At 72.3% G+C, this 56,514-nt stretch carries 59 protein-coding genes, 1 tRNA gene and 1 pseudogene (1 of these 61 only partly in view); 45 read left to right on the top strand and 16 right to left on the bottom strand.

The genetic code is table 11. The annotated features are described in order from the left end of the window. From murC to Q9S36_RS35230, 17 genes are all read left to right on the top strand, one after another. On the top strand, window positions 1–156 hold the 3' portion of the coding sequence (gene murC / locus Q9S36_RS35310) for a UDP-N-acetylmuramate--L-alanine ligase (RefSeq protein ID WP_311289468.1). 1,257 nt of this gene lie to the left of the window's left edge; the window shows 156 of its 1,413 coding nt (coding positions 1,258–1,413); its start codon lies beyond the left edge, outside the window; the stop codon is at window positions 154–156. Next, the gene (locus Q9S36_RS35305; protein WP_311289467.1) at window positions 157–894 is read left to right on the top strand and encodes an FtsQ-type POTRA domain-containing protein; all 738 of its coding nucleotides are present in this window, start codon (window positions 157–159) and stop codon (window positions 892–894) included. A gap of 220 nt (window positions 895–1,114) precedes the next feature. Next, window positions 1,115–2,353, top strand: a complete 1,239-nt coding sequence (gene ftsZ, locus Q9S36_RS35300) for a cell division protein FtsZ (RefSeq protein ID WP_311289466.1) — start codon at window positions 1,115–1,117, stop codon at window positions 2,351–2,353. Next, complete coding sequence (locus Q9S36_RS35295; RefSeq protein ID WP_311289465.1) at window positions 2,350–3,063, top strand: polyphenol oxidase family protein; 714 nt, start codon at window positions 2,350–2,352, stop codon at window positions 3,061–3,063. The genes ftsZ and Q9S36_RS35295 overlap by 4 nt, the downstream gene beginning before the upstream one ends. After that, on the top strand, window positions 3,060–3,767 hold the full coding sequence (locus Q9S36_RS35290) for a YggS family pyridoxal phosphate-dependent enzyme (protein ID WP_311289464.1): 708 nt from the start codon (window positions 3,060–3,062) through the stop codon (window positions 3,765–3,767). The genes Q9S36_RS35295 and Q9S36_RS35290 overlap by 4 nt, the downstream gene beginning before the upstream one ends. Before the next feature lie 62 nt (window positions 3,768–3,829). Then, the gene (locus tag Q9S36_RS35285) at window positions 3,830–4,315 is read left to right on the top strand and encodes a cell division protein SepF (protein WP_311289463.1); all 486 of its coding nucleotides are present in this window, start codon (window positions 3,830–3,832) and stop codon (window positions 4,313–4,315) included. Between the two features lie 14 nt (window positions 4,316–4,329). Continuing rightward, entirely contained in the window at window positions 4,330–4,623 is a 294-nt protein-coding gene (locus tag Q9S36_RS35280; RefSeq protein ID WP_311289462.1) for a YggT family protein, read from the top strand. A gap of 105 nt (window positions 4,624–4,728) precedes the next feature. Next, window positions 4,729–5,478: a DivIVA domain-containing protein gene (locus Q9S36_RS35275; RefSeq protein WP_311289461.1), complete on the top strand. Its 750-nt coding sequence runs from the start codon at window positions 4,729–4,731 to the stop codon at window positions 5,476–5,478. Between the two features lie 160 nt (window positions 5,479–5,638). Next, entirely contained in the window at window positions 5,639–6,649 is a 1,011-nt protein-coding gene (locus Q9S36_RS35270) for a TraR/DksA family transcriptional regulator (RefSeq protein ID WP_311289460.1), read from the top strand. Then, complete coding sequence (gene lspA, locus Q9S36_RS35265) at window positions 6,622–7,209, top strand: signal peptidase II (protein ID WP_311289459.1); 588 nt, start codon at window positions 6,622–6,624, stop codon at window positions 7,207–7,209. Before Q9S36_RS35270 ends, lspA begins: the two co-directional genes overlap by 28 nt. Window positions 7,210–7,219: 10 nt before the next feature. Continuing rightward, entirely contained in the window at window positions 7,220–8,158 is a 939-nt protein-coding gene (locus tag Q9S36_RS35260; RefSeq protein WP_311289458.1) for an RluA family pseudouridine synthase, read from the top strand. Window positions 8,159–8,162: 4 nt separating this feature from the next. After that, window positions 8,163–8,861, top strand: coding sequence for a GNAT family N-acetyltransferase (locus Q9S36_RS35255; RefSeq protein ID WP_311289457.1), 699 nt, complete (start codon window positions 8,163–8,165; stop codon window positions 8,859–8,861). Window positions 8,862–8,952: 91 nt separating this feature from the next. Next, window positions 8,953–9,474: a DUF6886 family protein gene (locus Q9S36_RS35250; protein WP_311289456.1), complete on the top strand. Its 522-nt coding sequence runs from the start codon at window positions 8,953–8,955 to the stop codon at window positions 9,472–9,474. A 123-nt stretch (window positions 9,475–9,597) separates the two neighbouring features. Then, a complete protein-coding gene (locus tag Q9S36_RS35245; RefSeq protein ID WP_311289455.1) occupies window positions 9,598–10,560 on the top strand; it encodes a DUF2332 domain-containing protein in 963 nt (320 codons plus the stop codon). Window positions 10,561–10,698: 138 nt separating this feature from the next. Further along, window positions 10,699–14,259, top strand: a complete 3,561-nt coding sequence (dnaE, locus tag Q9S36_RS35240) for a DNA polymerase III subunit alpha (RefSeq protein ID WP_311289454.1) — start codon at window positions 10,699–10,701, stop codon at window positions 14,257–14,259. Continuing rightward, window positions 14,256–14,807 (top strand): hypothetical protein, encoded by a 552-nt coding sequence (locus Q9S36_RS35235; RefSeq protein ID WP_311289453.1) that lies wholly within the window; start codon window positions 14,256–14,258, stop codon window positions 14,805–14,807. The genes dnaE and Q9S36_RS35235 overlap by 4 nt, the downstream gene beginning before the upstream one ends. A gap of 70 nt (window positions 14,808–14,877) precedes the next feature. Next, entirely contained in the window at window positions 14,878–16,518 is a 1,641-nt protein-coding gene (locus tag Q9S36_RS35230; protein ID WP_311289452.1) for a DUF3352 domain-containing protein, read from the top strand. Window positions 16,519–16,527: 9 nt separating this feature from the next. Here Q9S36_RS35230 and ybaK read toward each other — a convergent pair whose 3' ends face one another. After that, a complete protein-coding gene (gene ybaK / locus Q9S36_RS35225) occupies window positions 16,528–17,019 on the bottom strand; it encodes a Cys-tRNA(Pro) deacylase (protein WP_311289451.1) in 492 nt (163 codons plus the stop codon). Between the two features lie 8 nt (window positions 17,020–17,027). Continuing rightward, on the bottom strand, window positions 17,028–17,693 hold the full coding sequence (locus Q9S36_RS35220; protein WP_311289450.1) for an LON peptidase substrate-binding domain-containing protein: 666 nt from the start codon (window positions 17,691–17,693) through the stop codon (window positions 17,028–17,030). A gap of 95 nt (window positions 17,694–17,788) precedes the next feature. Here Q9S36_RS35220 and hisD point away from each other — a divergent pair, with 95 nt between their 5' ends. From hisD to hisH, 4 genes are read left to right on the top strand one after another with little or no spacing between them, the layout of a single operon-like run. Continuing rightward, entirely contained in the window at window positions 17,789–19,096 is a 1,308-nt protein-coding gene (gene hisD / locus Q9S36_RS35215; RefSeq protein ID WP_311289508.1) for a histidinol dehydrogenase, read from the top strand. After that, window positions 19,093–20,217, top strand: coding sequence for a histidinol-phosphate transaminase (locus Q9S36_RS35210; RefSeq protein ID WP_311289449.1), 1,125 nt, complete (start codon window positions 19,093–19,095; stop codon window positions 20,215–20,217). The genes hisD and Q9S36_RS35210 overlap by 4 nt, the downstream gene beginning before the upstream one ends. Further along, a complete protein-coding gene (gene hisB / locus Q9S36_RS35205) occupies window positions 20,214–20,822 on the top strand; it encodes an imidazoleglycerol-phosphate dehydratase HisB (RefSeq protein WP_311289448.1) in 609 nt (202 codons plus the stop codon). The genes Q9S36_RS35210 and hisB overlap by 4 nt, the downstream gene beginning before the upstream one ends. After that, complete coding sequence (hisH, locus tag Q9S36_RS35200; RefSeq protein ID WP_311289447.1) at window positions 20,819–21,478, top strand: imidazole glycerol phosphate synthase subunit HisH; 660 nt, start codon at window positions 20,819–20,821, stop codon at window positions 21,476–21,478. Before hisB ends, hisH begins: the two co-directional genes overlap by 4 nt. Window positions 21,479–21,480: 2 nt before the next feature. Here the strand turns inward: hisH and Q9S36_RS35195 are convergent, their stop codons facing one another. Continuing rightward, window positions 21,481–22,152: a hypothetical protein gene (locus tag Q9S36_RS35195; protein WP_311289446.1), complete on the bottom strand. Its 672-nt coding sequence runs from the start codon at window positions 22,150–22,152 to the stop codon at window positions 21,481–21,483. Window positions 22,153–22,284: 132 nt separating this feature from the next. Between Q9S36_RS35195 and Q9S36_RS35190 the strand changes: the two genes are divergently transcribed. Continuing rightward, window positions 22,285–22,914, top strand: coding sequence for a hemerythrin domain-containing protein (locus Q9S36_RS35190; RefSeq protein WP_311289445.1), 630 nt, complete (start codon window positions 22,285–22,287; stop codon window positions 22,912–22,914). Here Q9S36_RS35190 and Q9S36_RS35185 read toward each other — a convergent pair. Further along, entirely contained in the window at window positions 22,911–23,414 is a 504-nt protein-coding gene (locus Q9S36_RS35185; RefSeq protein WP_311289444.1) for an SRPBCC family protein, read from the bottom strand. The genes Q9S36_RS35190 and Q9S36_RS35185 overlap by 4 nt on opposite strands. A gap of 475 nt (window positions 23,415–23,889) precedes the next feature. Between Q9S36_RS35185 and Q9S36_RS35180 the strand changes: the two genes are divergently transcribed. Then, a complete protein-coding gene (locus Q9S36_RS35180) occupies window positions 23,890–24,717 on the top strand; it encodes a hypothetical protein (protein ID WP_311289443.1) in 828 nt (275 codons plus the stop codon). Window positions 24,718–24,721: 4 nt separating this feature from the next. Here Q9S36_RS35180 and Q9S36_RS35175 read toward each other — a convergent pair whose 3' ends face one another. After that, a complete protein-coding gene (locus Q9S36_RS35175) occupies window positions 24,722–25,759 on the bottom strand; it encodes an NAD-dependent epimerase/dehydratase family protein (protein WP_311289442.1) in 1,038 nt (345 codons plus the stop codon). A 118-nt stretch (window positions 25,760–25,877) separates the two neighbouring features. On the opposite strand from Q9S36_RS35175, the gene Q9S36_RS35170 reads away from it, so the two are divergent. From Q9S36_RS35170 to Q9S36_RS35130, 9 genes are all read left to right on the top strand, one after another. After that, entirely contained in the window at window positions 25,878–26,300 is a 423-nt protein-coding gene (locus Q9S36_RS35170; protein WP_311289441.1) for a hypothetical protein, read from the top strand. Window positions 26,301–26,362: 62 nt separating this feature from the next. Next, on the top strand, window positions 26,363–27,109 hold the full coding sequence (gene priA, locus Q9S36_RS35165; protein WP_311289440.1) for a bifunctional 1-(5-phosphoribosyl)-5-((5-phosphoribosylamino)methylideneamino)imidazole-4-carboxamide isomerase/phosphoribosylanthranilate isomerase PriA: 747 nt from the start codon (window positions 26,363–26,365) through the stop codon (window positions 27,107–27,109). After that, a complete protein-coding gene (locus Q9S36_RS35160) occupies window positions 27,106–27,558 on the top strand; it encodes an NUDIX hydrolase (RefSeq protein ID WP_311289439.1) in 453 nt (150 codons plus the stop codon). The genes priA and Q9S36_RS35160 overlap by 4 nt, the downstream gene beginning before the upstream one ends. After that, window positions 27,555–28,328 (top strand): imidazole glycerol phosphate synthase subunit HisF, encoded by a 774-nt coding sequence (gene hisF / locus Q9S36_RS35155; RefSeq protein WP_311289438.1) that lies wholly within the window; start codon window positions 27,555–27,557, stop codon window positions 28,326–28,328. Before Q9S36_RS35160 ends, hisF begins: the two co-directional genes overlap by 4 nt. 27 nt (window positions 28,329–28,355) lie before the next feature. Then, a complete protein-coding gene (locus Q9S36_RS35150; RefSeq protein WP_311289437.1) occupies window positions 28,356–29,246 on the top strand; it encodes an ABC transporter substrate-binding protein in 891 nt (296 codons plus the stop codon). Further along, a complete protein-coding gene (locus tag Q9S36_RS35145) occupies window positions 29,246–30,124 on the top strand; it encodes an amino acid ABC transporter permease (protein WP_311289436.1) in 879 nt (292 codons plus the stop codon). The genes Q9S36_RS35150 and Q9S36_RS35145 overlap by 1 nt, the downstream gene beginning before the upstream one ends. Next, on the top strand, window positions 30,121–30,864 hold the full coding sequence (locus Q9S36_RS35140; RefSeq protein ID WP_311289435.1) for an amino acid ABC transporter ATP-binding protein: 744 nt from the start codon (window positions 30,121–30,123) through the stop codon (window positions 30,862–30,864). Before Q9S36_RS35145 ends, Q9S36_RS35140 begins: the two co-directional genes overlap by 4 nt. A 120-nt stretch (window positions 30,865–30,984) precedes the next feature. Beyond that, complete coding sequence (locus Q9S36_RS35135; protein WP_311289434.1) at window positions 30,985–32,817, top strand: ABC transporter ATP-binding protein; 1,833 nt, start codon at window positions 30,985–30,987, stop codon at window positions 32,815–32,817. Then, window positions 32,814–34,619: an ABC transporter ATP-binding protein gene (locus Q9S36_RS35130; protein WP_311289433.1), complete on the top strand. Its 1,806-nt coding sequence runs from the start codon at window positions 32,814–32,816 to the stop codon at window positions 34,617–34,619. Before Q9S36_RS35135 ends, Q9S36_RS35130 begins: the two co-directional genes overlap by 4 nt. Before the next feature lie 30 nt (window positions 34,620–34,649). Here Q9S36_RS35130 and Q9S36_RS35125 read toward each other — a convergent pair whose 3' ends face one another. Further along, entirely contained in the window at window positions 34,650–35,084 is a 435-nt protein-coding gene (locus Q9S36_RS35125; RefSeq protein WP_311289432.1) for an SsgA family sporulation/cell division regulator, read from the bottom strand. 167 nt (window positions 35,085–35,251) lie between these two features. Between Q9S36_RS35125 and Q9S36_RS35120 the strand changes: the two genes are divergently transcribed. The 5 genes from Q9S36_RS35120 (at window position 35,252) to Q9S36_RS35100 (ending at window position 38,611) form a co-directional block, all read left to right on the top strand. Further along, window positions 35,252–35,740, top strand: a complete 489-nt coding sequence (locus Q9S36_RS35120) for a PGPGW domain-containing protein (protein WP_311289431.1) — start codon at window positions 35,252–35,254, stop codon at window positions 35,738–35,740. 49 nt (window positions 35,741–35,789) lie between these two features. Next, window positions 35,790–35,861 (top strand) — tRNA-Val (locus tag Q9S36_RS35115). Between the two features lie 94 nt (window positions 35,862–35,955). Beyond that, window positions 35,956–36,111, top strand: coding sequence for a hypothetical protein (locus Q9S36_RS35110; protein WP_311289430.1), 156 nt, complete (start codon window positions 35,956–35,958; stop codon window positions 36,109–36,111). A gap of 27 nt (window positions 36,112–36,138) precedes the next feature. Then, on the top strand, window positions 36,139–36,747 hold the full coding sequence (locus tag Q9S36_RS35105; protein WP_311289429.1) for an HAD family phosphatase: 609 nt from the start codon (window positions 36,139–36,141) through the stop codon (window positions 36,745–36,747). 55 nt (window positions 36,748–36,802) lie between these two features. Continuing rightward, entirely contained in the window at window positions 36,803–38,611 is a 1,809-nt protein-coding gene (locus Q9S36_RS35100; RefSeq protein ID WP_311289428.1) for an ABC transporter ATP-binding protein, read from the top strand. Window positions 38,612–38,646: 35 nt separating this feature from the next. On the opposite strand, the gene Q9S36_RS35095 is transcribed toward Q9S36_RS35100, so the two are convergent. After that, complete coding sequence (locus tag Q9S36_RS35095; protein WP_311289427.1) at window positions 38,647–39,234, bottom strand: hypothetical protein; 588 nt, start codon at window positions 39,232–39,234, stop codon at window positions 38,647–38,649. 130 nt (window positions 39,235–39,364) lie between these two features. Then, entirely contained in the window at window positions 39,365–39,835 is a 471-nt protein-coding gene (locus tag Q9S36_RS35090) for an MSMEG_6728 family protein (protein ID WP_311289426.1), read from the bottom strand. An 84-nt stretch (window positions 39,836–39,919) separates the two neighbouring features. On the opposite strand from Q9S36_RS35090, the gene Q9S36_RS35085 reads away from it, so the two are divergent. The 4 genes from Q9S36_RS35085 to Q9S36_RS35070 all read left to right on the top strand — a co-directional run bounded on the left by Q9S36_RS35085 (window position 39,920) and on the right by Q9S36_RS35070 (window position 45,155). Further along, entirely contained in the window at window positions 39,920–40,996 is a 1,077-nt protein-coding gene (locus Q9S36_RS35085) for a YihY/virulence factor BrkB family protein (protein ID WP_311289425.1), read from the top strand. Continuing rightward, a complete protein-coding gene (locus tag Q9S36_RS35080) occupies window positions 40,993–41,937 on the top strand; it encodes an SDR family NAD(P)-dependent oxidoreductase (protein WP_311289424.1) in 945 nt (314 codons plus the stop codon). Before Q9S36_RS35085 ends, Q9S36_RS35080 begins: the two co-directional genes overlap by 4 nt. After that, on the top strand, window positions 41,934–42,785 hold the full coding sequence (locus Q9S36_RS35075) for an alpha/beta fold hydrolase (RefSeq protein WP_311289423.1): 852 nt from the start codon (window positions 41,934–41,936) through the stop codon (window positions 42,783–42,785). The genes Q9S36_RS35080 and Q9S36_RS35075 overlap by 4 nt, the downstream gene beginning before the upstream one ends. A 102-nt stretch (window positions 42,786–42,887) precedes the next feature. After that, complete coding sequence (locus tag Q9S36_RS35070; RefSeq protein ID WP_311289422.1) at window positions 42,888–45,155, top strand: catalase; 2,268 nt, start codon at window positions 42,888–42,890, stop codon at window positions 45,153–45,155. 45 nt (window positions 45,156–45,200) lie between these two features. Here Q9S36_RS35070 and Q9S36_RS35065 read toward each other — a convergent pair whose 3' ends face one another. From Q9S36_RS35065 to Q9S36_RS35050, 4 genes are read right to left on the bottom strand one after another with little or no spacing between them, the layout of a single operon-like run. Continuing rightward, entirely contained in the window at window positions 45,201–46,001 is an 801-nt protein-coding gene (locus tag Q9S36_RS35065) for a galactosyltransferase-related protein (RefSeq protein ID WP_311289421.1), read from the bottom strand. After that, window positions 45,998–46,999, bottom strand: coding sequence for a glycosyltransferase (locus tag Q9S36_RS35060; protein ID WP_311289420.1), 1,002 nt, complete (start codon window positions 46,997–46,999; stop codon window positions 45,998–46,000). Before Q9S36_RS35060 ends, Q9S36_RS35065 begins: the two co-directional genes overlap by 4 nt. Beyond that, entirely contained in the window at window positions 46,996–48,087 is a 1,092-nt protein-coding gene (locus Q9S36_RS35055; RefSeq protein WP_311289419.1) for a glycosyltransferase, read from the bottom strand. The genes Q9S36_RS35060 and Q9S36_RS35055 overlap by 4 nt, the downstream gene beginning before the upstream one ends. After that, the gene (locus tag Q9S36_RS35050) at window positions 48,084–49,190 is read right to left on the bottom strand and encodes a glycosyltransferase family 1 protein (RefSeq protein WP_311289418.1); all 1,107 of its coding nucleotides are present in this window, start codon (window positions 49,188–49,190) and stop codon (window positions 48,084–48,086) included. Before Q9S36_RS35050 ends, Q9S36_RS35055 begins: the two co-directional genes overlap by 4 nt. A 400-nt stretch (window positions 49,191–49,590) precedes the next feature. Between Q9S36_RS35050 and thrS the strand changes: the two genes are divergently transcribed. Together thrS and Q9S36_RS35040 are read left to right on the top strand one after the other, a co-directional pair. Beyond that, the gene (thrS, locus tag Q9S36_RS35045; RefSeq protein ID WP_396653906.1) at window positions 49,591–51,348 is read left to right on the top strand and encodes a threonine--tRNA ligase; all 1,758 of its coding nucleotides are present in this window, start codon (window positions 49,591–49,593) and stop codon (window positions 51,346–51,348) included. An 11-nt stretch (window positions 51,349–51,359) separates the two neighbouring features. Continuing rightward, window positions 51,360–52,535: an aminotransferase class I/II-fold pyridoxal phosphate-dependent enzyme gene (locus Q9S36_RS35040; protein WP_311289417.1), complete on the top strand. Its 1,176-nt coding sequence runs from the start codon at window positions 51,360–51,362 to the stop codon at window positions 52,533–52,535. A 256-nt stretch (window positions 52,536–52,791) separates the two neighbouring features. On the opposite strand, the gene Q9S36_RS35035 is transcribed toward Q9S36_RS35040, so the two are convergent. Next, a complete protein-coding gene (locus Q9S36_RS35035; protein WP_311289416.1) occupies window positions 52,792–52,944 on the bottom strand; it encodes a hypothetical protein in 153 nt (50 codons plus the stop codon). Window positions 52,945–53,043: 99 nt separating this feature from the next. Between Q9S36_RS35035 and Q9S36_RS35030 the strand changes: the two genes are divergently transcribed. Continuing rightward, window positions 53,044–53,892, top strand: coding sequence for a metallophosphoesterase (locus Q9S36_RS35030; RefSeq protein WP_311289415.1), 849 nt, complete (start codon window positions 53,044–53,046; stop codon window positions 53,890–53,892). Here the strand turns inward: Q9S36_RS35030 and Q9S36_RS35025 are convergent. Both Q9S36_RS35025 and Q9S36_RS35020 read right to left on the bottom strand, forming a co-directional pair. Continuing rightward, on the bottom strand, window positions 53,841–54,653 hold the full coding sequence (locus Q9S36_RS35025) for a transglycosylase family protein (RefSeq protein ID WP_311289414.1): 813 nt from the start codon (window positions 54,651–54,653) through the stop codon (window positions 53,841–53,843). The two genes, Q9S36_RS35030 and Q9S36_RS35025, sit on opposite strands and share 52 nt — an antisense overlap. A gap of 218 nt (window positions 54,654–54,871) precedes the next feature. Beyond that, window positions 54,872–55,348: a GNAT family N-acetyltransferase gene (locus tag Q9S36_RS35020; RefSeq protein ID WP_311289413.1), complete on the bottom strand. Its 477-nt coding sequence runs from the start codon at window positions 55,346–55,348 to the stop codon at window positions 54,872–54,874. A gap of 22 nt (window positions 55,349–55,370) precedes the next feature. Here Q9S36_RS35020 and Q9S36_RS35015 point away from each other — a divergent pair, with 22 nt between their 5' ends. Further along, on the top strand, window positions 55,371–55,880 hold the full coding sequence (locus tag Q9S36_RS35015) for an HIT domain-containing protein (protein WP_311289412.1): 510 nt from the start codon (window positions 55,371–55,373) through the stop codon (window positions 55,878–55,880). Here Q9S36_RS35015 and Q9S36_RS35010 read toward each other — a convergent pair. After that, window positions 55,865–56,514 (bottom strand): annotated as a pseudogene (locus Q9S36_RS35010) (alanine dehydrogenase); the annotation flags it as partial. The gene Q9S36_RS35015 and the pseudogene Q9S36_RS35010 overlap by 16 nt on opposite strands.

Raw genomic sequence — 56,514 nt, 5'->3', positions numbered from 1 at the left:
CTGCAGGGGGACCGGGTCCACTACGTCGACGGGCTCGCGGCCGCTGCTGCGGCCCTCGCCGACCGGGCGCGCCCGGGTGACCTGGTGATCACCCTCGGCGCCGGCGACGTCACCACGGTGGGGCCGCAGGTGCTCGCCCTGCTCGGGGGTGCCTGAGTGGAGCAGGAGGAGCGCGCCGCCCGGCGCACCCGTCGACGCTTCGCGCGTCGGCAGTGGGCCCGGCGCTGGTTGTCGTTGCGCTACGTCCTGGCCCTGGTCCTCGTCATCGGCCTCCTGGCGACGTCGGTGTGGCTGGTGTTCTTCTCCGCCACCTTGCAGGTCAAGCGCGTGGAGGTCGTGGGCAACGAGCTGCTGAGCGACGGGAGGGTCCGGGAGATCGCCGACATCCCGCTCGGTGAGCAGCTCGCCCTGGTCGACCTCGGACGCGCCGACGCGCGCGTCGGGTCCTTGGCGGAGGTGCGCTCGGTCGACGTCTCCCGCACCTGGCCTGACGTCGTACGCATCCAGGTCGTGGAGCGCACCGCGGTCGCCGTCGTCGAGCTGGCCGGCCGGCTGCGCGGGCTCGACGCCGACGGGGTCGTCTTCCGGGACTACAAGGCGGCGCCCCCCGGGATGCCCCGCGTCCGGCCCGGCGGCAGCGCCGGCACCGACGCGCTCAAGGAGGCGGCCACCGTCGTGTCCGCCCTGCCCGAGGACCTCGCGACCCGCGTCGACCACGTCGAGGTCGCCACCGTCGACCAGATCACGCTCGTGATGCGCGACCAGCGCCAGGTGCTGTGGGGGAGCGCGGAGGAGTCCGAGCTCAAGGCCGAGGTGGTCGACAGCCTGCTTGCCGCCGCCCGGAAGGCGAAGGTGTACGACGTCAGCGTCCCCGGGAACCCGACCGTCCGCTGAGTGCACCAGAAATCCGCGCCGCGCCGGGCGTGTTGCCGCCGGCAGGGACGGGCGCCTGCCTATGGTCGTGCGAACGGCGAGGTTGACATAACTATAACCCTCAGGTTCACGGTTAGGGTTCCGGAACCCCGAGGGTGGTGGATGTCCGGACCTCGTCGCTTCCCCTAGGCACAGCGCACATCCGTTTCACACAGACCCACTCGAGGAAGGCCCCGGAGCCGTGGCAGCAGCGCAGAACTACCTGGCGATCATCAAGGTCGTGGGCATTGGTGGAGGTGGCGTCAACGCCGTCAACCGGATGATCGAGGTCGGCCTGAAGGGCGTCGAGTTCATCGCGATCAACACCGACGCCCAGGCCCTGCTCATGAGCGACGCCGACGTCAAGCTCGACATCGGCCGCGAGCTCACCCGTGGGCTCGGTGCCGGCGCCAACCCCGAGGTGGGCGCCAAGGCGGCCGAGGACCACGCCGACGAGATCGAGGAGGTCATCAAGGGCGCCGACATGGTGTTCGTGACGGCCGGCGAGGGCGGCGGCACCGGCACGGGCGGCGCGCCCGTCGTGGCCCGCATCGCCCGCTCGCTGGGCGCCCTGACCATCGGCGTCGTGACCCGGCCGTTCGCCTTCGAGGGTCGCCGCCGCGCGAACTCCGCGGAGGAGGGCATTAGCCAGCTCCGCGAGGAGGTCGACACCCTCATCGTCATCCCCAACGACCGGCTGCTGTCGATCACCGACCGCAACGTGTCGATCCTCGACGCCTTCAAGCAGGCCGACCAGGTGTTGCTGCAGGGTGTCTCCGGCATCACCGACCTGATCACGACGCCGGGCCTGATCAACCTCGACTTCGCCGACGTGAAGTCGGTGATGGCCAACGCCGGGTCCGCGCTGATGGGCATCGGCTCGGCCCGGGGCGAGGACCGCGCGGTCGCCGCTGCGGAGATGGCGGTCTCCAGCCCGCTCCTCGAGGCCAGCATCGAGGGCGCCCACGGCGTCCTGCTGTCCATCGCGGGCGGCTCCGACCTCGGCCTGTTCGAGATCAACGAGGCTGCTGCGCTGGTCTCCCAGGCCGCGCACGCCGAGGCCAACATCATCTTCGGCGCGACGATCGACGACGCCCTCGGCGACGAGGTGCGCGTCACGGTGATCGCGGCGGGCTTCGACGGCGGCATGCCGAAGCGCCGCTCCGACGGCAACGTGCTCCGGCAGAACCAGCCGGCGCAGACGCAGGAGCAGACCCGCGCCGCGGCGCAGCAGATCGCGACCAAGGCCGCGGCGCCCGCGTCGAGCCCCGCGGGCGCGAGCGGTGCGGGCGCCGGCTCGTCGTCGAGCCCTACCACCCCTGCGCCGGCGACGTTCGCGCCCTCGTCCCAGGAGGGCCAGGCGACCCCCGCCCAGCCCCGTCAGACCCGGCAGGTCGAGTTCGACGACGACGACCTGGACGTGCCTGACTTCCTGAAGTGAGCACCCCTGACGCGACGCGCGTCCTGCGCCACCGCGACCGGATCGAAGGCGACCTCGTGATCGAGGTCGCCTTCACCGACGTGTCTCTCAGCCTGGGCGACGCCGCCGAGGCCTCGGTGCGTGACGCCTCCCTCGCGACGCTGGCCGAGGCGACCGGCGCCACCCCGGTGCTGATGCACCAGGTGCACGGCGCGCACGTCGACTTCGTCGACGACCGACGCACGAGCGGTCGGGTCTCGGCGGACGCGATGGTCACCGCCCAGACCGGGGTCGCCCTGCTCGCCCGCGCGGCCGACTGCGTCCCGGTCCTGCTGGCCGATCCCGGGACGGGATGGATCTCCGCGGTGCACAGCGGCCGGCCCGGCCTGGCCGCCGGTGTCGTCCCGGCCGCCGTCGCTGCCGTGCGCGCGCGGGGCGGTGAGCCGTCGGTCGCGTGGGTCGGACCGCACGTGTGCGGCTCCTGCTACGAGGTGCCGGCCGACCTCCAGGAGGAGGTCGCCGCGCTCGTGCCCGAGGCGCGCGCCACGACGTCCTGGGGCACGCCCGCGCTCGACCTCGGTGCGGGGGTCCGGGCGCAGCTCGCGGCGGCCGGCATCGCGGACGTCCGGGTCGTCGGCGCGTGCACCCGCGAGGACGCCGCCTGGCCGTCGTACCGCCGCGACGGCGCGGCCGCCACCCGTTTCGCCGGCGTCATCTGGAGCCACCCGTGACCGACACCGCCCGCCGCGACGAGCTCGCCGCGAACCTCGCCGTCGTACGACGGCGCATCGCCGACGCCTGTGCCGGCGCCGGTCGCGACGCCGACGAGGTCTCGCTGGTCGTCGTCACGAAGTTCTTCCCGGCCTCCGACGTGCGCCTCCTCGCCGACCTCGGCGTCACCGACGTCGGCGAGAACCGCCACCAGGAGGCGCAGGCCAAGGCCGCCGAGTGCGCCGACCTCGGGCTGCGGTGGCACTTCATCGGGGGCCTGCAGTCCAACAAGGCCGCCGCCGTCGCGTCGTACGCCGACGTGGTGGAGTCGGTCGACCGCGCCAAGCTGGTCGGCCCGCTCTCCCGCGGTGCCCACGACCGCTCGCACGAGGTGGACGTGCTGCTCCAGGTGAGCCTCGACCCGCCCGGCGCCGACAACCGGTCCGGGGCGCCGGCCGCGGACCTCGCCGACCTGGCGCACCGCGTCGAGGAGGCCGGGATGCTGCGACTGCGTGGCCTGATGGCCGTCGCGCCGCTGGGGGAGGAGCCCGACGCCGCCTTCGCCAGGCTCGCCGCGATCCGTGCGGACTTCCTGCGCGACCACCCCGACGCCACGCTGCTCTCGGCCGGCATGAGCGGTGACCTCGAGCCCGCCGTCACGCACGGCGCGACACACGTGCGTGTCGGCTCCGCGGTCCTCGGTCCGAGGCCTGCGGTCCAGTAATGTCGACAACGTCTCACCCGGTGGCCGGACCCGGCCACCACGTCTAGCGGAGGATCTGTCTCATGAGCGGCGCGATGCGCAAGATCGGCGAGTACCTCGGCCTGCTCGAGGACACCGGCCACTACGACGACTACGACGGCGACACCGAGACCTCCACCCACGACGCCGTCGAGCAGCGCCCGGTCGTCCGCGAGCGTCGCCCTGCCCCTGTGTCCGACCTCGCCGAGCGCCGCCGACCGGCCTCGGTCCAGACAGGAGTCGTGGCCGAGTTGAGCCGCATCACCACCCTGCACCCCCGCAACTACAACGAGGCCCGCCTCGTCGGCGAGAACTACCGCGACGGCACGCCCGTGATCATGAACCTCAGCGAGATGGACGACAACGACGCCAAGCGCCTCGTCGACTTCGCCGCCGGCCTCATCTTCGCCACCCGTGGGTCGATCGAGCGGGTGACCAACAAGGTCTTCCTGCTCTCGCCGCCCAACGTCGCGGTGTCGGCCGAGGACAAGGAGCGGATCGCCGAGGACGGCTTCTTCAACCAGAGCTGACAGATACTTCACCTGTGCAGATCATCGGCCAGACGCTCTACATCATCCTCTTCGTCTTCATCGGGCTGCTCTGGGTCCGGTTCATCGTGGACTGGGTCCAGGTGTTCGCCCGGCAGTGGGAGCCGCGCGGCCCCCTGCTCGTCGCGCTCGAGGGGGTCTACTCCGCGACCGACCCGCCGATCATGGCGCTGCGCCGGGTGATCCCGCCGCTGCGGATCGGTTCGGTGGCCCTCGACCTCAGCTTCCTGCTGGTCATGGTGGCAGCATGGTTGCTGCTCAACGTGATAGCCACCATCTTCAATCTCTGAACCATCCGTCACACGGGTCACTGTGCCCCGCGCGGCGCCGGGCGCTATTGTCTCCTGACAGCAGAGCCACCATGTGTCAACGATCGTGAAAGTTTGGGTGAGGTCATGCCGCTGACGCCTGAGGACGTGAGCAACAAGCGCTTTACACCTGTCCGTCTCCGCGAGGGGTACGACATGGGCGAGGTGGACCAGTTCCTCGACGAGGTCGAGGCCGAGCTCGCCCGGCTCACCAAGGAGAACGACGACCTGAGGTCGAAGCTCTCGGCTGCCCAGTCCGGTGGCGGGGCCGCACCTGCTGCCTCCTTCGCCCCGGCCGCTCCCGAGCCGGAGCCCGAGCCTGAGCCCGAGCCCGAGCCGGCCCCCCAGCCGATCGCCGCCGCACCCGCCGCGCCCGTGCAGACGATGCGCGTGGAGACGGTGGCCGATGCCTCCAACGCCGCCGCCCGGCTGCTGGAGATCGCGACCCGCAACGCCGACGAGCTCGTCGAGGACGCCAAGAACGAGGCCGACCGCATCGTCGGCGCCGCCCGCACCAAGGCCGAGCGCCTCGAGGCCGAGGCCAAGACCAAGGCCGACCGCATGGAGGCGGACGCCCGCCAGCGATCGCAGATGCTCGACTCCGAGACCGCCGAGCGCCGCCAGCAGATGTTCGGCGACCTGGAGAAGGAGCGCGACAAGCTCAACAGCGACGTCGAGACCCTCCGCCAGTTCGAGCGCGAGTACCGCTCGCGCCTGAAGACCTACTTCACGCAGCAGCTCGAGGCGCTGGCCAACGGGGCGGAGAGCCAGGCTCCCGTCGACAGCGGCAACGCCCCCAAGCGGCTCCGCTCCGTCCTCGGCGACGACGAGGGCTGATCTTCGAACAGGCCTGTGAAAAGCGAGAACGACCGCCCTTCGGGGTGGTCGTTCTCGCATTTCGGCGAGCCGATGTTGGGTTCGGTCGGTGCCAGCGGCTAACCTCCGTGCCACCGTGTGGTTCCCACCACACCCGATGCATGGCTGGAGGCCCTCGGAGATGGCTGGCACCACGCGCAAGTCCCTGGCGGGCACCGCTGCCGCAGCCGCCAAGCGAGTGATCGGTCGACGCGGCGCGTCGGGCGCGAGCTCGACGAAGGCGGCGGCAAAGAAGACGTCGGGCACGAAGGCCGCCTCCGCCGAGAAGACCGCTGCCAGCAAGGCACCGGCGAAGAAGACCCCTGCCAGCAAGGCCCCGGCCAAGAAGGCCCCCGCGACGAAGGCCGCGGCGAAGAAGGCCCCCGCGACGAAGGCCGCGGCGACGAAGGCCCCCGCCAAGAAGGCCGCGACGAAGGCCGCGGCGACGAAGGCGCCTGCGACGAAGGCCGCGGCGACGAAGGCCGCGGCGACGAAGTCCCCCGCGACGAAGGCCGCGGCGACGAAGGCCCCGGCCAAGAAGGCCCCCGCCACGAAGGCCCCCGCCACGAAGGCCCCCGCCAAGAAGGCCCCGGCCACGAAGACGACCAAGACGGCCAAGAAGACTCCCGCACCCACCGCTCCCGCGAAGAAGGCACCCGTGACCAAGGCTCCTGCGAAGAAGGCGGCCGCGGCGACCGCGGCCGCTCCCGCCACCCGCACCGCGACGGTGGCCAAGAAGTCGCCGCGCAAGGCCACGCCGTCGACCCTGGTGGTGCTGGAGGGCGAGGACCCCTGGACCCGCGCCGAGCTCAACGAGGTCGTCAAGGAGCTCACCGAGCACCAGGAGCGCCTCGCCGCCTCGGTCGGCCAGGCCGAGGCCGAGCTCGCCGGGCTGATGCGCGACGCCGGCGACGGCGCCGGCCAGGACCAGGCCGACGTCGGCGCGACGAGCTTCGAGCGCGACCACGAGCTGACCGTGCTGGCGAAGGAGCGCGAGACGCTGGTCCAGATCGAGCGGGCCCTCGCCCACATCGACGACGGCACCTACGGCGTCTGTGACTCCTGCGGCAACCCCATCGGCAAGAATCGGTTGATGGCGGTGCCGCATGCCACACTGTGCATGTCATGCAAGCAGCGCGAGGAGCGTCGCTGAACCCCAGCGACCCGGTCGATCACGACCCGTCCGGCCGACGCCGCCTCGACGTCCGGCTGGTGTTCCTCGCGGTGGCGGTGCTCGCCTACCTCGTGGACCTCGGCTCCAAGGAGTGGGCACTGCGTGCGCTCGCCGACGGCGACGTCCCGCTGCTCGGTGACTGGTTCGTGCTGCACCTGACGTTCAACCCCGGCGCGGCGTTCAGCACCGGCACCGACTTCACGATCGTGTTCACCTGCCTGGCGATGGTGGCGGTCGTGGTGGTCCTCTGGCTCAGCCGCCGGGTGGCCAGCACGGGGTGGGCCCTCGCGCTCGGCCTGCTGCTCGGCGGCGTCGGCGGCAACCTCACGGACCGGATCGTCCGCGAGCCCGAGCCGTTCCACGGCCACGTCGTCGACTTCCTGATGCTGCCCAACTGGCCGGTCTTCAACATCGCCGACGTGTGCATCAACGTCGCCGCCGGCCTGATCATCCTGCAGACCTTCCGCGGCGTGGCCCTGGACGGCTCCCGTGACCGGGACCGTGGCGAGGCCGACGCTCCTGCGGAGCCCGAGCGATGAGCGTGCCGGCATGACCACCCACGCCGACCAGCGCACCGTGTTCGTCCCCGACGGCCTCGCCGGCGAGCGCGTCGACGCCGCGATGGCGCGGATGTTCGGCTTCTCCCGCACCAAGGCCGCCGACCTCATCACCCACGGGCTCGTCCAGCTCGACGGGACGACCGTCGGCAAGAGCGACCGGGTGCACGCCGGGTCGATGCTCGACGTGACGATTCCCGCGGAGACCGACCCGCTCGCGGTCGTCCCCGAGATCGTCGAGGGCATCCGGATCATCCACGACGACGACGCCATCGTGGTGATCGACAAGCCGGTCGGCGTGGCCGTGCACCCGTCTCCCGGCTGGTCGGGTCCGACGGTGGTCGGCCACCTCGCGGGCGCCGGCTTCCGGATCTCCACCAGCGGCGCCAGCGAGCGACAGGGCATCGTGCAGCGCCTCGACGTCGGCACCAGCGGCGTGATGGTGATCTGCAAGTCCGAGCACGCCTACTCGGTCCTCAAGAACGCCTTCCGCCACCGCACCGTCGACAAGACCTACCACGCGCTGGTCCAGGGGCATCCCGACCCGCTGTCCGGCACGGTCGACGCCCCGATCGGCCGGCACCCCAACCACGACTACAAGTTCGCCGTGATGGCCGACGGCCGGCACAGCGTGACCCACTACGAGACGCTCGAGGCGCACCGCTTCGCCAGCCTGCTCGAGATCCACCTCGAGACCGGGCGCACGCACCAGATCCGGGTGCACATGAGCGCGCTCAAGCACCCGTGCGTGGGTGACCTGACCTACGGCGCCGATCCCACCCTCGCCCGGCGGCTCGGGCTCCAACGGCAGTGGCTGCACGCCATGCGGCTCGGCTTCGAGCACCCCGAGACCGGCGACTACGTCACCTACGAGTCCACCTACCCCGACGACCTCGCCCACGCGCTCGAGGTCATCCGCGACGAGCACTGAGGCGATGCGCACCGACCTCGTGCTGCGTGCCGCCACGGTCGACGACCTGCCGGTCCTGGCCGAGGTGCACCTCGCGTCGCGCGCAGGCGCGGGTGAGGCGTTCCCCCCGAGCGTGCACACCGACGACGAGGCTCGGGCCTGGGTCGCGGGCTGGGACCTGACGGCCCAGGACGTCCGCGTCGCGGTCCTGGACGGGCAGGTCGTCGGCTACTCCCGGTGCACCCCCACCTGGCTCGACGACCTCTACGTCCTGCCCGAGGCGCAGGGCCACGGCGTGGGCACGGCCTTGCTCCGGAGGGCCCTCGACGAGCACCCCGACGGCGTCGGCCTCTGGGTCTTCGAGTGCAACCAGCCGGCGCGAGACTTCTACGCACGCCACGGCTTCGTCGCCCTGGAGCGCACGGACGGCTCCGCCAACGAGGAGCGTGCGCCCGACATCAGGCTGGTCTGGCCGGGGCGGGACCCGCTGGCCTGCTTCCGGGCGATGATCGACGAGGTCGACCTGGTCCTCGGCGACGTCCTCGCGCGGCGTACGGCACTCACCCGGGTGGTGCAGGGCATCAAGCCGTCCGGCGAGCGCGACCCCGAGCGGGAGGCCGAGATCGTGCGCCGCGTGGCCGCCGTCGTGCCCGAGCTGGGCGAGGCGCGGGTCGCGAGGATCGTCGACGTGATCATCGCCGAGTCGCTCGACGCCGCCGGCTGACCAGGCAACAGTGGAGCCACGAGCCGTTAGGTCCGGCCGCTCGCTCCGCGAATCGGTCGAACCTGTCCGAGACGCCGGGCATGATGATCGCGTGCTGCCACGACCGGGAGAGCTGCTGCACTTCAGCGAGGACCCCTCGATCGAGCGCTTCGTCCCGCACGTCGCCGCGACCGCGCAGCAACCGGAGGCCTACGTCTGGGCCGTCGACGCGGTCAACAGCCCGTGCTACTGGTTCCCACGGCAGTGCCCCCGCGTGTGCTCGTGGGACGCGACCGACGTAGACGGGACGAGGGTGCACGCCGTGGAGGAGCGCTGGCTGTCCACGATCCGGGCCACGAGGCTGTGGGCCTACCGGTTCGCGGCCGCCGGCTTCGAGCCGTTCGGCGAGCGCCCGCACGCGCATGTGGCCACTCGTCAGGTCGAACCACTCGGTTCCCCGGTCGAGGTGGGTGACCTGGTAAGCCTGCACGAGCGGCACGGCGTCGAGCTGCGCGTGCTGCCCGAGCTGGAGCCGTACTTCACCCAGATCCGCGAGCGCGGCCTGGAGTTCTCGGCCATCCGGATGGGCAACGCGGGCATCGGGCCGGACGGGCCCTTCGCGACCCGCCGCTGACCCTTGTCCGCCGGGTTGTCAGGCTCTCGCTGAACTTGTCGGCCCGTGCACGACCTGACAAGTTCAGTGATCCCCGGTCAGCCGGGGATCGCTGAAGGGGAGCGAGCGGGGCAGGATGGGGGCGTGCTGCTCCACGACGAGGTGACCGCGGAGTACCGCGACTTCGCGGCGTACGCCGCCGGTGACTCGGCCTGCTTCGAGGAGTGGGCGCTCGCCGTGGCCGGGGACGCGGAGGTCCTGGCGTGGCTCAGCACGCTGCCCCCGCTCAAGCGGCAGCCCAACCTGGTCTTCGCCGCCGCCCGCTGGCACGGTGCGCCCGCGCCCGGACCGTACGCCGGTCTCCGCGACGTCCTGCTCGGGCAGGGACCTGCGGTCCGGGAGACGGTCATGGCGCGCTCGACCCAGACCAACGAGGTCGGCCGCCTCGCCACGCTCGCGCCGGTGCTCTCCCTGGTCGAGGGGCCGCTCGCGCTGGTCGAGGTCGGCGCCAGCGCCGGCCTGTGCCTCTTCCCGGACCGTTACGACTACGCCTGGCCCCCGGTCGGCGAGCTGCGGGGGAGCGGCGGGCCCCTCCTCTCCGCTCGAACCACCGGGCCGCTGCCCGTGCCGCCGGTCCATCCGAGCGTGGCCTGGCGCGGCGGCGTCGACCTCAACCCTCTCGACGTGGCCGACCCGGACGCCGTGGCGTGGCTGGAGAACCTGGTGTGGCCCGAGCAGGACGAACGGCGCGAGCGCCTGCGCCGCGCGGTGGAGGTGGCCCGGCGCGAGCCGCCCCGCCTGGTGGCCGGCGACCTCCTCGACCACGTCGAGGGGCTGGTGGACGAGGCGTCGCGGCACGGCACCCCCGTGGTGTTCCACTCCGCGGTGATCGCCTACCTCGAGGAGCCCGACCGGGTGCGGTTCCACGACCTCATGACCGACCTCGTGGCGGCGGGGCGGTGCCGCTGGATCAGCAACGAGGGGCGGCGCGTGCTGCCCCGCGTGACCGGCGGCCGGGCGGTCCCGGCCGGGCGCTTCGTGACCGCCCTCGACGGGGCGCCCGTGGCGTGGAGCCACGGCCACGGCCACGCGATCGACTGGCTGTGAACAGCCACCGTGTCCTGTCGGTGGGGCCGTGCACACTGACGTAGGCTGACTGCTCTTCCCCCTCTCCGCTGCGCAGTCAGCACCACCCCAGAAACAGACACCGTCTGCGACCCCCCGAAAGGTGCGGAAGTCTCCTCCATGTCGGCCGCCGGCTCACACGACAACTTCGTGCACCTGCACGTGCACACCGAGTACTCCATGCTCGACGGGGCGTCGCTCCTCGACGGGCTGTTCGCCCGCACCAGCGAGCTCGGCATGCCGGCGATCGCGATGACCGACCACGGCAACCTCCACGGCGCCTACGACTTCTACAGCAAGGCCCGCAAGCACGGCGTGAAGCCGATCATCGGGATCGAGGCCTACGTCACGCCCGGCACCATGCGCGGCGAGCGCCGCCGGGTGCGGTGGGGCCAGGGCGACCTCGCCGAGGAGGGCGGCAACGACGTCGCCGGCGGCGGGGCCTACACCCACATGACGATGTGGGCCGAGAGCACCGAGGGCATGCACAACCTCTTCCGGCTCTCCTCCCGCTCCAGCCTCGAGGGCTACTTCTACAAGCCCCGCATGGACAAGGAGATCCTCGCCGAGCACAGCAAGGGGCTCATCGTCAGCACCGGCTGCCCCAGCGGTGCGATCCAGACCCGCCTGCGGCTCGGCCAGTACGACGAGGCGGTGCGCGAGGCCGGCGAGCTCCAGGAGATCTTCGGCCGCGACAACGTGTTCCTCGAGCTGATGGACCACGGCATCGACATCGAGAAGAGGGTCCGCGACGACCTGCTGCGCCTCGGCAAGGAGATGGGCATCGCGCCCATCGCCACCAACGACTCCCACTACAACAACCCCGAGGACGCAGCCGCCCACGACGCCCTCATCTGCGTGGCGTCCGGCAAGCGGCTCTCCGACACCAACCGCCTCAAGTTCGACGGCGGTGGCTACTACATCAAGTCCGCCGCCGAGATGCGCGCGCTGTGGGCCGACCGCTTCGGCATGCCCGAGGCCTGCGACAACACCCTGGCCATCGCCGAGCGCTGCGAGGTCGAGTTCACCGAGTCCACCGGCGGCTACATGGCGCGTGCCGACGTGCCCGAGGGGGAGTCGGAGGAGTCGTGGTTCCGCAAGGAGGTGTGGCGCGGCATCGAGGCCCGCTACCCGGGTGAGCGGCTCGACCAGGAGGTCCGCGACCGGGTCGAGATGGAGCTCGCGATCATCTCCCAGAAGGGCTACTGCGGCTACTACCTCGTGGTCGCCGACTTCATCAACTGGGCCAAGGACAACGGCATCCGGGTCGGCCCGGGCCGCGGCTCGGGCGCCGGCTCCATCGCGGCGTACGCCCTGCGCATCACCGACCTGTGCCCCCTCGAGCACGGACTGTTCTTCGAGCGCTTCCTCAACCCCGAGCGTCCGTCGATGCCCGACTTCGACATCGACTTCGACGACGCGCGTCGCGGTGAGGTGATCACCTACGTCTCCCAGAAGTACGGCGCCGAGCGCGTCGCTCAGATCGCGACCTTCGGCCGGCTGAAGGCCAAGGCCGCGATCAAGGACGCCGCCCGGGTGCTCGACCACGGCTTCGCGATCTCCGACCGCATCACCAAGGCGCTGCCCGCCGACGTGATGGGCAAGGGCGTCGCGCTCAAGGACATCTTCAACGCCGACCACAAGCGCTACGGCGAGGGCGGCGAGTTCCGCTCCCTCTACGAGCAGGACCCCGACGTCCGCACCATCTACGAGACCGCCGTCGGGCTCGAGGGCCAGATCCGCAACTGGGGCGTGCACGCCGCCGGCGTGATCATGTCGAGCGAGCCGCTCATCGACATCGTGCCGATCATGGCGCGCCCCCAGGACGGCGCGGTCATCACCCAGTTCGACTACCCGATGTGCGAGTCGCTCGGGCTGGTCAAGATGGACTTCCTCGGCCTGTCCAACCTGCGCATCCTCGAGGACGCGCTCGCCAACATCAAGGTCAACCGCGGCGAGGACGTCGTCCTCGAGGAGCTGCCCTTCGACGACCGGGCCACCTACGAGCTGATGGGCCGCGGCGACACGCTCGGCGTGTTCCAGCTCGACGGTTCGGGCATGCGGGCCCTGCTGCGGTCGATGCAGCCCGACCAGTTCGCCGACATCACCGCCGTCAGCGCCCTCTACCGCCCCGGACCGATGGGCGCCGACTCCCACAACAAGTACGCCCGCCGCAAGAACGGCCGCGAGGCGATCGAGCCGATCCACCCGGCCCTCGCCGAGGCCCTCGAGCCGGTGCTGGGGGAGACCTACGGCCTGATCGTCTACCAGGAGCAGGTGATGGCCATCGCCCAGGTGCTGGCCGGCTTCACCCTCGGTGCCGCCGACAACCTGCGCCGCGCGATGGGCAAGAAGAAGAAGGAGGAGCTCGACAAGCAGTACGCCGGCTTCCAGGCCGGCATGCTCGAGCGCAACTTCCCGCAGGCCGCCATCGACAAGCTCTGGGAGATCCTGCTCCCGTTCTCCGACTACGCCTTCAACAAGTCGCACTCCGCCGCCTACGGCGTCATCACCTACTGGACCGCCTACCTCAAGGCCAACTACCGCACCGAGTACATGGCCGCGCTCCTGACGTCCGTCAAGGACGACAAGGACAAGATGGCGATCTACCTCAACGAGTGCCGCCGGATGAAGATCCAGGTCCTCCCGCCCGACGTCAACGAGTCCCACGCCGACTTCACGCCGGTCGGCAACGACATCCGCTTCGGCCTCACCGCCGTGCGCAACGTCGGCCACAACGTGGTCGCGGGGATCGTGGCGTCGCGCGAGGAGAAGGGGCGCTACCTCGACTTCAACGACTTCATGGAGAAGGTCCCGGCGCTCGTGTGCAACAAGCGCGTCGTGGAGTCGCTGATCAAGGCAGGCGCCTTCGACGACATGAAGCACCGCCGGCGCGCGCTGGCCGCGGTCCACGAGACGGCGGTCGACCAGTTCGTCGACCTCAAGAAGAACGAGGCGATCGGCCAGGACTCGCTCTTCGGCGGCCTGAGCGAGGACGACGCCGGCTTCGGGGTGAGCGTGACGATCCCCGACATCGACGACTGGGACAAGATGACGCTGCTCGGTCACGAGCGGGAGATGCTCGGGCTCTACGTCTCCGACCACCCCCTGCTCGGCCTCGAGCACGTCCTGTCCCAGGGCACCGACTGCACGATCGGCCAGCTCCTGCTCGACGAGGACCGCCCCCACGGCTCGACGCTCACCGTCAGCGGCCTCATCACCTCGGTCCAGCGCAAGATCACCAAGCGCGGCGACCCGTGGGCCACGATCACCCTCGAGGACCTCGACGGCGCGATCGACGTGCTGCTGTTCCCGAGCTCCTACACCCTCGCCTCGACGCTGCTCGTCGAGGACAACATCGTCCGGATCAAGGGCCAGCTCTCCCGCGACAAGGACCAGCCCGAGCTGCGCGCGCAGGAGGTCACGGCCCCCGACCTCACCCAGGGGCCGACGGGGCCGGTCGTGATCAGCCTGCCGTCCACCCGCTGCACGCCGCCGGTGGTGGCGCAGCTGCGCGACGTGCTCGGCACCCACCCGGGCATGACCGAGGTGCAGCTCAAGCTGCTCACCCGCAGCTCGACCAAGGTGCTCAAGCTCGACGACAACCTGCGGGTCAGCCCGAGCCCGGCACTCTTCGCCGACCTCAAGCAGCTCCTGGGGCCGGGATGCCTGGCGGGGTGACCCCGACCGCGGACACGAGGGCCTCCCGTCCACGCCTGCTACGGCTGTCTGTGGTCGTCGTCGTCTTCCTGGTCGCCGGTGCGCTCGCCGGGGTGCTGTGGGAGAGGCTCTGGGACGTGCCCACCGGCGTGACCTACCAGGGCCACTGGTTCCTCGAGCCTGCGGGCCCCGACGTGTCCTTCCAGGGCATCGCGCTGTTCGTGGTGATCGCCTTCCCCCTCGGCATCCTGCTCGGTGTGCTCGCCGGCCTGCGCCGCGGCCACGAGGTGGCGACCGCGCTCACGGTGCTCGTCGCGTCGAGCCTTGCCGGGGTCGTGATGTACGCCGTCGGCAGCAGCCTGTCGCCGCCCGACCCGCAGCCCCTGGCAGCGGGCGCCCCCGACTACACCACCGACATCCCGGGCCACCTCGGCCTCACCGCTCCCGACCACGGCCGCGTGCCCTGGCACTCGTCGGCCCTGGTGGCGCTGCCGACGGGCGCGATGGCCGGTCTGGTCGGGACGTACCTCTTGGGGAGCAAGCGGTTGACGAGGCGCTCGCGCGGGTAGGCTGACGCGCGACATGTTTTGGGGAGGTCCCGGCGACGTCGGGACCCGTGCAACGGGGGACTGTGACGAGATGAGCACGACACCGGGTGGTCCGGAATACCTGGACACCACCGGCCCGGCCGACGCCGAGCCGGGCAACGACAACCGCAAGCGGCTCATCGCGCTCGGCGCGCTCGGCGCCACCGCCGTGGTGGTCGCCGGCGGGGCCTGGGCGGCCACCAGCTTCTTCGCGACCGGCTCGCAGCCCGCCGAGGCGCTGCCGGACTCGACCGTGGCCTACTTCAGCATCGACCTCGACCCGAGCGGCGGGCAGAAGATCGAGGCCATCAAGACGCTCCGCAAGTTCCCGGCGTTCACCGACCAGGTCGACCTCGAGACCGACGACGACCTGCGCGAGCGGCTCTTCGAGGAGATCACCTCCTCCGGCGCCTGCGAGGGCCTCGACTACGCCAAGGACGTGAAGCCGTGGCTCGGGTCGCGCGCCGCGATGGCGGCCGTCGACCTCGGTGAGGACGAGCCCGCTGCCGTGGGCGTCGTCCAGGTCACCGACAGCGGCAAGGCCGAGGACGGCATGAGCAAGCTCGTCGACACGTGCGGCGGCGGCGAGGACGTCGAGGGCGAGGTCGGCGGCTGGGTCGTCGACGGCGACTGGATGGTCATCTCGGAGACGAAGGAGATCGCGACGCAGGTGGTCGAGGCCACCGACGGCGGCACGCTCGCCGACGACGCGGCCTTCGGGACCTGGACCGGCGAGGCCGGCGACGACGGCTTCATGTCCTTCTACGTCGCCAAGGGCGTCACGAAGTACGCCGACGAGCTCGGCGGCATGGGCTCGATGATGGGCGGCCCGCTGATGATGCAGGGCGCCGACGAGGCCATGGGCGACACCGCGGTCGAGGGCGACGAGGTGCCCGAGGAGCTCCAGCAGCTCATCGACGACTTCGACGGCGCGGCCGCCACGGTCCGCTTCGACGACGGCGCCGTCGAGGTCGAGTACGCCATGTCCAACTACCAGCAGGACATGACCAAGTACATGGAGAGCGACGAGGGCGTCTCGATGGTGGGCGGGCTGCCCGGCGACACCGTCGCCGCCTTCGGGTTGTCGCTGACCGAGGGCTGGGGCGACGCGATGCTCGACTACGTCAAGAGCACCATGCCCGACGAGGCCGGCGACATCGACGAGCAGCTCTCGCAGCTCGAGACCGAGACCGGCCTCGCGATCCCCGAGGACATCGAGACCCTGATGGGTGACGGGATGACGCTCTCGCTGGGCAGCGGCATCGACCCCGACGCGATCGCCAACGGCGGGCCGGGCGAGGTCCCGGTCGGTCTGAAGATCAAGGGCGACGCCGGCGAGATCCAGGCGGTGCTCGACAAGATCGCAGCCCAGGCCCCGCCCGAGATGGCCGAGTTCATGCAGGTCACCGAGGGTGACGGCTACGCCGTGCTCGCGCTCCAGGACGACTACCGCGGCAAGCTGGAGTCGGGCGGCGACCTCGCCGAGACCGACGACTACCAGGCGGTCGTCGAGTCCGACGACGCCCAGTCGGTGCTCTACGTCAACTTCGACGCCGACGACGACTGGCTCGTGCGGGTCACCGAGGACATGCCGGAGGTCAGCGAGAACGTCGCGCCGCTGTCGGCCTTCGGCGTCAGCGGCTGGGTCGACGGCGACGTCATGCACGGCCTGTTCAAGCTGACGACCGACTGACGACCCGTCTCAGCGCCCGATGGTGGCGGTCACCGCTCCGGTGACCGCCGCCAGGTCGTCCGGGGCGAGCTCGATGTCGAAGCCGCGTCGGCCTCCCGACACCAGGATCGTGTCGTGCGCGAGCGCCGACTCGTCGAGCACGGTCGGGTGTGCACGCTTCTGCCCGACGGGCGAGATCCCACCGGCGACGTACCCGGTGGCGCGCTCGGCGGCAGCCACCTCCGCCATCACCGCCTTGCTGCCGCCCAGCGCGCGGGCGAGCGCCTTGAGGTCCAGCTGGCCGGAGACCGGCACGATGCCGACGACGAGCTTCCCGTCGAGCGAGGCGAGCAGCGTCTTGAAGACCCGCGCCGGGTCCACGCCGAGCGCCTCGGCCGCCTCCATGCCGTACGACGCCGCGCGCGGGTCGTGGTCGTAGGCGCGCACCTCGAAGGCGATCCCTGCGGCGGTCAGTGCGACGGTCGCGGGCGTGCCACCGACCCCACGGGCCTTCTTCGCCACTGCGCGTCTCAATTCGGCGACCAGGCGGTGCGGGCCACCTGGGTGGCCGGCAGCGACGGGATGACGTTGATGGCCCGCAGCTCCTCGGTCAGGAGCCGCGTGACGAGCTCGAGCCGCTCGGTGGCGTCGTCGGCCTCGAGCAGCGCCTGCCGCTCGGCCATCGGCAGTGGTGCGAGCGCGGACAGCGTCCACGCGAGGTAGTCGGGGTCGCGGGGGAGCGTCCCGCTGAACGGGTCGCCCTGCAGCTCGGTCATCGCCGCGCGGAACGCCGTGAACGTGGCCCGCGCCCGCTCGAGCAGGTCCTGGGGGACGTCGACCTCCGGCTCGGCGAGCACCGCGGCCAGGCCCTGGGGGAAGTCGACCCCCCGCTGCATCTCCTCCAGCACGAGCCGCTCGCGCGCCACTGCGACGATGTCGAAGGTCCCGTCGTCGCGACGGTCGACCTCGGTGAGCTGGAGGACGCAGCCGACGCGGTAGACCGACTGGGCGCCGTGGTCCCCGACCTCGTACCCCTCGCGGATCGCGACGGTGCCGAACACGCGCTGCGCCGGGTCCTCGACGGTCAGCAGGTGGCTGACGAGCATCCGGTAGCGCTCCTCGAAGACGTGGAGCGGCACGCTCATCCCGGGGAACACCACGGTGTTCAGCGGGAACATCGGCAGCGGCTCGCTCACGTGCCCAACCTAGCCCCCGGGACCGCACCGGATGTCCATCCCACGCGGCCGCCGACCGGGCGTGCCGCCCCGGAACCTAGAATCGAGGCATGTCCCTGATCCGTCGCATCGACCTGAGGGGCGCCGGCACGGCGTCCGTCGACTACCGCGCGAGCGTGCCTCGCGCCGCGTTCGACGTCGAGGCCGCCACGCATCAGGTCCAGCCCATCATCGACGCCGTCCGCGCCCGCGGCGTGGAGGCGATCACCGAGCTCTCCGCTCGCTTCGACGGCGTCGAGAGCGACGACATCGTCGTGCCCCGCGAGGCGCTGGCCCAGGCCCTGGCCGACCTCGACCCGGCGGTCCGCGCCGCCCTGGAGGAGTCGATCCGCCGGCTGCGGGCGACCAGCGAGGCCGAGCTCGAGCACGACGTCACCAGTCAGGTCGCTCCCGGCGCCACGGTGACCCACCGCAAGGTGCCGATCGACCGCGTCGGGCTCTACGTCCCCGGTGGCCTCGCCCCGCTGGTCAGCAGCGTCGTGATGAACGTCGTGCCGGCGCAAGTGGCCGGCGTGCGCTCGATCGCCCTGGCCAGCCCGCCGCAGAAGGACCGCGGCGGCCTGCCGGAGCCGACGATCATGGCGGCCTGCGCGCTGCTGGGCGTGGACGAGGTGTACGCCGTCGGCGGCGCCCAGGCGATCGCCATGTTCGCCCACGGCGCGGGCCCGTGCGAGCGCGTGGACCTGGTGACCGGTCCCGGCAACATCTACGTCGCCGCCGCCAAGCGCCTGCTGCGCGGCGTCGTCGGGATCGACTCCGAGGCCGGACCGACCGAGATCGCGATCCTCGCCGACGACAGCGCCGAGGCGTCCTTCGTCGCCGCCGACCTGATCAGCCAGGCCGAGCACGACCCGATGGCCGCCTCGGTCCTCGTGACCGACTCGCTCGACCTCGCCGACGCCGTGGAGGCAGAGCTCGACAAGCAGGTCTTCGCGACCCGGCACACCGAGCGCATCACGACGGCGCTCGGCGGGCAGCAGTCCGCCATCGTGCTGGTCGACGACATGGACCAGGGCGTGGAGGTGGTCGACGCCTACGCCGCCGAGCACCTCGAGATCCACACCCGCGAGGCGGCCGCGCACGCCGCACGCGTCCGCAACGCCGGCGCCATCTTCGTGGGCCCGTGGGCGCCGGTGTCGCTCGGCGACTACGCGGCGGGCTCCAACCACGTCCTGCCGACCGCGGGCTGCGCCTGCCACTCCAGCGGGCTGTCGGTGCGCGCGTTCACCCGGTCGGTCCACGTCGTCGACTACTCGCAGGCAGCGCTGGCGGACGTCGCCGACCACGTCGTCACCCTCGCCGAGGCCGAGGACCTGCCGGGTCACGGCCAGGCCGTGACGGCTCGATTCGAGTCCGGGCGGTGAGCGCGGCGTTCCCACCCCTGCGCGAGGAGCTGCGGGGGATCGAGCCGTATGGCGCGCCGCAGCTGGACGTGCCCGTCCAGCTCAACGTCAACGAGAACCCCTACGGTCCCTCGCCCGAGGCCGCGGCCGACATCGCCGCGGCGGTGGGCGCGGCGGCTGCGACGCTGAACCGCTACCCCGACCGGGAGTTCACCGCGCTGCGCGAGGGGCTTGCGGCGTACCTCAACACCTCGGGTGGCTCGGGTGTCACCGCCGACATGGTCTGGGCTGCCAACGGGTCCAACGAGGTGATGCTGCAGCTGCTGCAGGCCTTCGGCGGGCCCGGCCGGACGGCCCTGTCGTTCGCACCGACGTACTCGATGTACCCCGAGTACGCCCGCGACGCGATGACCGAGTGGGTGACCGGCCACCGGGCCGAGGACTTCTCCCTCGACCTCGACGCCGCGCGCGACCTGGTGCTCGCGCGCCGGCCGTCGGTGGTGCTGCTGCCGAGCCCGAACAACCCCACCGGTACGGCGCTGCCACCGGAGGCGGTGTCGATGCTGTGCGAGGCGGCGGCGTCCTACGAGCCCGGTGGCGTGGTGGTGGTCGACGAGGCCTACGGCGAGTTCCGCCGTACGGGCACGCCGAGCGCCCTCGAGCTGCTGCCCCGGCACCGCAACCTCGTCGTGAGCCGCACGATGAGCAAGGCCTTCGCCCTCGCCGGTGCCCGGCTCGGCTACCTGGCCGCCGATCCCGCGATCTGCGACGCGATCCGGGTGGTGCGGCTGCCCTACCACCTGTCGGCGGTCACTCAGGCCACGGCGCTGGCTGCGCTGCGCCACGCGCCCGAGCTGCTCGGCAGGGTCGACGACCTCCGGGCCGAGCGCGACCGCACCGTCGACTGGTTGCGCGAGCAGGGCCTCGAGGTGGCCGACTCCGATGCCAACTTCGCGCTGTTCGGCCGCTTCGCGGACCGGCACGCGGTGTGGCAGGGACTGCTGGACCGCGGCGTGCTGATCCGCGAGACCGGGCCCGACGGCTGGCTGCGCGTCTCGATCGGCACCGGCGAGGAGATGGCAGCATTCAGGCAGGCACTGCTGGAGACGATCCGGCAGACGAGTGAGGAGGAGCGGGGATGAGCCGCACCGCGAAGATCGCGCGCACCACCAAGGAGTCCCAGGTCGAGGTCCAGGTCGACCTCGACGGCACCGGCCGCTCCGAGGTGTCGACCGGCGTCGGGTTCTACGACCACATGCTCGACGCGTTCGCCCGGCACTCGCTCGTCGACCTCGTCGTCCACACCAACGGCGACACCCACATCGACGCCCACCACTCGGTCGAGGACACCGCGATCGTGCTCGGCCAGGCGCTTCGCGAGGCGCTGGGCGACAAGTCCGGCATCCGGCGCTTCGGCGACGCCACGGTCCCGCTCGACGAGGCGATCGTGCAGGCGGTCGTCGACGTGTCCGGCCGCCCGTTCTGCGTGCACAGCGGCGAGCCCGAGGGCCAGCAGTACGTCGCCATCGGCGGGACCGGCGCCCCCTACATGGGCTCGCTGACCCGCCACGTCTTCGAGTCGATCTCGTTCCACGCCCACCTCGCGCTGCACGTGCGCGTGCTCGGCGGCCGCGACCCGCACCACATCGTGGAGGCGCAGTTCAAGGCCTTCGCGCGTGCCTTCCGCGACGCGGTGGCGCTCGACCCGCGCGAGACGGGCGTGCCGTCGACGAAGGGCGCCCTGTGAGCTCACCGTCGGACGCCGGCGCCCCCGAGGTCGTCGTCCTCGACTACGGCTCGGGCAACCTCCGCTCGGCCGTGCGAGCCGTCGAGCGCGCCGGGGCGTCGGTCACCCTGACCGGTGACTTCGACACCGCGCTGGCGGCAGACGGCCTGGTCGTGCCCGGCGTCGGCGCCTACGCCGCCTGCATGGAGGGCCTGCGGGCGATCAAGGGCGAGCGCATCATCGGCCGCCGGCTGGCCGGTGGCCGCCCGGTGCTGGGCATCTGCGTCGGGATGCAGATCCTGTTCGCCCGGGGCGTGGAGCACGGCGTCGAGACCGCGGGCTGCGACGAGTGGCCCGGCACGGTCGACCGGCTCCAGGCTGATGTCGTGCCGCACATGGGGTGGAACACCGTGGAGGTGCCGGACGGCTCCACCCTGTTCGCCGGTGTCGAGGACGAGCGCTTCTACTTCGTGCACTCCTACGGCGTGCGGCGCTGGGAGCTCGTGACCAACGACCGGACGGCTGCGCCGCTGGTGACGTGGGCCGAGCACGGCGGGGACCGGTTCGTCGCCGCCGTCGAGAACGGGCCCCTGTCGGCCACCCAGTTCCACCCGGAGAAGTCCGGCGACGCCGGCGCGGCCCTGCTGCGCAACTGGGTGGCGTCGCTGCGGCGCTGACCTCAGCGGCTGTGCCGCACCCGTGGGCCGAGCGGCCCGAGCAGGGAATTGGTGGGCGTCGGGTCGATCTCCGGGCGCCGCCAGGTGTCGAAGCGGTAGCGGTCGCCGACGGTCCGGGAGGACCGCAGGCCGACCTCGACCCAGCGCGGCGAGCCGAGGCAGGACCGGGGGATGACGACGGAGACGTGGTCGTCGCGCGACGACGCATCGGCGGTCATCCCCTCGCAGGGCACACCGAAGTTGATGGTCGCGTAGCTCCCGCACTCGTCCGGGGGAGAGGGGACGTCGGAGGCGTCCATCAGCCACAGGTCCTCGGAGTCCCTGGCGGGGTTGCGGGTGATGTCGACCGAGTAGGGACGCCTGTCGGTCTGGATCTCGAAGCTGACCCACCGGTCGCCCCACCCGGTGAGGTTGCGCAGGTGCGCGCGCAGCTCGACGGTGTCGCCCTCGTGCCGGACGGAGAGCCCGACGATGTCGGTCGACGCGTCCTGCGGTGTGGTCACGGCGGAGAAGGTGCCGCACGGGGGCGGGTCGGGGGAGTACGACGACTGCCGCACGTCCGCGGACCGGTCGGCACCCCACCAGCGGTCGGCGGACGCCGGGCCGGCCGTGAGGCCGACCAGCGACGAGGCGAGTGCCACGGTGGTGAGCGTGCGGACGGCGGCGTGCCTCATGTGGATCCCCCTGGGTCGTCGGGAGGATCCTGCCGCGACCGCGTCGTGGTGTCCCGCGAACCGCCGAGGTCCGCCCGAGGTTCCCCAGAAACTGGGTCGAGGTGTCCCACCGCGCGCGGCTAGCGTCCCGGCATGGCCGAGATGAGCATGAACCAGATCATCCACGCTGCCGTGCGCCGCGACGTGGCCCGCACCGAGCAGGCCCTCCGCGGGCTCCGCGACGGTGACGCCGAGCGCGCCCGGCAGGTCCGCGCCGCGTGGCAGAACCTCGTGCGCGAGCTCACCCACCACCACGAGGCGGAGGACGACATCCTCTGGCCGTTCCTGCTCCAGCGCGGCGTCGACGCCGACCTGCTGCGCCAGATGGAGTCCGAGCACGGGGCGATGAAGCAGGCCCTCGCGTCGGCGTCGGCCGCGATCGAGGAGGTGGCCGCCGCGCCGACCTCCGCGCGGGCGACCGCGGCCGCCGACGCGGTGGCGAGCTCGAGCGTGGTGATCAACCAGCACCTCGACCACGAGGAGCGCGACGTCGAGGCGCCGCTCGGCGACCTCGAGTCCGACCCCGAGTTCAAGGCGCTGAGCAAGAAGCTGCGGCCCGCCAGCATGGTCGACGCGGCCAACGCGCTGGCATGGATGGACGACGGAGCCGGCCGGCGGGAGCGCACGGCACTGCGGTCGACGATCCCCGCACCCGTGGTCGCGATCCTGACCAAGGTCGTCGCGCGCCGCTACCGGCGCGAGGTGGCCCCCGCCTGGCGCTAGTCGCCCTCCCGGTCCGTCTCCGCCAGCCGCTTCAGCGTGAGCAGCTGCTTGCGGGCCATGACCAGGTCGCCGACCAAGAGGGCGGGGGCGAGCCACCGGTGCGTCCGGGCCACGACCTTGAGCACCAGCCGGGAGCCGTCGGTGTGCGGCAGGACGACGTACGACAGGCGGGCGCCCATGATGGTTGCGGTCAGCTCGCGGCTCGGGTCCACCGCCAGCACCCGCCCCCGGTCCCGCCCCAGCGCGCGGGTGAACGGGTCACCGACCACCGGGTCGGGCAGGTCGAGGAGCTCGCGTGGTGACCTCCGGCCGAGGTTGTCCAGCAGGTCGTAGGAGTAGGGCGCGAGGCGGACCTGGCGCAGCCGTCGCCAGACGACGTCGGGCGCGGCGTGCACCGTCACCCCACGCCAGGCCGCGAGCGTCGGGTCGGGCACGAACGCGTCACAGCCGAAGCGCAGCCGGGTCTCGGCCGGCGTGACGCCCCAGCGGTCGCCGATCACGGACAGCACGCTAGCGGCCCCGGGCGACGTGCCCCTCCTGGGGGATTGCCGGGTGGTGAGGCCGCGCCTACGTGCGGTTCGCGGCAGCGCAGCCGCGCCGGGCCACGGTCACCGGGCGGTCGACCACTCGGTGAAGGGCGACCACGGCGCGTCCAGCGTTGCCCAGCAGGTCCCGATCGTCTTTGCCGGGGCCGGCCTCTCCAGCCGGGACCTGCACGCCGAGGTCCACTCGGTCGACATCATGCCGACGATCCTGCGGGCGATGGGCACCGGGCGACCCACCCGATGGACGGGATCGCCTACGAGCTGCCGATGCGGAAGAAGGGGCGCCACTAGCGCTGGTCATCCCGTACGACGTCGTGGCGACCGCGAGGAGCACGCAACTTCTGGCGCGGGGCGGCCGTCACACGGAGGACCGGTCGTGAACGACCATCCCGTCGCTCACCGACTCCGCTGGACATCTGTCGGGAGAACCATGCGTGCCACCACGTCACTGACCGCCGCCGGCCTGCTCGCCCTGGCCCTGCTCGCACCTGCGACGGGGCCGAGCGCCGCCGCCGAGACCTGCCTGGGCAGGACTGCGACGATCGTCGGGACCGGGCCGACGATCACCGGCACGGACGGCCGCGACGTGATCGTCACCGGTACGGCACACACCGTCGACGCGCTCGACGGCGACGACCTCGTGTGTGTGTCCGGGCCCGACGACGCACCGCGCGTCCTCACCATCGACATGGGCGCCGGCGACGACGAGGTGATCGTCGAGCCGGCAGACGTGGTGGCGACCGGGAGCCGCCTCGACGCAGGACCGGGCCGCGACCTCCTCGTCGCCGCCCAGCTGGACGGACGGCAGGCCATTAACCTGGGCCGCGAACGCTGGCTCCTCGACAGCCGGACCGCCACCGTCACCGGCCTGGAGGACGTCACCCTGGTGGCTCCCTCCGTGCGCATCCTCGGCGACGACGGGCCGAACACGCTCGGCAGCACCGCGTGCTTCGCCAAGCTCGACGGCAACGGTGGCGACGACTACCTGGCCAACCGACCGCGCTCCTACGTCGAGGCCCACACCTTCGACTGCGTCGCCTCGAGCCGCCTGCACGGCGACCGCGGGGACGATCAACTGGTCGACTCGCACGGGGCCGGGGCGCTCCACGGCGGCCCGGGGCGCGACTCACTCCTCGGCCGCGGTGGTGACGACCACCTGGACGGCGGGCGCGGCCGCGACCGGGCAGACGGCGGCGAGGGGCGTGACCGGTGCGACGCCGAGCGCGAGCGCCGCTGCGAGTTGAGGCAGGGGGACTGACCCGTCAGGGAGCCTTCGTGCCACCAGGTGACTCGGATGTTCCACGAACCTCCCGCGCGGCCGCGACCAGCTCCCGCTCCTCCTCGTCCGTCAGCCCGGCGCCGTGCGGCTGGTCCCGATCGGCCTCCCACGCCAGCACGTCGGCCAGGGTCTCGGCCAGGGGGCGCGGCACCAGTCCGGCGGCCAGCGCCCGCGACGTCGGACGGCCGGCCAGTCCCGGGCTGTCCTCAGGACCGACCCACAGCGGCAGGGACCGCGGGCCGTACCACTGGCCGACCTCGTGCTGCTCCAGCCACTCGGGGCCGACCTCGACGACCGGCCCCGAGTGTCCGGCCACCTCGCGCGCCACGGCCAGGTGCTCGGCCAGTGGTGCGGCGTTGGCGATGACGTCGAAGGCGCCGGTCGTCCTGGCTTCCGCCGAGTGCACCAGCCAGGCAGCCAGGTCGCGGACGTCGATGAGGGCGGTACGACAGCCCGCGTCCACCGGGACGAGCACGCTGCCGTCGTCGGTGGCGGGGTGCGCGAAGCGCCAGGGCCAGTAGCCGGTGCGTCCCGACAGGTCGCCCGGACCGCCGATCAACCCGGCGCGCGCGAGCAACGACCGCTCGGTCCCGAGGGCCGCGGTCACCGCGCGCTCGCACGCAACCTTCGCGTGGCCGTAGTCCTCCATCGACCCCATCTCGTCGGCGGCCAGCGGCTCGAGCAGCTCGGCGGTCTCGTCCGCGCCCTCGACGGAGTGGTCGGCGTACACGCTGATGGTCGACACGTGGAGCCAGCGGTCGGTGCTGCCCGCGAGCGCGACGAGCGCGCTGCGGACCTGCCCTGGCTGCGTCGCCACGTCGATCACCGCGTCCCAGCGCTCGCCCGCCACCTCGTCGTACGCCCCCGGTCGGGTGCGGTCGGCGACCACGTGGCGGGCACCGTCGGGGGGACTGCCCTTCGTCCCCCGGGCGAGGCAGGTCACCTCGTGCCCGCGGGCGAGGGCTTCGAGCGCAGTGGCGCGGCCGACGAAGTTGGTGCCACCGAGGATCAGGAGTCGCATGCCGCAGTGAATCACTCGCACGCCTCGCGGGTCGCCTCGTTCTGCGCAGCGCAGGGCGCGTTCGCCCGACTTCGCCGATCCACCGGCGGGCAGGCGCGCTGACACGTACGGTGTCGCCGTGCCTGAGACGAGCTCGGTGCCCGGAGCGGCACTGACCTGCCCGCTGTGCGGCGAGGCCGTGCCTGTCACGGCCGCATCGTGTCGTGGATGCCACCTGCCGATCGCAGACGTACGTCGTCACCACTTGGCCGGCCGGCGGTCGCGGTCGTGGGCCAGGGCGATCCGCGTCCGACTCGCGGGCATCGCCGTCTACACCGCCGTCGTCGCGTGGTGTGCCTGGCAGCTGCCTACCTCGCTGCCGTTCGTGGTGCCTGCGGCGGGTTCCGGCCTGGTGCTGCACGGGGTGAAGGGTCGGCCGTGGCTCGGCCTCGTCGCCTTCGTCGTCCTCGTCGTGGCACTGCCTGTGCTCCTGCTTCCCGCACTCGGCACCGGCACGTTCTCCGACTTCGGCAACTGGTTCGAGGACCCACAGTGGTGGTGACCGCCGTCTCGCCGTACCGGTGCGGGGTCCGGGGGAGCGGGCGGCGCTCCTAGGATCGGGGCATGCCCAGCACCCCGGAGGACCCCTACCTCGAGCTCCTGCCCGCCGTCGACATCAAGGGCGGCCAGGCCGTCCAGCTCGTGCAGGGCGTGGACGGCTCGGAGAAGCGCTTCGGCGACCCGGTGGAGGCGGCGCTGCGCTGGCAGCAGGCGGGGGCGGAGTGGATCCACCTCGTCGACCTCGACGCCGCCTTCGGCCACGGGCACAACCGCGAGCTCCAGGCCCGCATCGTCGGGGCCCTCGACATCCAGGTCGAGATGAGCGGCGGCATCCGCGACGACGAGTCGCTCGAGGCGGCGATGGCGACCGGCTGCCGCCGGGTGAACATCGGCACGGCCGCGCTCGAGCAGCCCGAGTGGTGCGCCCGCGCCATTGCGACGTACGGCGACCGCGTGGCGGTGGGCCTCGACGTGCGGGGCACGACGCTCGCGGCGCGCGGCTGGACCCGCGAGGGCGGCGACCTCTACGAGACCTTGGCCCGGCTCGACTCGGAGGGGTGTGCCCGCTACGTCGTCACCGACGTCAACAAGGACGGCATGCTCCAGGGCCCCAACCTCCAGCTGCTGCGCGACGTCTGCGCGGCCACCGACAAGCCGGTCGTGGCCAGCGGCGGCGTCACCACGCTCGACGACATCCGCGCGCTGATGACCCTCGTCGACGAGGGCGTCGAGGGCGCGATCGCCGGGACCGCTCTCTACGAGGGCCGGTTCACCCTCGAGGACGCGCTCGCGCTGACGAGGGGGTCATGAGCATGGAGTTCACGGAGTACCACACCCGCCTGGCGGCGTACGTCCTGATGGTCGACGACCAGGACCGGGTGCTGCTCGCGTGGTGGAACGGCGAGGGCCACAGCGACCCGGAGTGGTCGCTGCCCGGCGGCGGGATCGACTTCGACGAGCCGGTGCTCGACGGCGCTGTGCGCGAGGTGTTCGAGGAGACCGGCTACCACGTCGAACTGGGCCCGCTCCTCGCCGAGCACCACTTCACCGCGCGGGGCCGCACGTTCGACGGCTGGTTCCGCTCGCAGCGGTTCGTCTTCGAGGCGACCATCACCGGTGGCGAGCTGGGCACCACCGAGGTCGACGGGTCCACGGACCACGCCGCGTGGGTGCCCCTGGCCGACCTCGAGGGCCAGCCACGCGCCGAGATCGTCGACATCGCCCTGGCGGCCCGACGCGAGCGGATGGCGCAGCGATGAGCCTCGCGGTCCGCGTCATCCCCTGCCTCGACGTCGACGGTGGCCGGGTGGTCAAGGGCGTGAACTTCCAGGAGCTCCGCGACGCCGGCGACCCGGTCGAGCTGGCCCGCCTCTACGACGCGGAGGGCGCCGACGAGCTGACCTTCCTCGACATCTCCGCCTCCCACGAGGGCCGCGCGACGACCATGGAGGTGGTCAGCCGCTGCGCCGAGGAGGTGTTCATCCCGCTGACGGTCGGCGGTGGTGTCGGCAGCGTCGAGGACGTCGATCGGCTGCTGCGCGCGGGTGCCGACAAGGTGGCCGTCAACACGGCGGCGATCCACCGGCCGGGGCTCGTCGCCGAGATCGCCGACCGGTTCGGCAACCAGGTGCTGGTGCTGAGCGTCGACGCCCGCCGCACTCGCCCCGACCAGCCGGGCACGGACAGCGGCTTCGAGGTCACGACCCACGGAGGGCGCAAGAGCGCTGGCCTCGACGCGATCGAGTGGGCCGTGCACGCCGCCGAGCTCGGTGCGGGCGAGATCCTGCTCAACGCGATGGACGCCGACGGGACGACCGACGGCTTCGACCTCGAGCTGATCCGCGCCGTGCGCCGCGAGGTGTCGATCCCGGTCATCGCCAGCGGGGGAGCGGGCGCCGTGGAGCACTTCCCGCCGGCCGTCGAGGCGGGCGCCGACGCCGTGCTGGCGGCCACGGTCTTCCACTTCGGCACCCTCAGCATCCGCGACGTCAAGGCCGGTCTGTCCACGGCGGGTCATCCGGTCCGCTGAAGTCGAGTGGAGTCGTAGGATTCGGCCATGCTGAAGACCTCCCGGCCCCTCGCCGTCGCCGCGCTTGCCGCGGCGCTCGCCCTCACCGCCTGCGCCCCGACCGACGAGGCCGACAGCGGCACCGACGCCGCGAACGAGGCGTCGGGCTCGGCGTCCCCCGACGCCGAGTCCTGCACGCCGGACACCATGGAGACCGTGGCCGACGGCACCCTGACCATCGCCACCGACGACCCGGCCTACGAGCCCTGGTTCGTCGACAACGACCCGACCAACGGCCAGGGCTACGAGTCCGCCGTGGCGTACGCCATCGCCGAGCAGCTCGGCTACACCCAGGACCAGGTCGCCTGGGTGAAGGTGCCCTTCAACAAGGTCGTCCAGCCCGGACCGAAGGACTTCGACTTCGACGTCAACCAGGTCTCGATCACCGAGGCCCGCCGCAAGGCCGTCGACTTCTCCTCGGGCTACTACGACGTCGTCCAGACGGTCATCACCAACAAGGGCAGCGCCATCGACGGCGCGACCAGCCTCGCCGACCTCGCGGACGCCAAGCTCGGCGCCCAGGTCGGCACCACGAGCTACACCGCGATCACCGACCAGGTCCAGCCGTCGGAGGAGCCGGCGGTCTTCGACACCAACGACCAGGCCGTGCAGGCGCTCAAGAACGGCCAGATCGACGGCATCGTCGTCGACCTGCCCACCGCCTACTACATGACCGCGGTCCAGCTCGACGACGGCATGATCGTCGGCCAGCTCCCGCTGCCCGAGGGTGAGCCGGAGCAGTTCGGCGCCGTGCTGGCCAAGGACAGCCCCCTCACCGACTGCATCTCGACCGCGGTCGACGCGCTCCGGGAGGACGGCATCCTCGACCAGATCAACCAGGAGTGGCTGGCCCAGCAGGGCGCCCCCGAGCTGTCCTGATGGCCGACCAGGTGGCCGCCACGGCCCCTGAGGCCGACTGGCAGCCCTCGCCGGTCCAGCGCGAGCGGGACGAGTGGCGGCGTCGACGGACCCTGCGCAGCGCCGTCATCGCGGCGGGCAGCACGCTGCTGCTGCTCGGCGCGATCGGCGGAGCGGTCGTCAGCTCGCCCGGCTGGGACCGGGTGCAGGAGACGTACTTCGACTGGGACAAGGCCGTCTCGTCGTTCCCGGCGGTGCTCGACGGACTGTGGCTCAACATCCGCGTGATGGTGGTGTGCTGGCTGCTGATCCTCGTGCTCAGCCTCACCGTCGCGGTCGTGCGCACCCTGCGCGGGCCCGTCGCGTTCCCGCTCCGCCTGCTCGGGACGGCGTACGTCGACGTCTTCCGCGGCCTGCCGCTGCTGCTGGTGATCTTCCTGCTCGGCTTCGGCGGCCCGGCGCTCAGCCTCCAGGGGCTGCCGACCTCGCCGCTGTTCTGGGGAGGCGCCGCGCTGGTGCTGTCCTACTCGGCCTACGTCGCCGAGGTGTTCCGCGCCGGCATCGAGTCGGTGCACCCCAGCCAGCGGCTGGCCGGCCGCTCGCTCGGGCTCTCCTACGGCCAGACGCTGCGCCACGTCGTGCTGCCGCAGGCCTGGCGCCGGGTGATCCCGCCGCTGATGAACGACCTGGTCTCGCTCCAGAAGGACTCGGGCCTGATCGCCGTGCTCGGCGTGTCCGACGCGATCCGCAAGGCCCAGATCGAGACCGCGCTCGACTTCAACTACACGCCGTACGTCGTCGCAGGCGTGCTGTTCTGCTGCCTCACCATCCCGATGGCGCGGCTGACCGACCGGTACGCCCGGAAGAAGGGCTACCACGGCGCGGGAGGTCATCTGTGAACACACCCCACGACGTGCTCACCCTGTCGAAGGTCCGCAAGTCCTTCGGCGACCACGTGGTGCTGCGCGAGGTCGACCTCAGCGTGCAGCCGGGCCAGTGCGTGGTGCTCATCGGTGCGTCGGGGTCGGGCAAGTCGACCCTGCTGCGCTGCATCAACCTGCTCGAGGTCGTCGACGACGGCGTCATCACCTTCGAGGGACGCGACATCACCGACCCGCGGGTGGACGGTGACGAGGTGCGCTCCCGGATGGGCATGGTCTTCCAGGCCTACAACCTGTTCCCGCACCTCGACGTCATCGGCAACGTCACCCTCGCCCTGCGCCTGGTGCACGGCGTCGCGGCCGACGAGGCGCGCACGCGCGGCCTGGCGATGCTGGAGCGGGTGGGGCTGGCCGACAAGGCCGGCGCGCGGCCCGACGACCTGTCGGGCGGCCAGCAGCAGCGGGTGGCGATCGCCCGCGCGCTGGTGGCCAACCCCCGTCTGATGCTGCTCGACGAGGTCACCTCGGCGCTCGACCCGGAGCTGGTCGGCGAGGTCCTCGACCTGCTCACCGAGCTCAAGGGCGAGGGGGTCACCATGGTGCTGAACACCCACGAGATGGGGTTCGCCCGGGACGTCGCCGACCAGGTGTGCTTCCTCCACGACGGCCGGATCCACGAGCAGGGCCGCCCCGAGCAGGTGCTGGGCGACCCGCAGCAGGAGCGCACCCGCGCGTTCCTGTCGCGCATCCGGGCTTGAGCGCCATCCGATTCGTCCGCTGTCGGTGCCGGGGAATAGCCTGACCCGACCGGGTGGTTGCGCAGGGCAACCGACGCGGTGAGACGCGGGACAGACGAGGCGAGGGGGCGGGCGACACCGGTGGGCGAGGACGCGGAGCTGCGGGGCACCACCACTCTCGACGGCTTCCGGGTCCTGTGGGTCGGCATCAAGCGCGAGCCGACCGTGTTCACGGTCGCCACGCTGGGCGCGGTGCTCTTCGGTGTCCTGACCGTGGCCGACGCCTGGGTGCTCGGCTGGTCCACCCAGCACGTCCTGATCCCGGCGTTCGACACCGGCGAGATCGGCACCGACATGCTGGTCTGGGTCGTCGCCCTCTTCATGGGCGTGGCGATCCTGCGCGCCGTCGGCATCGTGGCGCGCCGCCTCGGCGGCGGCATCATGTACTACCGGATGCAGTCGCACACCCGCCGGGGCGTGACCCGCCAGTACCTCTCCCTGCCGATGGAGTGGCACCAGCGCCACCCGACGGGGCAGCTGCTGTCCAACGCCTACTCCGACGTGGAGGCGGCGTGGTCGCCGATCATGCCGCTGCCGATGGCGCTCGGCACGATCGTGATGATGGTGATCGCGGTCGTGCAGATGTTCCTCGCCGACGTGGTGATGGCCCTGGTCGGACTGCTGGTGTTCCCCGCGGTCGTCGTGGCCAACCTGCTCTACCAGCACTACTCCTCCCCGCTGATGACCCGGGCCCAGGGCCTGCGCGCCGAGGTCAGCGAGATCGCCCACGAGTCCTTCGACGGCGCGATGGTCGTCAAGACCCTCGGCCGCGAGGTCGAGGAGACCGACCGCTTCCGGGCCAAGGCCCACGAGCTGCGCGACGTCAACATCCGCGCCGGCCGGTTCCGGGCCATCTTCGACCCCACCCTCGCCAGCCTGCCCAACCTCGGCGTGCTCGTCGTCCTCGCTGTTGGCGTCTCCCGGGTGGCGAGCGGCGCGACCGAGGCCGGTGACGTGGTGACCGTCGCCTACCTCCTGACCATCGTGTCCTTCCCCATCCGCGCCATCGGGTGGCTGCTCGGCGAGTTCCCGCGCTCGGTCGTCGGCTACCGCCGCGCCAAGGCGGTCCTCGACGCGACCGGCAGCATGGCCTACGGCGACGACCGGCTTCCTCCCGCGACCACGGGGGCCCTGCTCGAGGTCGAGGACCTCCACTACTCCTACGACCCGGAGGCGCCGCTGCTGCGCGGCGTCGACTTCGACGTCCGGCCGGGTCGCACCGTCGCGCTCGTCGGTGCGACCGCCTCCGGCAAGAGCACGCTGACCAGCCTGATGACGCGGCTCGTCGACCCCGACGCCGGCCGGATCAGCCTCGACGGCCACGACCTGACGACGCTGCGCAAGGGCGAGCTGCCCCGCGACGTCGCGCTGGTCCCGCAGACGGCGTTCATGTTCGACGACACCGTCCGCGGCAACGTCACGCTCGGTGCCGACGTGCCCGACGCCGACGTCTGGGCCGCGCTGCGCACCGCCCAGGCCGACGGCTTCGTCGCCGCGCTCCCGGAGGGCCTCGACACCAAGCTGGGTGAGCGCGGCACCTCGCTCTCCGGAGGCCAGCGCCAGCGGCTCTCGCTCGCCCGCGCGCTCGTGCGCCGCCCGCGCCTGCTGATCCTCGACGACGCCACCTCGGCGGTCGACCCGGAGGTTGAGGCGCGCATCCTCGCCTCGCTGCGCGACGGTCGTGACGAGGACGGGTCGGCGGCCTCACTGGTCGTCGTGGCCTACCGCAAGGCGACGATCTCCCTCGCCGACGAGGTGGTGCACCTCGACGAGGGCCGCATCGTCGGGCGCGGCACCCATGCCGAGCTGCTGCGGACCAGCCCGGCCTACGCCCAGCTCGTCAACGCCTACGAGACCGACCGGGCGCTCGACGCCGACCCCGGACCCACCGTCGACGAGGGGAGCCGACCATGAGCGCCACCGCCGCCTCCGGAACCCGGATGGACACCGGCGAGGACATCGGCGCCGTCGCGACCCTCCGCCTCGGCATGAAGTACTCACCCGAGCTCCGCGAGGGCATCGGCCTCACCCTGGTGCTCGCCGTGCTCGCCTCGTGCGGGCAGGTCGTGGTCCCGATCGCCGTGCAGCAGACCCTCGACCGCGGGCTCAACGGTCCCGACGGACCCCGCCTGGACTACGTCGCCTGGATGGGCCTGCTCGCCGCCCTCGCGATCGGCGTGACCAGCTGGGCCTCCTACCTCATGACCAGCCGGCTCTTCACGACCTCCGAGCGCGGACTCGCGACGCTGCGGACCAAGGCGTTCCGCCACGTGCACGACCTCCCGCTGCTCACCCAGAACACCGAGCGCCGCGGCGCCCTCGTCTCGCGGGTGACCTCCGACGTCGACCAGGTGAGCCAGTTCCTCGTCTTCGGCGGCCTGATCTTCGTGGTCAGCGTCGGGCAGGTGCTGGTGGCGACGGTGCTGATGGTGGTCTACAGCTGGGAGCTGGCGCTGGTCGTCTGGCTGGCGTTCGCCCCGCTGTTCCTGTCCATCCGCTGGTTCCAGAAGAAGCTCTCGGCCGCCTACACCGTCGTACGCCACCAGGTGGGCGTGCTGCTCGGTGCGATCTCCGAGCCGGTCGTCGGCGCCGCCGTGGTCCGCTCCTACGGCGTCGAGGACCGCACCCAGAAGCGCATCGACACCGCGATCCAGGACTGGCAGGACGCCTACACCCACGCCCAGACCTACACCGTGACCTCGTTCTCGCTCGGCGGGCTCTCGGCCGGCCTCGCGAACGCCGGTGTGATCGTCGTCGGCGTGCTCCTCGGCTTCACCGGCGACATGACGCCCGGCAAGGTGCTGGCCTTCGCGTTCCTCGTGACGCTGTTCGTCGGTCCGGTCCAGATGGGCACGCAGATCCTCACCGACGCCCAGAACGCCATCGCCAGCTGGCGCCGGGTGCTGGGCATCCTCGAGACACCCGCCGACCTCGTCGACCCCGGCCCCGAGGGCGAGCAGCTGCCGCGCGGGCCCATCGACGTCCGGTTCAACGACGTCACCTTCGCCTACCCCGACGGCCCGCCCGTGCTGCGCGACGTCGACCTGGTGATCGAGGCCGGCACCCGCGTGGCGATCGTCGGCGAGACCGGCTCCGGCAAGTCGACCTTCGCCAAGCTGCTCACCCGCCTGATGGACCCGGTCGAGGGGGCGGTCCTCCTCGACGGGGTCGACGTACGCCGCATCGACGCGCGGTCGCTGCGCCGCAGCGTGGTCCTCGTGCCGCAGGAGGGGTTCCTCTTCGACGACACCATCGCCGCCAACGTGCGCTACGGCAAGCTCGACGCCACCGAGGACGAGATCCGCGCCTCGGCGGTCGAGCTCGGCATCGACGACTGGCTGGCGGGGCTCCCACGCGGGCTCGCCACCCAGGTCGGACAGCGCGGCGAGTCGCTGTCGGCCGGCGAGCGTCAGCTGGTCGCGCTGCTGCGCGCGCACCTCGCCGATCCCGACCTGCTCGTGCTCGACGAGGCCACCAGTGCCGTCGACCCGGCGCTGGAGATGCAGATCGGGCGCGCGCTGGAGCGGCTCATGCAGGCGCGGACCTCGGTGACGATCGCCCACCGGCTCTCCACGGCAGAGGGTGCGGACGAGGTCATCGTGGTCGACAAGGGTCGTGTCGTGCAGCGCGGGCCCCACGCCGAGCTGGTCACGCAGCCGGGCAGCGTCTACGCCGGGCTGCACGCCAGCTGGGTGGCGCAGCACTCGCGTCAGTAGCGGTGCCGCTGGCTCAAGAGGCCCAGGAGCTCAGGAGGCCAGGACCTGGCTGATGAGCATGTCGACGTCGAAGTGCTCCGACTCGTGGCCGGGGGGGACGACCGCCGCGGTGCGGGACAGGAAGTCGTTGACGTCGGTCGAGCGGGCCAGCAGGACCAGGTGGCCGTCGGGCGAGCTGAGCTCGATGCTGACCATGGCGCGGCCGGTGAAGCTCACGGCCGGGGAGACGTGGACGTCGCCGTCGCCGGTGGGGGAGTGGACGCCCCGCACGAGCAGGTCGCGGCCGAAGGTCCACACGAGGTTGCCCTCGCCCGTCACGAACGTCATCGACACGGCGAAGGGGTCGTTGCGCCGGTAGCCGAGCACGGTGTCGATCTCGTGGCGGATGCCACGGTCGTCCATGCACTCGACGGTGATGTCCAACGCGACATCGGCCAGTGTGTGCCCGCCACCGGACATGTTCATCAAGGCTCCTTCGGGGGTTCCTCGCTCGGATGCTCATGAGACGACACCGCAGCACCTTCGTGATGCGGAATGGCGAAAAATGATCCGAGGCGGTCCAGACAGGCGGATCGTCCTCACCCATGACAACGAGCGCGCGGCGCATTGGGTACGCCCGCTAGGGTCTCCCCATGACGGGGGCAGCCAAGCGCATCGTTCTCGAGGTCCTCGGCTGGGTCCTGCTGCTCCTGGGCATCGCCGCGATCTTCCTGCCCGGCCCCGGCCTGCTCGGCATCTTCGCCGGTCTCGCGCTGCTCTCCCAGCAGTACGACTGGGCCGAGCGACGCGTGGAGCCGGTCCGGCTGCGCGCCCTCAAGGGCGCCGCTGAGGGCGTGGAGACCTGGCCGCGGATCATCGCGTCCTGCCTGGGCGCGCTCGTGCTCGCCGGCTGCGGTGTGCTGTGGATCATGAAGCCGCCGTCGCCGGACTGGTGGCCGCTCTCCGACACGTGGTGGCTGCCGGGTGGCATCTGGACGGGCGTGACCCAGGTCCTGTCCGCGATCATCGCCCTCGCGCTGATCGTCTACAGCTACCGGCGCTTCCACGGCGACGCCGACGCGGTCGACCAGCTCAGCCGCGAGATCGAGGAGAACGACCAGGAGCGTTCGGCACGCAGGTGACCCCTGATTCCCGGTCCGGTCCCGCCATGGGATATCGTTCCGGCGTCTCGGGCGATTGGCGCAGTGGTAGCGCGCTTCGTTCACACCGAAGAGGTCACTGGTTCGAACCCAGTATCGCCCACCGAGAGCAACCGGGCCCCGACCAGCGAGAGATCGCCGGTCGGGGCCCGTTGCACGTCTGCCCGCATGCGACCGGCCCGCCCCGGGAACCAGTGGTGGTGGAGCGCACCGACGAGGACACCACCGGCTCGTGCCCGGCGTGCGGCGGCACGGACGCCTACGAGTGGCGCGAGCGTCGTCACCTGCTCGAGCCGCCGGGCAAGCCGCTCCGGCGCTGCAGCAGCTGCCACACCGTGCTCGGCGCCGCGTGACGCCCGCATCCGTGGCATCGTCCTCCCGTGGCGATCAGGGCGGTGGTGCTGGACATCGGGGGAGTCCTCGAGGTCATCGACGACGACGTGTTCCCGGGGCCGGCGGAGGCCAGGCTCGGGCTCGCGCCCGGTGCGGTCGCGGGCGGCCTCGCCGGGCTCCCGGGCGACGCGGTCACGGGCGGCGCGACGGAGGCCGAGGTCCGCGCTGAGTGGCAGCGCGCGCTGGGCCTCGACGACGACCAGGTCGACGAGCTCGTCGAGGACTACTGGCGCTGGTACGTCGGCACGCTCGACCGACCGCTGCTCGAGTGGTTCGCTGCGCAGCGCGGCCGGCGTCGTACGGGCATCCTGTCCAACTCCGGACCCGGCGCCCGCGAGCGGGAGCGCTGCCACGGCTTCGAGCAGGTGACCGACGACATCGTCTACAGCCACGAGGTCGGCGTGGCCAAGCCCGACCCCGAGGCCTATGCGCTCACCGCGCGCCGCCTCGGCGTCGAGCCCCACGAGGTGCTGTTCCTCGACGACGTCGAGGCCAACGTCGACGCGGCCCGCGCTGCCGGCTGGCACGCCGTGCACCACGTCGACACCGCTGCCTCCATCGCGGAGATGGAGCGGATCATCGCCGCGCTCGGCTGAGCGTCCCGGTGGCGCGGATGCGCCGCAGCGGGTAAGGCTCACCTAACCTTGGCGCGTGCCCGCGCCCGTCGCCTCCCCGGTCCAGCCCCTGCGTGCCCTGTGGCGGAGGTACGGCGCCTACCGCAGCCGGTTCGTCCTCGCGGTGACGGCGTCGACGGTCAACAAGGTGGCCGACATCGTGCCGGAGCTGCTCATCGGGGCCGCGGTCGACGTCGTCGTCCGTGGCGACGCCTCCTTCGTCGGCGAGGTGCTCGGGGTGGAGTCGCGCTACGCCCAGCTGGGCTGGCTGGCCGCGTTCAACGTGGTGGTGTGGGTGGTCGAGTCCGTGTCGGAGTACGTCGCCAGCGTGCTGTGGCGCGGCCTCGCCCAGGGCGTCGAGCACGACCTGCGCGTGGAGGCCTACGACCACGTCCAGCACCTCGACCTGGGCTGGCACGAGACGCGCCCGGCCGGGTCGACGCTGGCGACCCTCAACGACGACGTCAACCAGCTCGAGCGCTTCCTCGACGTCGGCGCGCCGGCGATCCTCCAGACTGCGCTCAACGTGCTGCTGGTCGGGGCGGTGTTCGCCGCGGCCTCGACGCAGCTCCTCGTGCTCGCGTTCCTGCCCATCCCGGTGATCGTGGTCGGCTCGCTGGTCTTCCAGCGCCGGCTCGAGCCGCTCTACGACCGGGTCCGGGTGGCGGTCGCCGACCTGTCGAGCACGCTGAGCACCAACCTGTCCGGCATCGCGACGATCAAGGCCTTCACCGCCGAGGACCGCGAGCGGGACCGCGTCGCGGCCGTCTCGCAGGCCTACCGCGTGGCCAACACCGACGCGATCCGCTCCTCGGCGGCGTTCGTGCCGCTGGTGCGGATGGCGATCCTCGCCGGGTTCACGTGCACCCTCCTGCTCGGCGGCTGGGCCGCTCTGCGCGGCGACCTCGCCGTCGGGCTCTACTCGGTGCTGGTGTTCATGACGCAGCGGCTGCTGTGGCCGCTCACCGAGGTCGCGGAGGTGCTCGACCTGTACCAGCGCGGACGGGCCTCCGCGGCGCGCATCCTCGGCCTGCTCGACGTACCTGTGACCGTGCCGGCCGGCGCCCGCGCGCTCGAGCGGCCCGTCCGGGGACGCATCGAGCTGCGCGGAGTCCGCGCGGGGTACGGGGACGGGCCGGACGTGCTGCACGACCTCGACCTCGTCGTCCCGGCCGGCGAGACCCACGCGATCGTCGGCACCACGGGGTCCGGCAAGTCGTCGCTGCTGAGGCTCGTGCTGCGCTTCGACGACCCCCGCTCCGGCCGGGTGCTGCTCGACGGGCAGGACGTCCGCGGCCTCGACTGGGACTCGCTGCGCGGCTCGACCGGCTATGTCGCGCAGGACGTCTTCCTCTTCGCGGGCTCGATCGCCGACAACATCGCCTACGGCCGTCCGGGCGCCACCCGCGAGCAGGTCCGCGCGGCCGCCGAGGCGGCGGCGGCCTGGGAGTTCGTGGAGGCGCTGCCCGACGGGCTGGACACCTGGGTGGGGGAGCGTGGCGTCACCCTGTCCGGCGGGCAGCGCCAGCGCCTGGCCCTGGCCCGCGCCCTCCTGCGCGACCCTGCCGTGCTGGTGCTCGACGAGGCGACCAGCGCGGTCGACAACGAGACCGAGGCCGCCATCCAGCGCTCGCTGCGCCTGGCCACGGCGAGCTGCACCGCCCTCGTCGTCGCGCACCGGCTCTCGACCGTGCGCCACGCCGACCGCATCTGGGTGCTCGACGCGGGCCGGATCGTCGAGTCCGGGACGCACGACGACCTGCTGGTGGCCGACGGGGCCTACGCCGCGCTCTGGCGCGTCCAGACAGGCGTCCAGACAGGACAGCAGAGCCCGGTCGGTCCGTGACCGACCGGGCTCCGGCTGCGGCGTGACGCGGGACGTCAGGCCGTGGCCAGCTCCGGCTGGCGCTCCTCGGTCTCGACGGTGCGCCGCGCGTGCCGCATCCCCAGCTGGGCCAGGGCCAGCAGCACGAACGCTCCGAGGAAGGCCGCGAGGGCGGCGTAGCCGGCGATCGTGCCGATGGTGGCGAAGGCGTAGCCGTAGAGGAGCAGGCCGCGGAGGGTGTTGCCCATGAAGAGGGTCTGCCGCAGGCCGCCGAGGGCCTGGCCCTCCTCGCTCGCCTTGGCCTCGTCGTCCAGCGCGAGGAACTCGCTGCTGACCTCCTGGTAGGTGCGCCCGTCGCTCGCGGCGTTCATGTGCGCCAGGATGTAGTGGTCGGCGTAGGCCTTGGCCTCGGGGCCGGTGTTCAGCTCGCTGCCGGCGTACTCCTCGAGCGCCGCGGCGTCCTCCTTCGGCAGGCTGGCGAGGGCCTCTCCCTCGGGCATGGTGATGCCCTGCTGGGTCAGCTGCTGGTCGACCTGGTCGCCGATGAAGGTGTTGGCCCAGGTCAGGAGACCTCCGGCGATCAGGAGCACGGCGGCGAGCGCCAGCCCGGTCCAGGAGATCAGCTTGTCGAGTACCGCACGCATGATGTGCCTTCCGTCAGGGGAGTCGTGGGTCGCTCCCGCCTCGCCTACGAGGCTAGGAAGCGCCGCGCGCCACGGGATGGGGACAACGCCACCTACTCCGTGGGACCTTGGTCCCCGGAGGTCCCGGGACTCAGCCGCGCGGCCCGTCCGCCGGCGCCGGCCACACGTAGTCCAGGTCGGGTGGCACGTCGGGGAAGAGCGGGCCGTAGTGCCCCGGGTCCTTGCGCACGAGGGCGGACTGGTGGGACCGGTGGACGTCGGGGTCGCCGAGCCAGTACGGCAGCGCGTCCGCCTCGGCCAGCTCGGACTGGCTGCGGATGCGGGTCACGCCTGCCTCCCGGAGGTCGGTCACGACCGTGGTGGCGCAGGTGTCCGCGCGCCCTGCCTCCGACCAGACCTCGCAGCAGGTGAGCGTGTAGCGACCCAGCGCCTCGAGGTGGCCACGCCACATCTTCACCGCGGGGTGGTGCCGCCAGCCGTAGCCGGGCACGGTCAGCCCGAGCACCACCTGCAGGCACTCGACGCGCTGCTTGCCCAGCCGGCGCGCGTCGAGCGCGCGGGCCGAGCGCTCGAAGTCGGGGTAGGGCAGGAAGGTCTGCACCCACGACACGCTAGGCAGCCGGGCCTGCCGGACGACACAGCCGAGGGGAGGGGGTGAAGCGGGCGCGGGTGGGTACGTGGGGGCATGGATCGTGCCTCGACCGAGACCCACCGGATGACCGACAAGCCCGACTCGCCACAGGACCTGACCAAGCCGTCCTGGACCTACGTCCTGCGCAAGACCGTGCGCGAGTTCTCCGACGACCAGTGCACCGACCTGGCCGCTGCCCTCACCTACTACGCCGTGCTGGCGATGTTCCCCGCGGCGCTGGCGATGCTGTCGGTCGTCGGCCTGGTGAGCGACGGCCGGCAGACCGTCGACACGCTGCTGGAGATCATGCGTGACATCGGGGCCGGCAGCGCGGCGAAGACCCTCGAGCCCACGCTCGTCCAGCTCAGCCAGAGCTCCAGCGCCGGCTTCGGCCTCGTGCTCGGGTTGGCCGCGGCGCTGTGGTCCGCCTCGGGCTACACCGGCGCCTTCGGTCGCGGGATGAACCGGATCTACGAGGTCGACGAGGGCCGGCCGATCTGGAAGCTGCGGCCGATGATGCTGCTGGTCACCCTGGTCACCGTCGTGCTCGCCGCAGCCGTCCTCGTCGGCCTGGTCATCACCGGTCCCGCGGCCGAGGCGGTGGGCAACGCGATCGGCCTCGGCTCGACCGTCGTCACCGTCTGGAACATCGCCAAGTGGCCGGTGATGCTGCTGGTCGTCATGCTCGTCGTCGGGCTGCTCTACTACGCCACGCCCAACGTCAAGCAGCCGAAGTTCCGCTGGATCAGCGTCGGCGCCGCCGTCGCCATCGTCATCTGGATCATCGCCTCGGTCCTGTTCGGCTTCTATGTCGCCAACTTCAGCTCCTACGACAAGACCTACGGCTCGCTCGCCGGCGTCATCGTCTTCCTGCTGTGGCTCTGGATCACCAACCTCGCCCTGCTGTTCGGTGGCGAGCTCGATGCCGAGCTCGAGCGTGGCCGCGAGCTGCAGGCGGGCATGCCCGCGGAGGAGGAGATCCAGCTCCCGCCGCGCGACACCCGCAAGATCGACAAGGCCGCCGAGAAGGAGCGCGAGGACGTGCTGCGGGCACGCCGGCTGCGCGAGTCCCGCGGGCAGGACGCCGACGCGAAGACCGAGGCGAAGACCGACCCGGGGCGGGACCGGTGAGCGCTCCGCGCGTCGTCCTGGTCACCGGCGCGTCCAGCGGCATCGGCGAGGCGGTCGCCCGACAGGCTGCCGCGCGCGGTGACCACCTCGTCCTGCTCGCCCGCGGACGTGAGGCGCTGGACCGGGTCGCGGCCGACTGCGAGCGGCTCGGCGCCGCCTCGACCCTCGTCACACCGGCGGACATCAGCGACGACGCGCAGGTGGAGGCTGCCGTGGCGGAGGCGGTCGGCCGGCACGGAAGGCTCGACGTGGTCGTCAGCTCCGCCGGTGTCGTCGCCTACGGCGGGATCGACGCGGTCCCGGTCGAGGTGTTCGACCAGGTGGTCGCCACCAACCTGCTGGGCCCGGTCAACCTCGCCCGCCACGTGCTGCCGGTCCTCCGGGACCAGGACGACGGCGCGCTCGTGCTGGTCGGCTCGGTGATCGGGCACATCGGCGTGCCCGACATGGCGGCGTACGTCCTCAGCAAGTGGGGCGTGCGGGGTCTGTTCCGGCAGCTGCGCGTCGACAACCGCGACCGCCCCGGGATCCGGTTCGCCTACGTCGCCCCCGGCGGCGTGGACACCCCGATCTACCGTCAGGCGGCGACGTACGGCGACTCGGTGGGCCGCCCGCCCTTCCCGGTCGACCGGCCCGAGAAGACCGCCTCGCGCGTGCTGGTGGCCGCGGACGCACCGTGGCGCGGAGGACAGGTGGGCCTGTCCAACGACGTCATCCGGTTCGGGTTCACCGCCCTGCCGTGGGTGTACGACCGGCTGGTCGGACCGCTGTTCTCGGTGGTCGCGCAGGACCTCGTCGCCCCGGTCGTGCGCGGTCCCGGCAACGTGCTGGCGAGCCGCCAGGAGCTCAACGGGCTGCGCGGCAACCAGGGCAACCCACTGCTCGGCATCGCGGCCAACCTCGCCGAGGTCGTGCGGCGGACGGCCGGCGGACGGTCGTGACCCGGCCTGCCCGGCCGCTCCCGCGCCGCCGGCACGTGCCGCGCGAGCAGGCGGACCACCCGTTCGACCTCGCGGTCTTCGAGGGCGGCGTTGCGGAGGGCCCCGTGGTGGTGCTGGTGCACGGCTGGCCCGACACCCACCGCATGTGGGACGGCGTGGCCGAGCTGCTCGCCCCCGACTTCCGTGTCGTGGCCTACGACACCCGTGGGCAGGGTGCGTCGGCGACCGACGCGCCCGACTCGGCGTTCACCGTCGACGCCCTCGCCGACGACCTGTTCGCCGTCCTCGACGCCGTCGCCCGCGGCGAGCAGGTGCACCTGGTCGGGCACGACTGGGGCTCGGTCCAGGCGTGGGAGGCGGTGTGCCGCCCCGAGGCGGAGGAGCGCATCGCCTCCTTCACCTCGATCAGCGGCCCCCACCTCGACCACGTCGCGCACTGGGTCCGCCGCACGGTGGTGCGCCCGAGCCCGCGGGCCGTCGCGGCCCTGCTCGGACAGGCCGTGTCGTCGTCCTACCTGCCGTTCCTCGTCTCGCCCCTGGCGCCGCCCCTGCTCGGGATGCTCGACAGCGACGCGGCCAGCGGCCTGCGCTACTACCGCGGCAACCTGCGGCGTCGTACGCCCCGGTCCGCGCCGCCGCGCACCAGCGTCCCGGTGCTGCAGCTCGCCCTCACCCGGGACGTGGCGATCAGGCACGCCTCGCTCGCCGCGAGCGACCCGTGGGCCGACCGGCTCGAGCGCCGGGAGCTGCCCCACGGCCACTGGGTGGCCCGGACCCACCCGCACGTCGTGGCAGCGGAGGTCGCCGACTTCGTCCGGCGCCACGACCGGCGCGCATCCGCCTGCTGAGACGTTCTGCGTCGGGGTCGGGCGGCGCGCATGCCCGGGTGGAGCACGGGGGTACAGGGCGTGCCGACCCGAACCCCGATCCGATGCACTCGAGGAGCCCGGATGACCCCCAAGAAGCCCGTCGCCGCTGCGAAGAAGGTGGCCGGTGAGATCGCCGACGCCGTCGCGGAGGCCGTCAACCTCACTGACAAGCCGGTGCCGGGCGCGCCCGGCAGCGAGCCGCCGTCGCTGGAGGAGCCGACCGAGCCGCGTGAGGTGCCGCCGCCCAAGCCGGACCAGCAGCAGCCGACCCCGCTCTCGCCGACGGGCGCGCCGAGCGCCGACCCGTCGACCGCCAGCGCCCAGCAGGGGGCGTACCTCACCACCGCCACGGGCGTGCGCATCGGCGACAGCGACCACTCGCTCAAGGTGGGGCCGCGTGGCCCGACCGTGCTGGCCGACCACCACCTGCGCGAGAAGATCATGCACTTCGACCACGAGCGCATCCCGGAGCGCGTGGTGCACGCCCGCGGCGCCGGCGCGCACGGGGTCTTCGTCTCCAACGGCGCCGCGTCGAAGGTGAGCCGGGCCGCCGTCTTCGCCAAGGGCGAGGAGACCCGGGTGTTCGTGCGGTTCTCCACGGTGCTGGGCTCTCGCGGGTCCGCCGACACGGTGCGGGACACCCGCGGCTTCGCGACGAAGTTCTACACCCGCGAGGGCAACTGGGACCTCGTCGGCAACAACATCCCGGTCTTCTTCATCCAGGACGGCATCAAGTTCCCGGACGTCATCCACGCCGGCAAGCCGCACCCGGACCGAGAGATCCCGCAGGCCCAGAGCGCCCACGACACCTTCTGGGACTTCGTGTCCCTCCACACCGAGGCACAGCACCACGCGATCTGGAACATGTCCGACCGCGGCATCCCGCGCAGCTACCGGATGATGGAGGGCTTCGGCGTCCACACGTTCCGGCTGGTCGACGCCGACGGCGGCACCACGCTGTGCAAGTTCCACTGGAAGCCCCGGCTCGGCGTCCACTCGCTGACCTGGGAGGAGGCGCAGCTCGCCGGAGGAGTCGACCCCGACTTCCACCGCCGCGACCTGTACGACGCCATCGAGTCCGGCGCGTTCCCCGTGTGGGACCTCGGCATCCAGACCTTCCCGGACACCCCCGACCAGATGTTCGAAGGCATCGACCTGCTCGACGCCACCAAGCTGGTGCCCGAGGAGCTCGCCCCCGTGCAGGTGATCGGCACGCTCACCCTCAACGGCAACCCGACCAACTTCTTCGCCGAGACCGAGCAGGTCGCCTTCCACACCGGCCACCTGGTGCCGGGCATCGACGGCACCGACGACCCGCTGCTGATGGCGCGCAACTTCTCCTACCTCGACACCCAGCTCACGCGCCTGGCCGGACCCAACTTCAACCAGATCCCGATCAACCGCCCGCACGCGCCGGTCAACGACAACCACCGCGACGGCTTCCACCAGCAGGCCGTGCACGGAGGCGTGGCGCCCTACAAGCCCAGCTCGCTGGACGCCGGCTGCCCGTTCTTCGCCGGCGCTGACGAGGGGGCGTTCGTGGACGTGCCGGTGGAGGTGCCCACTGCCGCCAAGGTGCGCGAGAACCCTGCCTCGTTCGACGACCACTTCAGCCAGGCGCGGCTGTTCTGGAGGAGCATGTCGCCGGTCGAGCAGCAGCACATCATCAACGCCTACAGCTTCGAGCTCGGCAAGTGCTACGAGCAGGCGATCAAGGAGCGCCAGCTGCTGGCGCTGGCCAACATCGACCCCACGCTGTGCGCGGAGGTCGCCACCGCGCTGGGCCTGCCCGCTCCCCGGCCGACCGTCGAGGTGGAGGACCCGGCTCCCAGCCCCGCCCTCTCGCAGGTCGGCGAGACCTGGCCCGCCGACGGCCGCCTGGTCGGTGTCGTGGTCGACCCCGCGGGTGACCTCGGTGCCGTCGCCGAGCTCCGCGAGGGCCTGCTCGCCGCCGGCGTGCTGCCGCTGCTGATCGCGCCCCGAGGCGGCGAGCTGGGCGAGGGGCTGGTGGCGCAGCGCACCTTCGCCACCGCCCGCTCGGTCGAGTTCGACGCCCTGGTGGTGGCGGGCGCCGCCCCGCCCGCCCCGGACGCGATCGTGAACCGGGACAGCAAGGCCGGGGACGCCTCGACGGTCGCGACCGACCCACGCGTCGGCCTCCTGGTCGAGGAGTGCTTCCGGCACTGCAAGGCGGTGCTCGCCCTCGGTGAGGGACGGTCGGTGATCGACGAGCTCGGTCTCGCCGGCGCCGGTGTGGTGACCGGCGACGGCGCCGGCGAGCTGCACGACGACCTGCTCGCCCTGCTGGGCGGGCACCGGTCGTGGGAGCGGTTCGCGACCCGGGTGTGAGACCCGTGCCGTGAGTCCCGCACGACGACGGGCGCAGGCCCCGGCTCAGGCCGACAGGAGCCAGCGCCCGTCGTCGTCGCAGCGGACGAGACCCCGCTCCTCGAAGGCCTCCAGCCACCCGCGCATGGGCACGACGCCCCACCGGCGGCGGTAGACCTCGGCGTTGCGCACGATGTCGGCCACGTGCTCCACCGGCGGGCGGGAGACGGGGTGCCACTGGTGGTAGGCCCGGGCCGCGCCCACCCAGCCGAGGTCGAGCCCCGCGGCCAGGACCACCCGGGCGAAGTCCGTGTCCTCGCCGCCGTAGCCGACGTAGTCCTCGCAGAACCCGCCCGTCGCCCGCCACGCCTCGGCCGAGCAGGCGAAGGACAGCGACCAGAACAGGTCCGGGTCCGCGTCGGCCAGGCGCTCGCCCGGTGCCGGAGCGGGCCGGGCCGGGTGGGGCGCGTCCAGCGCGCCGAGCGCGGCCAGGTCGTAGCCTCCGGGCGGTCGCGGGTCGAGGTAGGTGACCGGGCCCGACCACACCGTCCGCGGCTCCTCGGCCACCACGTCGGCGTACGCCTCGACGAGGTCCGGCGCCGCGAGGCAGTCGACGTCGAGGAAGACCAGCGTGGTGGCGCCCCGGTCGAGCGCGTGCGCCGCGCCGCGGTTGCGGGCCGTGGCCACGGGCAGGCCCAGGGGATGGGGCGGCACGGTGACGCTGCTGTCGGCCACCTCCGGGTCGTCGACGGCGACCACCACGTGCTCGTACGACGTCGTGGACCGGGCGAGCGACGCCCGCTGGCGCGCGAGGTGCTCGCGCCGGCCGTGCACGACGGTGACGACAGCGGTGCGTGCCCCGCTCACGCGAGCCCCTCGTGGGCGACCTGCTTGACCACGTCGGCCAGCCGCGTGGGGGCGAAGCCGTCGCACCACTCCGCCCAGCCCTGCCCGTCGAGGAACACCGCCTCGTCGAGCAGGTCGCGCCAGCCCGTCCGCGGCACGCGGTCGACCACGACGGCGGGCCACCCGTCGCGCAGGGCCCGCGCGGTGGTCTGCTGCTCGTGGAAGGGCCGGTCCGCCGGCACCACCACGGCGGGGACCCGCATCGCGGCGACCTCGGCGAGGGAGTTCTGGCCCGGGTGCAGGACCGCGACGTCCGCGTCCGCGAGGACCGCCGCCGGGTCGGCGTGCCAGGAGCCGAGGGTGCGACTGAGCACCGTCCAGTCCCAGTCCGGGGTCTGCTCCTGGGCACGGGCGACCACCTGGGCGGTGAAACCGTCACCGCCGGTCCCGGCGAGGAGCACGGCGTGCGGTCGGCGCCGCGTCCGCACCCGGTCCGTCGCGACAGGGAAGCGCGAGACGGCACCGATCGTGTGCATCCGCTCGCCCGGCACCCCGAGGCCGGGCAGGAGGCGGTCGGTCCAGCCGTCTGGCCAGGCGCCCACCACCGCCGACGCGACCCCGAAGCCGAGCAGGTGGGCGGAGTCGGTGCGGACGCCCGGTGCCGTCATGGCGACCACGGGCGTGCCGTGCAGGCGGGCCAGCAGGCCGACCTCCACCGACTGGTCCACCACCAGCGCCGCAGGAGCGTGGCGCTCGATCCAGGCCGCGATGGCCGCCATCCGCTTGCGCAGTCCTTGGTCACCGGTGGGCACCCAGTGCAGCCGCCCGGCGGCGGTCACGTCCGCCTCGGCGTACGACGACGCGGCGTCGTCGCGGGGCAGCTGGAGCCACGGCCCGGTCCAGGCGTCGGGGCGGGGGAGCGAGCTGATCCCGGTCACGGGGCCGGGCAGGTGCGGTGCGACGGTGACCGCCCGGTGGAGGTGCCCGCTGCCCTGGTGGTGGACGTAGTAGCCGATCACGCCGCCAGGCCCCCGGCGAGCAGGTCGACGTAGAGGCCCTCGTAGAGGTCCACCATCCGGGTGAGGGACAGGTCGCGCTCGGCGTGGGCGCGGCACTGGACGCGGTCCAGCGTCGCCGCCTCCTCCATCGCCCGGGCGAGCATCGCGACGTCGCCGGGACGGGCCAGCCGGCCGGTCTCGGCGGTGAGCACCTCGGGCAGGCCACCGCGCGCGTAGGCGGCGACCGGGGTGCCGCAGGACAGCGCCTCGGCGGCGACCAGCCCGTAGGGCTCGTCCCAGTCCGGTGTCACGACCGCGACGGCTGCGGCCCCGACGAGCGTCGCCAGGTCCGCCTGCGCGAGGTGGCCGGCGTACGTCGCCTCGGCACCGAGCAGCGGCTCGACTGCCTCGTGGAAGTAGTCGAGGTCGAGGACCGGGCCGGCCAGCACGATCGGGATGCCGGCCAGGTGGGCCGCCTGGAGGGCCTGGTGGGGCGCCTTCTCCGGCACGATGCGCCCCGACCAGACCGCCGTCGCGCCGCCGGGGCCGACGGGCCAGCGGCTGACGTCGACGCCGTTCGGCACGCAGGTGACGTCGGCGACCGACGACCACGACGACGCGGTGTAGCGCGAGACCGCGGCGAAGGAGCTGGCGCCGGCGTCGAGGCGCACCGCCGACTCCAGCCACCACAGGGGAGGGGTGTGCAGGGTGGTGAGCACCGGCATCGGCAGCGTCCGTGCCATGGCGACGGGCAGGTAGTGGAGGCTGTTGTTGTGCAGCACGTCGAAGCGCTGCGCGTCCTGCCCGGCCAGCCCGAGCATGAGCGAGAGGTAGGCGTGGTGCTCGGCCACCTCGACGTACGGCGGTGCGCCCACGTCGTGACGTCCGGCGTGCTCCGGCAGCGCGTCCACCTCGAGCTCCTCCACGCCCAGCGAGGGGTCCGAGCCCGGCGCGGCGAAGACCGCGACGTCGTGCCCGCGCCGGACCAGCTCGTGCGCGAGGTGCCAGGTCATCGACTCCAGGCCACCGGTGAACGGCTCGACGATCGGGAAGCGGCTGTTGGCCACGAGGCAGATGCTCAACCGCTCGCGGACGGGCAGAGCGGTCACCTGCTCAGCTCCTGGTAGAGCTCCTCGTGGACCCGGGCCACCGTGCGTCGCTGCTCCGTGCGCTCGTCGAGGGTCGCGCCCCACCGGGGGCGCTCGGTGTGCGCCCGCACCACGGCGTCCCGCAACGACGCGGCGTCGAAGTCGTCACCGTCGTTGGTGTAGGTCAGCACCGGGCCCTGGTCGGCGTAGTAGCCGCAGCTGGGCGCCAGCACGGTGGTCTGCAGGTCCCGGCAGGCCTCGAGCCAGCCCGAGTGCGTGCCGAAGGTGTAGGGGAGCACGGAGAGGTCGAGCGAGGCGAGGTAGGCCCAGAGGTCCTCGTCGGAGTAGTAGTCGTGCACGTGCAGCTCGAGACGTCGCGCCGCCGCCTCGGACCGGAGCCAGTCCGACAGCTCGGCGTCGTGACGCGCGCCGTCGGCGTCCAGGATGTCGCGATGGCAGTTGACCTGCAGCACGGCGTCGTCGAGCCGCTCCACCGTCTCGACAAGGGTCGGCAGGAGCCGCATCGGGTCCATGTTGGCCCGCAGGCTCTTGAGGTGGAGGCCGACGCGGAACGGCCGGTGCCGCAGCAGCGGTCGCACCGTCAGCGCCCGCGAGATCGTCGGCAGGTCGACGACGTGGGGGTGGGGGACGGCGGTCGGTGTGCGACCCCACCGGCGCTCGATCTCGGCGGCGGCTCCCGGGGTGAGGGTGACGAGCGCGTCGGCGGCGGCCACCAGGACGTCGAGCTGGGCGTCATGCAGCTGCTGGTCGGTGTGGTGCGGGTTGCGCAGGTCGTGCACGGTGAACACGAACGGCTTGCCGCGCCCGCGGACGACCCGGGTGAGCGTGTCGAGCTGCTCGGGCGGGCAGGCGTCGAAGCCGAAGTGCAGGTGGAACACGTCGAAGTCGGCCTGCCGGGCCCAGTCCGGGTCCAGCATCACCGGCGGCCACCAGGTCGCACCCGCGGGGCGGTCGGGGCGCCCGGGGTCGGGGTCGGGAAGGCGTACGGCGCCACGGCCGTCGAGGGGGGACAGGTGCCGCACGTACACGTGCCCCGAGGGCACGGAGGCCACGGTGAGGGGCCGGGTCGGGGCGCCCGCCACCCGGCGCTGAGCGATCGTCATGCGGTGTCGTACCCAGAAGCGCTTCTCCTCACCGCGTCGTCCACCCGCTCGGGTGAACGCGAAACCGGGGTGAGCCGGCCCTGCCCCGGCCGATAGCATCGACCGGGCCGGCACACCCGTCCGGCCGCTCACCACACCATTCACATCACTCCCAGGAGGAGCCCTCGTGTCCGACATCCAGGTCGTCCGCATCCACGCCGAGCAGCGTGCGGAGACCGCGGTCACGACGGGCACCAAGGCCTGGGAGCTGTTCCGCGACGACGCGGACGTGATCGCCGCCCGCGTCGGCGGCGCGCTCAAGGACCTGTCCTACGAGCTCGCCGACGGCGACGAGGTCGAGGGTGTCGCCATCGACAGCCCCGACGGCCGCGAGATCCTGCGCCACTCGACCGCCCACGTGATGGCCCAGGCGGTGCAGCAGCTCTGGCCCGAGGCGAAGCTGGGCATCGGCCCGCCGATCGAGAACGGGTTCTACTACGACTTCGACGTCGAGACCCCGTTCGTGCCCGAGGACCTCGTGAAGATCGAGTCCGCGATGCGCAAGATCATCAAGGAGAACCAGCGCTTCGAGCGCCGGGTCACCACCGACGCCGACGCCCTGGACGAGCTCCAGGACGAGCCCTACAAGATCGAGCTGATCGGGCTCAAGGGCGGCGCCGGCACCGAGGGCACCGAGGGCGCCAGCGTCGAGGTGGGGGCCGGCGAGCTCACCATCTACGACAACATCGGCCGCAACGGCGAGGCGAGGTGGTCCGACCTGTGCCGCGGCCCGCACCTGCCGACCACCAAGCGGATCCCCGCGTTCAAGCTGATGCGGAGCGCCGCGGCGTACTGGCGCGGCGACGAGAAGAACAAGCAGCTCCAGCGCATCTACGGCACCGCCTGGGAGTCCAAGGAGGCCCTCGAGGAGCACCTCCACCGCATCGAGGAGGCCGAGCGCCGCGACCACCGCAAGCTCGGTCGCGAGCTCGACCTGTTCTCCTTCCCCGACGAGATCGGGTCGGGCATGGCCGTCTTCCACCCCAGGGGTGGCGTGATCAAGCGGGAGATGGAGGACTACGTCCGCCGCCGGCACCTCGAGGAGGGCTTCGACTACGTCGGCACCCCCCACATCAGCAAGGACGGGCTGTTCCACACCTCCGGGCACCTGCCCTACTACGCGGACACCATGTTCCCGCCGATGGAGATGGAGCACGCCGAGTACCGCCTCAAGGCGATGAACTGCCCCATGCACAACCTCATCTACCGCTCACGCCAGCGCTCCTACCGTGAGCTCCCGCTGCGGTTCTTCGAGTTCGGGTCGGTCTACCGCTACGAGAAGTCCGGCGTCGTGCACGGCCTGACCCGCGTGCGTGCGATGACCCAGGACGACTCGCACTCCTACGTCACCCCGGAGCAGGCCTCGGCCGAGGTCGAGCACCTGCTCACCTTCGTCACCGGGCTGCTGCGCGACTTCGGCCTCGACGACTACTACTTCGAGCTGTCGACCCGCGACGACTCCAAGCCCGACAAGTTCATCGGCTCCGACGACCAGTGGGAGACCGCGACCTCGGTGCTCGAGACGGCCGCGCGCAAGTTCGGCGTCGACCTCGTGCCCGACCCGGGCGGCGCGGCGTTCTACGGCCCCAAGATCTCCGTCCAGGCCAAGGACGCGATCGGGCGGACCTGGCAGATGTCGACCATCCAGTACGACTTCAACCAGCCGGCGGCCGACCGCTTCGACCTGGAGTACGTCGCCGCCGACGGGTCCCGCCAGCAGCCGGTGATGATCCACTCCGCGAAGTTCGGCTCGATCGAGCGGTTCATCGGCGTCCTGGTCGAGCACTACGCCGGCGCGTTCCCGCCCTGGCTGGCACCCGTCCAGGTCCAGGGCATCCCGATCGCCGAGCGCCACAACGACTACCTCTTCGACATCGCGAGGCAGATGAAGGCACAGGGCCTGCGCGTCGAGGTGGACGACTCCGACGACCGGATGCAGAAGAAGATCCGCAACGCGCAGCTGCAGAAGGTGCCGTTCATGATGATCGCCGGCGACGATGACGTCGAGAAGGGTGCCGTCAGCTTCCGCTACCGCGACGGCCGCCAGGACAACGGCGTACCCCTGGCGGACGCGATCGAGCGGGTGGCCGCGGCAGTGGCGAGCCGCGAGCAGGTCTGAGCCCCTGATCGATGGTTGAGGTGCGAGCGCAGCGGGCCTCGGAACCGCGTCGTCCCGTCGTCGACCTGACCGACGAGGAGGCGCGCCGGGCGCTGCCCCTGAAGTGGGGCGTGCCCGACGACGTCATCCCCGCCTGGGTCGCGGAGATGGACTACGCCGTCGACCCCGTCGTCCTCGGGGCGGTGCAGGAGGCGCTGGCCGACGGCATCACCGGCTACCCCGTCCTCCGCGACGAGGCGCTCGCGACGTCGTATGCCGGCTGGGCGGGGCGGCACTTCGGCTGGGCGCCCGAGCCCGAGGCCGTGCAGCCCGTCGTCGACGTGACGGCCGGGGTGCGGCTCGCGATCGACGTGCTCAGCGGTCCCGGCGGGGTGGTGTTCCCGACGCCCGGCTACAACGCGCAGCACGGACTCCCCCAGGTCACCGGTCGCACGGAGCACCTGCTGGCGGTGCCGACGTCGGCCGAGCGGTGCGAGATCGACCTCGACGCCCTCGACAGGCTCCTCGCCAGGGGCGCCCAGACGCTGCTGCTCACGCAGCCGCACAACCCGTGGGGCCGGGTGTTCACCCGCGCGGAGCTCGAGGGGATCCGCGACGTGGTGGTGGCCCACGGCGCCCGGGTGGTCAGCGACGAGATCCACGCCCCGCTGGTGCTGCCCGGCGCCCAGCACGTGTCGTACCTCTCGATCGAGGGCACCCACGACCACGCCGTCGCCGTGGTGGCCGCGTCGAAGGCCTTCAACACCGCGGGCCTGCGCTGCGCGCAGCTGGTGGTGCCCTCGGCGGCCGACCGGGAGCGCCTCGCCGCCGAGCCGATGTCGCGCAACGACTCCTGGTCGCCCCTCGGCGTGGTCGCCGCGCGCGCGGCCTACGAGCACGGCGACCCGTGGCTCGCGTCGCTCGTCGAGCGCCTCGACCAGCAGCGCACCCTCCTCGGGGAGCTGCTCGCCGCCCACCTGCCCGAGGTGCGCATGCGCCCGCTGGAGGCGACGTACCTCGCCTGGCTCGACGCCTCCGCCTACGGCCACGACGACGCCGCCGCCGTCGCCCTCGAGCGCGGCCGGGTGATGCTGAGCCCCGGCGCCTCCTACGCCCCCGGCACCACCGGCCAGGTCCGCCTCAACATCGCCACCTCGCCCGCCCGTCTCACAGAGATCGTCGAGCGCCTGGCCAAGGCCTGGCGCTAGGTCGCGCCGCCTCCACCGGGTCGGCTTCGGGGCCGGGCCGCGCCGGATGACGCGATCCCCATCGACGCCATCGCCATCGACGCCTCCTCCTGCGCATGCGATGCGTCCGCTCGTGTCGGTGTGCGGATCTCAGACGGTGCTCCCCAGCGTCAGGTGCGCACGTGCGGCGGATGTCGCCCCGCTCCGACGACTGGACGGGCCAGAACCGCCGCACGTGCGCGCGACGGTCGGCGCGACGTCCGGCCCGCCGGCGCAGCTAGTCGGACGAGCGACCGTGTCCGTCGTGGAGCTCAGCCGACGGGTCGTTGTCAGGACCGAAGCCGAGCGAGTTGAGCACGCCGAACGCCATCAGCGCCACGGCGAGACCCACGACGAGCGCCACCACGATGAGCACCACCGACCAGTCCATGCGTCCCCCTCAGCTGCTGTAGGTCTCGCATCCTCCCACACGGCGTGGATCGTCGAGGTCGACGAACGTGCGTCCGCCTGCCCTGACATCATCGCCGTCATGATGGTGGGGCTCATCGGCGACCTGGAGGGCGAGTCCGCGGCGGCGATCGACTGTCTCAGGATGCTCGGTGAGCGCGGGGACGTGCACGTGGCCTACCAGCTCGGCGACCTGCGGTTCGGCTACGGCCCGGATCCCGACGGCTACCTCCAGGTGATCGAGTCACTGTGCGCCGAGTACGGGATCGAGCTGCAGTGCATCACCGGGAACCACGAGAACTGGGCGACCCTCGACGCGCTGTGGGCCGACCCGCGGTGGCAGGACGAGCACGGCACCCTCCGGCCGATCCCCGTGACCGACCACGTCACCATGCTGCCTCGCGGCTTTCGCTGGGAGCTGGGTGGCCGGTCGTTCGTCGCCCTCGGGAGCGCGCCGTCGGTGAACCGCCACCTGCTGACGGAGGGCATCGACTGGTGGCCCTCCGAGGTGCTCCGTGAGGAGCACGTGCGGGCCACGATCGCCGGCGGTCATGCAGAGGTGATGCTCACCCACGACAGCCCCGGCCGCCCCTACTGCACCCCACCGGTCGGCGAGATCATGGCCGACAACCCGCTGGGCTGGCCCGAGGACGTCCTCGCGTACGCCGACGACGGGGTCGAGAAGATGACGCGGGCCGTGTCGGGCGTCCGACCCCGCCTGCTGGCGCACGGGCACTTCCACGTCGCGGGGGAGGCGGTCGTACGACTGCCGGGCGCGGATCACGACACGACGATCTGGTCGCTCGCGGCGCGGCGCGACCAGGGCAACGTCCGTGTCCTCGACCTGGACACCCTGGCCGCGCCGAGCCAGCCCGAGGCTCAGAGCAGGCGACCGCAGTTCGGCCAGGGGGAGCGGCCGCGCTGCTTGTAGAGCAGCTTGGCGCGGTAGGTCTGCTCACCGGCCGACGCGGAGGTCGGCAGGCCCGAGCCGCCGACGCTGCGCCAGGTGCCGATGTCGAACTGGTAGAGCCCGTAGTAGCCGGCCGGGTTGACGGCGTTCGGGTTGCCGCCGGACTCGCAGTTGGCGAGCGCGCCCCAGTTGAGGCCGTCGGTGCCCGGCACGGTGAACGGCTTGCGGCCGACGAGCACCCGCCGGGGGCGGGCGTCGCGGACGAGCTTCTTCTGGACCACGCGCGAGCGGACCTGCTCGCCGTTGTGCAGGGTCTTCAGCTTGACGACCTTGCGCACGCCGGGGCGACCCTCGCGCACGACCTTGCGCTTGCCGGGCTTCAGCTTCGTGGTGAAGATCTCGACGGTGCCCGCGCGCACGCGCTCGCGCGTGGCCTTGCGGACCTTCTCCACGTCGGTCATCTTCACGACGTCGCCCTCGCGGACGCGCTTCTTCGCGCCGGTGACCTTGCGGCCGTCACGGACGACCTTCACCAGGTCGTTGCCGTCGACCGGCACGCCCTGGGCCTCGAGGAGCTTGCCGGGCCACACGCGCGGCGCGGTGGCGACGGCGACGGCGGGCTGGTCGGCGACCTTCACGCGGACGGCGACGGCGTCGGCCTCCGCGGCGGTGGCGCTGGCGGGCACCAGACCGAGGGCGAGTGCGGCCACGGCGGTGCTGGCTGCGACACGACGACGGACGGATCGAGCGGCGGGCTGGGTGGGTGTGGTGGTGGCACGCACGTGCTTCTGACCTCACATGGTTGGGCGCGGGGGCGCTCGGACGCGACACCGTCGGGACGGGCGTCGAGGCCGCGGCGGCGATCACCTCGCGAGGGGAGGTGCCCTGTCCACGACGAGGGCCACTGCCTGCGGCCCCACCACCAGAACATGCCTCGGCGGGCATGTCGAATCGGGGACGGCGGCTGAGCGGGGGAGCGTGAGCGGACTCACGCCGCGGCTCACACGCTCTTGACGTACCTCCGGCACGGCGACACGAAGCGCTCGCCGCCCGCGGTGACCTCGTACGGCAGGTCGCCCGCGTCGGTCCAGCCCTGCTTCTCGTAGAACGCTCGGGCCCGGGCGTTGCCGGTGACGACGGCGAGCCACGCCGACACGTGGCCGGCCGCGGCCACCCGGCGCTCGGCCTCCGCCAGCAGCAGCGGTGCGAGGCCCGACCCCCGCGCGGAGCGGCCGACGAAGACCTGCTCGACCTCGTCGTCGACGACCATCACGAACCCGAGCAGCTCGTCGTCGTCGGACACCGCGACCGTCGTGTCGGCGACACGGGACGGCGTGCGCTCGTGGAACGCCGGCAACGTCCGGGCGGCGGTGAGCCCCTCGGGCACGTGACCTGCGTGACCGTCGTGCCAGCCCTCGTGCCACAGGTCGGCCACGGCGGCCATGTCGGCGTCAGTGGCCGGTCGGATCGACGTCATCGCCCCACCCTAGGATCGCGGCATGAGCGACGACGCGCTGGAGCGGATCTGGACGCCCCACCGGATGGCCTACGTCCGCACCGCCGTCGACGACGAGGGCTGCCCCTTCTGCGCGATCCCGCACCACCCCGACGAGGAGACCCTGGTCGTGGCTCGGGGCGAGTCGACCTACGCCGTGCTCAACCTGCACCCCTACAACCCCGGCCACCTCATGGTCCTGCCCTACCGCCACGTCGCTGACCTCGCTGACCTCACGCAGTCCGAGTCGGCCGAGCTGATGGCGATGACCCAGCAGGCGCTGCGTGCCATCCGGGAGGTCAGCCGCCCGCACTCGTTCAACATCGGCCTCAACCTCGGCCGTTCCGCGGGCGGTTCGCTCTCGGAGCACCTGCACCAGCACGTCGTGCCGCGCTGGACCGGCGACGCCAACTTCATCACCGTCGTCGGCGGCACCAAGACCCTGCCGCAGCTGCTCGAGGACACCCGCGACCTGATCGCCGGCGCCTGGGACGACGCTCAGGCCACGCGGTAGGGGTGCTCCGCCTCCCGGCCCTGGAAGGACAGGATCGCGGGGTTTCGCACACGTCCGTCGCGGATCTCGATGGCGCGGCTGATGGTCTCGTCGGCGTCCCACGCGGCGGGGCCGGCGAGCACGGTGTCCACGAAGGGCAACAGGGCCTCGCTGTTCTCCCAGGTGGCCGAGCTCCAGAGGTACGACGGGCTGTGGTCGACGGCGTAGTAGTGGACGCGGTCAGCGACGGTGAACATCGGGTCGTCGAACGTCGTCGGCACGGCCCAGGAGAAGCCCATGCCCTCGTCGCACGACACGTCCACGACCAGGCTGCCCTTCCGGAACGCGGCCACGTCCTCGGTGCGCAGGTAGGTGAGCGGCGCCGCGGTGTCCTGGAGCGTGCAGTTGACCACGATGTCGTTCTCGGCGAGGTACGCCGCCAGGGGCTCGCGTCCACGGTCGGTGATGACGTGGCTGACTCCCGGGGTGTCGGGGTCGTGGTCGAACTGTCGGATCCGCACCGAGTGGATGGGCGATCCCACCGCAGCGACCCCGCGGGTCGTGAGGACGGCGACGTCGTTCACGCCGTGCGCCTTGAGGGCGGTGACCGCGCCACGCGCGGTGGCGCCGAAGCCGATGACGACTGCGCTCAGCC

This window comes from Microbacterium sp. ARD31 (assembly GCF_031844425.1).
This window is presented reverse-complemented; position numbering and strand designations above follow the sequence as displayed.

Coding starts and splice junctions, on each gene's coding strand:
- Q9S36_RS35095 (WP_311289427.1), bottom strand. CDS start 39,234: ATGCGTGCGGTACTCGACAAGCTGATCTCCTGGACCGGGCTGGCGCTC.
- Q9S36_RS35070 (WP_311289422.1), top strand. CDS start 42,888: ATGACCCCCAAGAAGCCCGTCGCCGCTGCGAAGAAGGTGGCCGGTGAG.
- Q9S36_RS35130 (WP_311289433.1), top strand. CDS start 32,814: ATGAGCGCCACCGCCGCCTCCGGAACCCGGATGGACACCGGCGAGGAC.
- Q9S36_RS35040 (WP_311289417.1), top strand. CDS start 51,360: ATGGTTGAGGTGCGAGCGCAGCGGGCCTCGGAACCGCGTCGTCCCGTC.
- Q9S36_RS35160 (WP_311289439.1), top strand. CDS start 27,106: ATGAGCATGGAGTTCACGGAGTACCACACCCGCCTGGCGGCGTACGTC.
- Q9S36_RS35195 (WP_311289446.1), bottom strand. CDS start 22,152: ATGAGGCACGCCGCCGTCCGCACGCTCACCACCGTGGCACTCGCCTCG.
- Q9S36_RS35285 (WP_311289463.1), top strand. CDS start 3,830: ATGAGCGGCGCGATGCGCAAGATCGGCGAGTACCTCGGCCTGCTCGAG.
- dnaE (WP_311289454.1), top strand. CDS start 10,699: ATGTCGGCCGCCGGCTCACACGACAACTTCGTGCACCTGCACGTGCAC.
- Q9S36_RS35085 (WP_311289425.1), top strand. CDS start 39,920: ATGGATCGTGCCTCGACCGAGACCCACCGGATGACCGACAAGCCCGAC.
- Q9S36_RS35035 (WP_311289416.1), bottom strand. CDS start 52,944: ATGGACTGGTCGGTGGTGCTCATCGTGGTGGCGCTCGTCGTGGGTCTC.
- hisB (WP_311289448.1), top strand. CDS start 20,214: ATGAGCCGCACCGCGAAGATCGCGCGCACCACCAAGGAGTCCCAGGTC.
- Q9S36_RS35150 (WP_311289437.1), top strand. CDS start 28,356: ATGCTGAAGACCTCCCGGCCCCTCGCCGTCGCCGCGCTTGCCGCGGCG.
- Q9S36_RS35190 (WP_311289445.1), top strand. CDS start 22,285: ATGGCCGAGATGAGCATGAACCAGATCATCCACGCTGCCGTGCGCCGC.
- Q9S36_RS35145 (WP_311289436.1), top strand. CDS start 29,246: ATGGCCGACCAGGTGGCCGCCACGGCCCCTGAGGCCGACTGGCAGCCC.
- Q9S36_RS35015 (WP_311289412.1), top strand. CDS start 55,371: ATGAGCGACGACGCGCTGGAGCGGATCTGGACGCCCCACCGGATGGCC.
- priA (WP_311289440.1), top strand. CDS start 26,363: ATGCCCAGCACCCCGGAGGACCCCTACCTCGAGCTCCTGCCCGCCGTC.
- Q9S36_RS35270 (WP_311289460.1), top strand. CDS start 5,639: ATGGCTGGCACCACGCGCAAGTCCCTGGCGGGCACCGCTGCCGCAGCC.
- Q9S36_RS35050 (WP_311289418.1), bottom strand. CDS start 49,190: ATGACGATCGCTCAGCGCCGGGTGGCGGGCGCCCCGACCCGGCCCCTC.
- Q9S36_RS35175 (WP_311289442.1), bottom strand. CDS start 25,759: ATGCGACTCCTGATCCTCGGTGGCACCAACTTCGTCGGCCGCGCCACT.
- Q9S36_RS35020 (WP_311289413.1), bottom strand. CDS start 55,348: ATGACGTCGATCCGACCGGCCACTGACGCCGACATGGCCGCCGTGGCC.
- Q9S36_RS35275 (WP_311289461.1), top strand. CDS start 4,729: ATGCCGCTGACGCCTGAGGACGTGAGCAACAAGCGCTTTACACCTGTC.
- Q9S36_RS35230 (WP_311289452.1), top strand. CDS start 14,878: ATGAGCACGACACCGGGTGGTCCGGAATACCTGGACACCACCGGCCCG.
- Q9S36_RS35030 (WP_311289415.1), top strand. CDS start 53,044: ATGATGGTGGGGCTCATCGGCGACCTGGAGGGCGAGTCCGCGGCGGCG.
- lspA (WP_311289459.1), top strand. CDS start 6,622: ATGCAAGCAGCGCGAGGAGCGTCGCTGAACCCCAGCGACCCGGTCGAT.
- hisF (WP_311289438.1), top strand. CDS start 27,555: ATGAGCCTCGCGGTCCGCGTCATCCCCTGCCTCGACGTCGACGGTGGC.
- Q9S36_RS35260 (WP_311289458.1), top strand. CDS start 7,220: ATGACCACCCACGCCGACCAGCGCACCGTGTTCGTCCCCGACGGCCTC.
- thrS (WP_396653906.1), top strand. CDS start 49,591: ATGGCCCAGGCGGTGCAGCAGCTCTGGCCCGAGGCGAAGCTGGGCATC.
- Q9S36_RS35120 (WP_311289431.1), top strand. CDS start 35,252: ATGACGGGGGCAGCCAAGCGCATCGTTCTCGAGGTCCTCGGCTGGGTC.
- Q9S36_RS35180 (WP_311289443.1), top strand. CDS start 23,890: ATGCGTGCCACCACGTCACTGACCGCCGCCGGCCTGCTCGCCCTGGCC.
- Q9S36_RS35125 (WP_311289432.1), bottom strand. CDS start 35,084: ATGAACATGTCCGGTGGCGGGCACACACTGGCCGATGTCGCGTTGGAC.
- Q9S36_RS35255 (WP_311289457.1), top strand. CDS start 8,163: ATGCGCACCGACCTCGTGCTGCGTGCCGCCACGGTCGACGACCTGCCG.